The organism is Flavobacterium sp. SLB02, from assembly GCF_009664855.1.
Taxonomy (GTDB): Bacteria; Bacteroidota; Bacteroidia; order Flavobacteriales; family Flavobacteriaceae; genus Flavobacterium.
The window spans coordinates 1,753,258-1,810,928 of sequence record NZ_CP045928.1 but is presented as its reverse complement, the minus strand read 5'-3'; the positions used below and the strand labels follow the sequence as shown (position 1 = coordinate 1,810,928).

General features: G+C 35.8%; 35 protein-coding genes (1 of these 35 running past the window's edge). 10 read left to right on the top strand and 25 right to left on the bottom strand.

Annotation, left to right across the window (positions count from 1 at the left end; translation table 11 throughout):
- The 3 genes from GIY83_RS07160 to GIY83_RS07150 form a co-directional block, all read left to right on the top strand.
- Positions 1-502: the 3' end of a hybrid sensor histidine kinase/response regulator transcription factor gene (locus GIY83_RS07160; protein ID WP_208686020.1), read on the top strand. Its footprint begins 3,629 nt before the window's first position; only the last 502 of its 4,131 coding nucleotides appear in the window; its start codon lies off the left edge, out of view; the stop codon is at positions 500-502.
- A gap of 734 nt (positions 503-1,236) precedes the next feature.
- Complete coding sequence (locus GIY83_RS07155; protein ID WP_208686018.1) at positions 1,237-4,245, top strand: TonB-dependent receptor; 3,009 nt, start codon at positions 1,237-1,239, stop codon at positions 4,243-4,245.
- A gap of 13 nt (positions 4,246-4,258) precedes the next feature.
- Entirely contained in the window at positions 4,259-5,752 is a 1,494-nt protein-coding gene (locus GIY83_RS07150; protein WP_208686017.1) for a RagB/SusD family nutrient uptake outer membrane protein, read from the top strand.
- 107 nt (positions 5,753-5,859) lie between these two features.
- On the opposite strand, the gene GIY83_RS07145 is transcribed toward GIY83_RS07150, so the two are convergent.
- The 23 genes from GIY83_RS07145 to GIY83_RS07035 all read right to left on the bottom strand — a co-directional run bounded on the left by GIY83_RS07145 (position 5,860) and on the right by GIY83_RS07035 (position 46,868).
- Entirely contained in the window at positions 5,860-7,803 is a 1,944-nt protein-coding gene (locus GIY83_RS07145; protein WP_208686014.1) for a glycoside hydrolase family 97 protein, read from the bottom strand.
- A 214-nt stretch (positions 7,804-8,017) separates the two neighbouring features.
- Complete coding sequence (xyl3A, locus tag GIY83_RS07140) at positions 8,018-10,612, bottom strand: xylan 1,4-beta-xylosidase (RefSeq protein ID WP_208686006.1); 2,595 nt, start codon at positions 10,610-10,612, stop codon at positions 8,018-8,020.
- 285 nt (positions 10,613-10,897) lie between these two features.
- Complete coding sequence (locus tag GIY83_RS07135; protein ID WP_229029241.1) at positions 10,898-12,481, bottom strand: glycoside hydrolase 43 family protein; 1,584 nt, start codon at positions 12,479-12,481, stop codon at positions 10,898-10,900.
- Positions 12,482-12,484: 3 nt separating this feature from the next.
- Positions 12,485-14,782: a glycoside hydrolase family 127 protein gene (locus GIY83_RS07130; RefSeq protein WP_208686004.1), complete on the bottom strand. Its 2,298-nt coding sequence runs from the start codon at positions 14,780-14,782 to the stop codon at positions 12,485-12,487.
- Between the two features lie 73 nt (positions 14,783-14,855).
- Entirely contained in the window at positions 14,856-17,570 is a 2,715-nt protein-coding gene (locus tag GIY83_RS07125) for a T9SS type A sorting domain-containing protein (protein ID WP_208686002.1), read from the bottom strand.
- 42 nt (positions 17,571-17,612) lie between these two features.
- A complete protein-coding gene (locus tag GIY83_RS07120; protein WP_208686000.1) occupies positions 17,613-20,147 on the bottom strand; it encodes a glycosyl hydrolase 115 family protein in 2,535 nt (844 codons plus the stop codon).
- 41 nt (positions 20,148-20,188) lie between these two features.
- Positions 20,189-22,912: an alpha/beta hydrolase-fold protein gene (locus GIY83_RS07115; RefSeq protein WP_208685999.1), complete on the bottom strand. Its 2,724-nt coding sequence runs from the start codon at positions 22,910-22,912 to the stop codon at positions 20,189-20,191.
- Positions 22,913-22,972: 60 nt separating this feature from the next.
- Entirely contained in the window at positions 22,973-24,205 is a 1,233-nt protein-coding gene (locus GIY83_RS07110) for an SGNH/GDSL hydrolase family protein (RefSeq protein WP_208685997.1), read from the bottom strand.
- Between the two features lie 10 nt (positions 24,206-24,215).
- Entirely contained in the window at positions 24,216-25,949 is a 1,734-nt protein-coding gene (locus GIY83_RS07105) for a glycoside hydrolase family 43 protein (RefSeq protein WP_208685995.1), read from the bottom strand.
- Between the two features lie 208 nt (positions 25,950-26,157).
- Positions 26,158-28,101, bottom strand: a complete 1,944-nt coding sequence (locus GIY83_RS07100) for a RagB/SusD family nutrient uptake outer membrane protein (RefSeq protein WP_208685993.1) — start codon at positions 28,099-28,101, stop codon at positions 26,158-26,160.
- Between the two features lie 12 nt (positions 28,102-28,113).
- Positions 28,114-31,203 (bottom strand): TonB-dependent receptor, encoded by a 3,090-nt coding sequence (locus GIY83_RS07095; RefSeq protein ID WP_208685991.1) that lies wholly within the window; start codon positions 31,201-31,203, stop codon positions 28,114-28,116.
- A 530-nt stretch (positions 31,204-31,733) separates the two neighbouring features.
- A complete protein-coding gene (gene fsa / locus GIY83_RS07090) occupies positions 31,734-32,390 on the bottom strand; it encodes a fructose-6-phosphate aldolase (protein WP_208685988.1) in 657 nt (218 codons plus the stop codon).
- A 383-nt stretch (positions 32,391-32,773) separates the two neighbouring features.
- A complete protein-coding gene (gene xylA, locus GIY83_RS07085; protein WP_194619165.1) occupies positions 32,774-34,099 on the bottom strand; it encodes a xylose isomerase in 1,326 nt (441 codons plus the stop codon).
- 5 nt (positions 34,100-34,104) lie between these two features.
- Complete coding sequence (locus tag GIY83_RS07080; RefSeq protein WP_208685986.1) at positions 34,105-35,589, bottom strand: xylulokinase; 1,485 nt, start codon at positions 35,587-35,589, stop codon at positions 34,105-34,107.
- 3 nt (positions 35,590-35,592) lie between these two features.
- On the bottom strand, positions 35,593-36,603 hold the full coding sequence (locus GIY83_RS07075) for a GntR family transcriptional regulator (RefSeq protein ID WP_208685984.1): 1,011 nt from the start codon (positions 36,601-36,603) through the stop codon (positions 35,593-35,595).
- A 132-nt stretch (positions 36,604-36,735) separates the two neighbouring features.
- The gene (locus tag GIY83_RS07070; protein ID WP_194619159.1) at positions 36,736-37,449 is read right to left on the bottom strand and encodes an NUDIX domain-containing protein; all 714 of its coding nucleotides are present in this window, start codon (positions 37,447-37,449) and stop codon (positions 36,736-36,738) included.
- A 51-nt stretch (positions 37,450-37,500) separates the two neighbouring features.
- Positions 37,501-38,535, bottom strand: a complete 1,035-nt coding sequence (locus GIY83_RS07065; RefSeq protein WP_194619157.1) for a glycoside hydrolase family 43 protein — start codon at positions 38,533-38,535, stop codon at positions 37,501-37,503.
- 27 nt (positions 38,536-38,562) lie between these two features.
- Positions 38,563-39,996: an MFS transporter gene (locus GIY83_RS07060; protein ID WP_194619155.1), complete on the bottom strand. Its 1,434-nt coding sequence runs from the start codon at positions 39,994-39,996 to the stop codon at positions 38,563-38,565.
- 267 nt (positions 39,997-40,263) lie between these two features.
- Positions 40,264-41,385 (bottom strand): endo-1,4-beta-xylanase, encoded by a 1,122-nt coding sequence (locus GIY83_RS07055; RefSeq protein WP_208685981.1) that lies wholly within the window; start codon positions 41,383-41,385, stop codon positions 40,264-40,266.
- Between the two features lie 33 nt (positions 41,386-41,418).
- Positions 41,419-42,594 (bottom strand): mannonate dehydratase, encoded by a 1,176-nt coding sequence (uxuA, locus tag GIY83_RS07050; RefSeq protein WP_229029316.1) that lies wholly within the window; start codon positions 42,592-42,594, stop codon positions 41,419-41,421.
- A gap of 21 nt (positions 42,595-42,615) precedes the next feature.
- Positions 42,616-43,353, bottom strand: coding sequence for an SDR family NAD(P)-dependent oxidoreductase (locus tag GIY83_RS07045; protein WP_208685977.1), 738 nt, complete (start codon positions 43,351-43,353; stop codon positions 42,616-42,618).
- Positions 43,354-43,373: 20 nt separating this feature from the next.
- Positions 43,374-45,539: an alpha-glucuronidase family glycosyl hydrolase gene (locus GIY83_RS07040; RefSeq protein WP_208685976.1), complete on the bottom strand. Its 2,166-nt coding sequence runs from the start codon at positions 45,537-45,539 to the stop codon at positions 43,374-43,376.
- 297 nt (positions 45,540-45,836) lie between these two features.
- Positions 45,837-46,868 carry a LacI family DNA-binding transcriptional regulator gene (locus tag GIY83_RS07035; protein ID WP_194619144.1) on the bottom strand — a complete coding sequence of 344 codons (1,032 nt, stop codon included), beginning with the start codon at positions 46,866-46,868 and terminating at the stop codon, positions 45,837-45,839.
- Positions 46,869-47,111: 243 nt separating this feature from the next.
- On the opposite strand from GIY83_RS07035, the gene GIY83_RS07030 reads away from it, so the two are divergent.
- The 4 genes from GIY83_RS07030 (at position 47,112) to GIY83_RS07015 (ending at position 51,562) form a co-directional block, all read left to right on the top strand.
- Positions 47,112-49,739, top strand: coding sequence for a glycoside hydrolase family 3 C-terminal domain-containing protein (locus tag GIY83_RS07030; RefSeq protein ID WP_208685974.1), 2,628 nt, complete (start codon positions 47,112-47,114; stop codon positions 49,737-49,739).
- 93 nt (positions 49,740-49,832) lie between these two features.
- The gene (locus GIY83_RS07025; protein WP_229029240.1) at positions 49,833-50,207 is read left to right on the top strand and encodes a VOC family protein; all 375 of its coding nucleotides are present in this window, start codon (positions 49,833-49,835) and stop codon (positions 50,205-50,207) included.
- Between the two features lie 53 nt (positions 50,208-50,260).
- Positions 50,261-51,118, top strand: coding sequence for an ATP-binding protein (locus GIY83_RS07020; protein WP_208685972.1), 858 nt, complete (start codon positions 50,261-50,263; stop codon positions 51,116-51,118).
- A 30-nt stretch (positions 51,119-51,148) separates the two neighbouring features.
- Positions 51,149-51,562, top strand: a complete 414-nt coding sequence (locus GIY83_RS07015) for a beta-hydroxyacyl-ACP dehydratase (RefSeq protein ID WP_194619137.1) — start codon at positions 51,149-51,151, stop codon at positions 51,560-51,562.
- A gap of 84 nt (positions 51,563-51,646) precedes the next feature.
- Here the strand turns inward: GIY83_RS07015 and GIY83_RS07010 are convergent, their stop codons facing one another.
- A complete protein-coding gene (locus tag GIY83_RS07010; RefSeq protein ID WP_208685970.1) occupies positions 51,647-53,224 on the bottom strand; it encodes a GMC oxidoreductase in 1,578 nt (525 codons plus the stop codon).
- Between the two features lie 103 nt (positions 53,225-53,327).
- Positions 53,328-53,732, bottom strand: coding sequence for a DUF2147 domain-containing protein (locus GIY83_RS07005; RefSeq protein ID WP_194619133.1), 405 nt, complete (start codon positions 53,730-53,732; stop codon positions 53,328-53,330).
- 290 nt (positions 53,733-54,022) lie between these two features.
- Between GIY83_RS07005 and GIY83_RS07000 the strand changes: the two genes are divergently transcribed.
- The 3 genes from GIY83_RS07000 to GIY83_RS06990 form a co-directional block, all read left to right on the top strand.
- Complete coding sequence (locus GIY83_RS07000) at positions 54,023-54,598, top strand: TetR/AcrR family transcriptional regulator (RefSeq protein WP_208685968.1); 576 nt, start codon at positions 54,023-54,025, stop codon at positions 54,596-54,598.
- Positions 54,599-54,668: 70 nt separating this feature from the next.
- Positions 54,669-55,046 carry a hypothetical protein gene (locus GIY83_RS06995; RefSeq protein ID WP_194619128.1) on the top strand — a complete coding sequence of 126 codons (378 nt, stop codon included), beginning with the start codon at positions 54,669-54,671 and terminating at the stop codon, positions 55,044-55,046.
- Between the two features lie 648 nt (positions 55,047-55,694).
- On the top strand, positions 55,695-57,671 hold a 1,977-nt coding region (locus GIY83_RS06990; RefSeq protein WP_208687123.1), incomplete at its 3' end, for a glycoside hydrolase family 3 N-terminal domain-containing protein.

The following is a 57,671-nucleotide window of genomic DNA, read 5'->3' as shown; positions in this document are numbered from 1 at the left end:
AAAAGCATTAATTAAAGATAAATTAGAAGGGATTGACTCTGGCGCAGATTTGTATTTGAGTAAACCCTTTGATATGGATATTTTAAGATCCAGTTTGGTACAGCTCATTAACAGCAGGCAAATTATGTTTAATAAATTTTATAACGGAATCACTCCAAAAGCAAAAGAAAAAACAACCACTTTAGATAATGAATTCATAAAAAACATCCTGAATTACATTCATGAAAACATTAGCAAACCTGAGCTAAGTGTTGAAGTTTTGGCCTCGAAAGTATTTTTAAGCAGAAGCCAATTGTACCGAAAAATAAAAACACTAACCGGGGTAACTGTAAATGAATTTATACGTAACGTACGTTTAGAAAAAGCAAAAGAATTAATAGAACTCGGCAACGATACCATAACTGAGATTAGTTTTAAGGTGGGTTTTAGTTCTCCATCTTATTTCACAAAATGCTATAAAGAAAAATACGGCTACCTCCCTACTCACAACAACAAACAATAAAATTTTAAAGGAATCAAAGACGGTTTATACCGCTAGCTTGTGGACACAAATATTATAAATGAATTTTAAACACAAATTTCACTAATTGACACTAATTCATTTGATGAAATTCGTGTTTATTTTGTACTTGTGTCCAGACGGCAGATTTCTACCGTCTTTTTTTTGCTTTATCAATAACTCAATAATCTGCTCTGTTTAAAGAATTTGAGCTTTATAAATTAATGCCGCGTCATTTAATTTAGAAACAATTATTAGTTTGATTTTTTGTACCGGATTAAATTTCATCTCTTAACAAATCATTAAATACATACAAATAGCTGTTATTTTTTAAACATAACAAAAAAATCATATATAAAAAATATTAATATTTTTTTTGACTTTACTGTTTTAAATCAACACAAAAACCAGAAATACGCCAATATTATAAACTTTATGCTACAAAATTTATATTTTTTGCATCATATTTAGTATGTGAATTTTATGTTAACATCATACTTTTGGATCTAACAAAAAACTTTTACTAACCATTAAAACACACTATTAAATATGGAATGAAAACCAAAATTATGCATTTAAAAAGTGCTCTTTTTTTGATTAAAATTTAGACCTCTCTTCTTAGTGGTAAATTCTAAAATTTAAAATAAAAAACAGCCAATAAGCTTAAATCATGATTGTTATAATAATTAAACTTTACAACCAAACAACTATTTAAACTAATCAAAAAACCAATTAAAATGATGTTAAAATTAAAATTTGCAATAATTGCATTGCTAATAATTAGCAGTCAGAATTTAATGGCACAATCAAAGACGATACAGGGGGTGATTACTGATCCTTCGGGATTTCCTTTACCAGGTGCCAGCGTTAATGTAGAAGGTACAAAAAATAGCGCCTCAACAGATTTTGATGGTAAATACTCTTTAAAAGGAGTTAACCCTACAGATAAAATAACATATTCTTATGTCGGATTGATCTCGCAGACCATAACTCCTGGTAGCAGAACTACAATTGATGTTGTATTGGCACTATCCACCCAAAACTTAAATGAGGTTATTGTAGGTTACGGAACTCAAAAGAGAACAAAAGTAACCGGAGCAATTTCAACAGTGGGCGCAAAAGATATTGCCGCAGTGCCTATTACTAATGCAGAATCAGCCTTACAAGGAAGGGCTGCGGGTGTTACTGTTGTAAATGGCGCACCGGGTTCTAATCCTACAGTTACCATTCGTGGTTTGGCTACCATGGGAAACAGTGCTCCTTTATATGTAATTGATGGTGTTTTGACAGGTAATTTATCCGGATTAAGCCCTAATGATATAGAGTCAATGTCTGTTTTAAAAGATGCTTCGACAACGGCTTTATATGGTTCAAAAGCGTTCAATGGAGTAATTATGGTTACAACTAAAAAAGGAAAAAAGGGCCCTGGCCAACTAAATTTTAGCACTTATATAGGATCTCAGACCATTACCAAAAGATATGATGTCTTAAATACACAGCAATATCTTCAATATGCTAAAGATTTAGGAAGTGATTTAACGGCAAGAGCTGCTGAATTTGGAAATACAAACACCAATTGGCAAGACCAAATTTTTCAAAGTGGTTTGATGCAGGATTACAATTTGAGTTTCTCAAATGGTACAGAGACCTCTACGAGCCGTTATTCAGCCGAATATTTAAAGCAGGAAGGAGCTGTTATCAATACAGGTTTTGAACGCTACTCTTTTAGAGCCAATAATACACAGGATATTGGGAAACTTAAAGTAGGAAGCAATATTGGTGTGTCTTTTAGTACAATCAATCCAGAGCGTAGTTCGGGAGGAAGAACATTATTGGAACACGCTATTAAAATGGCACCTTATTTCCCTATTTACAATGGTGCAAGTTTAGGCGGGTATCAAGGGCCTAGTGCTATTGATGGTAATGATGCAGAGAATCCTGTACGTGTAGCAAATTTAGGATATCAAAAAATTAATAATTTATCCTTAATAGGAAATATCTACGCTGAGTTAGAAATTTACAAAGGGTTAAAATTCAGATCACAAGTTTCCTTAGATTATTATACAAGTAAGGATCATACTTTTGTTCCTAGTTTTCAGGATGGCTCTTATCATAAACAAGCATTTTCTACAACAAATGAAACAAATGGACAAGGTCAGACTATTGTTTTTGATAACAGCTTAACATATAAAACTACAATTGCAGGAAAACATAATCTTGAAGTATTAGGAGTTATTACTAAAATTGATGGAAAATCGCAAACTTTAGCAGCAGGAAGCCGTTACAGTATTTCGGATGAAATTGATCAGTTAAGATATAATGAAGGTAGTTTAGGTTCAGCCAATTATGTAGAAAAAAATATTGGTTATATCGCCCGTATCAATTATGATTATAATGATAAATACATACTTGCCGTTTCAGGACGTAGAGATGCTTCATCTCGTTTTGGAGCCAATAATCGCTGGGGTAACTTCTACTCAGTTGCCTTAGGGTGGAATATTGCTAAAGAAAGTTTTATGGAAAATTCTATTTTCAGCACATTGAAACTTAGAGCCAGTACCGGTACGACAGGAAATGACAGAATAGACAATTATCAGTACGCCGCTACATTACTTACCACTTATAATTATCCAATTAATGGAGGGAATGCACAAGGTGTTTCTATGGGAGTTGCTTCTAATCCTAACTTGAAATGGGAGTCTAAAAAGGACAGAAACATAGGTTTGGATTTTGGTTTGTTTGAAGATAAATTTACCGGATCTTTTGAATATTTTAATAATAAAAGCAGTGATATTCTTTTTGCTGTTCCGTTAGCTGCATCTGTAGGATCTGCCGGTGGAGGAACTCAGATTCAAAATGTTGCCGATGTGAAAGTAAGCGGATTTGAAATATCATTAGGTTATAATGACAGAAAAGGAGATTTTACATGGTCTGCCATAGCTAATTTAGGAACAAGTAAAAACGAAGTAACCGGCTTAGCGCCAGGAGTAACTAGTGTTTTAGGTGGTCCAGCAGCCAGAGCTGGACTTGAAAACTTCTCTAGACTGGAAGTAGGTCAGCCGTTATTCTATTTTTATGGATATCAAACCAATGGAATCTATCAAAATCAGGCAGAAGTAGATGCTGTTTTTGGACCAGGTCAGACTAATATAAAACCAGGTGATATTAGAATTGTAGATCGTGATGGCAATAAAATAATCAACTCAGATGACAAAACAAATATCGGGAATCCATATCCGGATTTTACTTATGGTTTAAACCTTACTGCAGCTTACAAAAATTTCGATTTTAACTGCTTTATATCAGGAGTTCAAGGGAATGATATTTTCAATGCAAATACTTTTGACCTAAAAGGAATGAATCGTTTATTTAATGCAAGTACCGATGTATTAGACAGAGCAATTGTCGTAAATGGCGTTGTCACAAATCCATCTGCTACTTTACCAAGAGCACAAGGTGCAGATATCAACTGGTCTTCTGCAAATCAACGTTATATTGAAGATGGATCCTATACAAGACTAAAAAATATAGCCGTTGGATACACATTTTCTGGCGATGCATTTAAGGCCTATTTTTCAAAAATAAGATTCTATGTAAGCGGACAAAACTTAATTACAGTTACAAAATATAGCGGTTTAGACCCTGAGATCGCACGTGCAGACGCCAATGCAAATTCTGCAGGTATTGATTTAGGAAGATATCCACAGCCAAAATCTGTGATTTTTGGACTTGATGTTACATTTTAATATATAAAAGAAAATGAGAAAAATAAAATATATACTTATAGTTATGACAGGAGTTTTAACTATAACTTCATGTGACTCTGGTGAATTAGAATTAACTAATCCCAACACTTTAAGACCAGAAACCTTCTTTATAAATGAATCACAGGTGCAGTCATCTGTAAATGCATCTTATGCAAATCTGCAGACAAGAGGGCTTTATGGCAGAAATTTTTCTTTTGCAATGGATCTTATGGCTCAGGATGCTTTAGGAAACCCGCAGTTAGAAGGAAACAAAAAACCTTTTCAGGATTTTTCTTTTAATGCAGGAAATGATATTATTCAATATTATTGGGAATCCTGTTATAAAGGGATATCCAGAGCTAATTTTGTACTGGATAATGAGGCGAAAATAAATGCTCTTCCAAGTTCGAATTTTTCACAAGAGAAAAAGAACAAATATTTAGGAGAAGCTCATTTTTTAAGAGCCTATTATTATTTTCTGCTCGTGAAACGATTTGGAGATTTACCAATTTACAAAACAGGGACTATTATCGGCAAAGCTAGAAGTCCTAAGGCAGAAGTTTATGCTTTGATAGAAGAAGATCTTGTATTTGCGTCTAAAAATCTTTTACCAAGAGCAACAGAAGTACCAGGAAGAGTTAATAAAGAAGCAGCTTACGCCTATCTGGGAAAAGTATTGTTATACGAAAAAAAATACGATGAAGCGTTGGTTGCATTGAATAATGTTACAGGATTCAGTCTGGAGGATAAAGGCAGTTTTTACAACAACTTTATGGTAGAGACAGAACACGGTAAAGAATCAATTTTTGAGATTGAGTTTGACGAGAAAAATGGAACAGGTGATCAATGGGGGGCTGTTGGTGATAGCGAGGGAACTGGTTTTGAAGAGTCTACACTTAGAGGACAGGAATATGGGAACCTAAGTTGGTACAATGTGTATCCCTCAGACAATTTGTTAGATTCGTATGAGGCAGGAGATTTACGTTTTGGAGATTCTTTTTATGTACCAGGCTCAACCTATTTGAAAGGAACCAAGGTAATGCTGGCAAGTAATTTTACTACCTCTGCAGGTATTAGAAGAGCGGGCTGGAAAAAATATCAAAACTATTACGAAAGAGAAGATGAAGCGACACGCTCAAGTATTAACTTCAAAGTGATGCGCTATTCAGATGTATTGCTTATGAAAGCAGAATGCGAAAACCAAAGAGCAGGAGGTTCTCAAACGGCTGCTATAGCGTACATCAAAGAAGTAAGGGACCGCGCAGGATTAACAACTACTATTGCCCCTACAAAAGATGCTGTTTTCGCAGCTATTGTTCACGAACGTAAAGTAGAGTTTGCAGGTGAGCAAAGCCGTTTTGATGATATTATAAGATGGGGTATCGCTAGTACAGAATTAGCAGGTACAGGTTTTCAGGCTGGTAAAAGTGAGTTATGGCCAATACCAAACAGGGAAACATCTTCAAATCCAAATATAAAACCAAGCGATAATAATCCTGGTTATTAAGAAATTAAATTTTGGTAGTTTAAGTTAAGTTAGTAATTTTGGTCAAACAGCGCATGAGAATGCGCTGTTTTTCATTATATTAAAGTTCTGCTAGGCTATATTTAGAACTAATTCAACAGCAGCATTCCTCCATTACAAGGAATTGAAATTTCGATCTCATGGCTGTTTTTAAGCTTCATTGTTTTTACTTTTCCATTTAAATGTTTATCATCAAGGTAACATTTAAATGCTGTGCCAGAAGCAATCATTGGCAGCTTGATTTTTAGTTTTACCGTTTCTTTTTTAGCATTCACTCCAGCTATGTACCACTTTGTTCCTTTTCGGCGGGCAAGCACTACATATTTACCAGGATATCCCTCTAAAAAACGAACTTCATCCCAAGTCGTGGGTACTTCTTTCATAAAATCTATAGCCCAGGCGGGAGCATCGGTTAAATTATTTGGTGCCAATGCAAAATGCTGCACCCCACTTTGAAAAAGTACAGCAGCTGCCAGGGCAAATACGTCAGAAGTTATTCGTTTTGAACCTTTATTGGGTAGATTTTCACTATTATAAAATTGATTTAAGGCACTTCCTCCAAAGTCCATACTTCCTACTGTATTTCGAATAAAAGGATGTAACGAAGCATTCATAGCTTCGGTATCACAACTTTTTTGTCCAAAATGCAGATTTTCACTTGCCAGAACAGCTTCACTAGAAGCAAAATTTGGATACATACGCTCCCAGCCCCTTGGTAAGGTACAACCGTGAAAAATAACCATTATTCCAAAATCATTAGCATCTGTGAGGATCTCTTCGTATAATTTCAAGGTTACTTGTTTGTCTCCCCCAAAAAAATCTACTTTAATTCCTTTTACACCGACACTTTTCATCCATGCCATTTCCTGACGACGCATTATGACATTGTCCATCATGCCTCGAGGTCCCTGAGGTGCGTCATTCCAATATCCGTTCGAGTTGTACCATAAATACAAACCAACACCTTTTGCTGCTCCATATTGGGCCAGTTCAGCTATTTTATCTTTTCCTATCTGGGTATCCCAAAGTGCATCAATTAAAATGGTCTGATATCCCATCGCCGCACTGAAATCTATATATTGTTTTTGCACCCCAAAAGTGGTGTTGTTGTCCATTTTCATAATCCAGCTCCATGAACCTTTAGTATATTGGTATTCTTTCGAGGCTTTATATTTTGGTTGAACCAAATCAAAAGGGATAGTGGTTTCTACAACAGGAGCCAGAGTTTCTCCAACAGTAATGGTACGCCACGGCGTTTCACCAGCTAATGGTATGCCCGGAGCAGTTGTACCGTTTCCGTTGTTTTCTCCTTCCATTGGAAATCCTATCGTGTACAATCCTTTATCACGCCCCATTAACCTGCTGCCACAATAATTGCTGTCTACACCGGTTTCGGATACTAAAACCCATCCTTGATTATTTACTTTAAAAAGACATGGAAAGGTATATCCCTCTCCTATTCCGTTTTTGCCCATGGAATCATCTAGTGTATACGATGTTTCATAACTTGGCGCAGTTCTGGCAAATCCTGTCATGGGTTTACTTTGCGGGCAAAGAAATGTAGTGGTCCCTTCCGGTAAAACAAAACCAGATGCTTCCTGCTGCACCACACAGGAGCGGGCTTCTTTTTGAGGATAAACTTTATATTTAAAAGCTGCATTATTATTACTTACCCTAAAAATTATATCAATAGCCTCTTTCCCTTCTTTGGTAAAAGAAAATACAGCCTCGTTAGCTCTATAATGCACGCTTCTTTGTTTTATATTAGGAAGCTCATATGTTTCTTCAATCTTTTTTTGATCTGCACTGGCCTGCAGAATTAATCCTGTGGTAAAATCACCAACATTTGTTTTTAAACCAAGAGGAGAGTTTTTCAGGAAAATTTTTCCATTATATGAAACATTGTAAACCGGCATATTATTTTCGACAGCCAAAACTACTATGAGTTTTCCATCGGGGCTTTTTACCACTGATTGTGCATTTAATTTCAAAAAACTAAAGAGAAATAAACATAGAGCATATTTAAAATTCATAACTAATTATTGGTTATTTGGTTTATTAATTTATTTTTATCTGTAAAAAAGAATTACGTTATAATAATATGGAATTTTCACTTAACAGACTGCGAACTAAATTAGAGAAAAAAGATTCAGTTCTAAAATAAATTCCCAATCAATGCATTTCGATAATTGTGTTGTACAATGAGATTCCAATCTTCTTATTATTTATCTTTTGCCGCACAATGATTTATTGAACAGTTACTGTAATCATTTTTAAATCTTTAGCATCTGAACTATTACCATAATATACCTCATACATACCTGATGTTACCTTCATCCCTATAGTATTGGCATCATAAAATTCAAATGAAGAAGCTGGTAAATCTATCGTTATAAGTTGCTTTTCACCTGCTTTTAAATTGATTCTTTTAAATGCTTTGAGTGTTTTCAAAGGGCCATCAGTATCCTTTGCTTTTCTAACGTAAACCTGCACAATCTCTGTTCCGTCACGTTTACTAACGTTTTTTACAGGAAAGCTTAATTGTGTATTTTCATTTGGTTTTATATCCGTTTTACTCAATTTTGCCTCACCAATAGTAAATTTAGAATAGCTTAAGCCAAAACCAAACGGAAACAAAACATCTGTTGTATATCTATAGGTGCGCCCTTTCATTGAATAATTTTCAAAGTCTCCTAATTTATCTGAATTTTTGTAAAAGGAAACAGGTAGTTTTCCGGCAGGATTATAATCTCCAAAAAGAACGTCCGCAACAGCCTGACCTCCGGATTCGCCAGGATACCATGCCTGCAGAATGGCGTCACAGCTTTCCGTTTCAGGTGTCAATGCAATTGCAGAGCCTGAGCAGTTTACAAAAATTACTTTTTTTCCTGCCGCTTTAAGTTCTTTTAAAAATTTTCTCTGAACCGCCGGAAGTTCAATATCAGTACGGTCACCGCCTTTAAATCCTGGGGAAGAAACAGGCATTTCTTCTCCTTCAAGCAAGGTAGAAAGCCCGCCTGCAAAAATAACGGTATCGATACCTTTTAATTTTTGAATTAAAGAACTGAAATCAATGTCATATTCTTTTCCAAAATCAAATTCAAGATTAGCCTGCCAATTGTTTGACTGGGCAAAAAGGATTTCGATTTTATATTTTTTACCCGCTTGAACGACAAATGAAATATTTCCCGGAACAGTACGCCAATTGGTATATTTTGCAATTGATTTTCCATCAACCAGTAACTCAAAAACACCAGTAGCCCCTGTTTTAAAAACAAGCGTATCGTTTGCTTTTGCTGAAAACTCTGTTTCATATTTTGCTGAAAAACCTTCAAGCTTAACCCCTGAAGCAAATTCATGCTGACCGGCAGTAGTCATTTTAATAGGATTTAAAATCTGCTGGGTTATTACACTGTTGCCTTCCCTATTTGGATTATTCCAATAGGTTGCTTTCATTCCTTTTTTTCCTTCAAATGAAATTTGGTCAAAATAACTTTGATTTACTTTATCCTCGACTAAGTCGCATGCTTTATCGTAAAAGATTTTATTTTCCGGAATTTTTGACTCTATTCCATCTTTAATGGTGATTGTTTTAACGGGTGTTCCATTATAATTCCCCCACAACATGGGTTCATTATCAGCATTTGGACCTAATACTGCTATTTTATTTATTAATTTATTTAAAGGAAGAATATTGTTTTTGTTTTGTAAAAGCGTCATTGACTTTTGAGCCATTTCAAGTGCTAAGAGCTGATGCTCTTTGCTATTAAGAACCGATGCGGGAATTTGAGCCCACGGCACTATGGCATCATCATCCATTTCACCCAAATCAAAACGACCAACTAATACGCGAAGCAGACTCTTATCAATATCGGCTTCTTTTATGAGATCTTTAGCAACAGCTGCCGGCAGTTCTTTAAAGGGATATTTCTCCCAGACACATTCGACATCTGTTCCTGCAAGGACAGCTTTTGATGCAGCATGTACCGCATCTGATGAAACTTTGTGAGTCGTATAAAAATCAGTTACAGCGCCGCAATCTGAAACGACCAGGTATTTAAATCCCCACTCATCTCTTAAAATACGCTGCAATAATCTGGTGTTGCTGCAGCATGGTTCGTCGTCCAGGCGTTGATACGCGCACATCACCTGACGCACATCTGCATCCTGCACAAGTGCTTTAAATGCCGGCAGGTAAGTTTCGTACAATTCACGAGGATCTACATTATTCAAATTCAATTCGTGCCTGCTCCATTCTGGTCCTGAGTGAACAGCAAAATGTTTTGCGCAAGCTAAAAGTTTACGGTACTTGGCATCTGCCGGGCCCTGTAGCCCTTTGACAACTGAAATTCCCATCCGGGAAGTAAGATAAGGGTCTTCTCCGTAGGTTTCCTGTCCACGGCCCCAACGGGGATCCCTAAAAATATTGACATTAGGAGTCCAAACCGAAAGGCTTAAAAAACGTTTGTTTTCATTACCGTTTTTAATCCATTGATTATATTTTGCCCGAGCTTCATCTGATACGGCATCAAAAACACGATACAGTAACTGATCATCAAACGAAGCTGCCATACCTATGGGCTCTGGAAAAACAGTAACATTGTCATTATTGGCATAACCATGCAGCGCTTCACTCCACCAGTTAAATTTTTTAATTCCAAGTCTGGGGATCGCATCACTTTGATCACACATTAAGACTGCTTTTTCTTCAAGAGTTAATCGTGAAATTAAATCTTTTGCTCGCTCTGCTGAACTAAGCGAGGGATTCTTATAAGGATATTGCTGCGCGTTTACACTAAAAAAAGATAGTAAACTTATAATAAACAAATAACTAATTTTCATGATTATTCTATTTGAGTTAATATATTAATGCGTATTTTATTTTGGTTAAATCGTAAAGGAATTAATTCAAGTTGCTAGTTAAGAAAGTCTAGTCCCTACAGGACAAAAATTGACCTGAATATTGATTTCTAACAATATGTAATCTCTCCGAGATATTTTTTGTTACTCCGTTAGGAGTTAAATATTGGTAGAAGAATAATGAAATCTACCCGAAAAAATATCCCATAGGGATTAAACTTTTTTAGAGCCAACTTATTTACTGAATTGTTAATCTGGCAACTTGAACTAATTATTTTTTGAAATTTGATCTTCAATATGGAAATAATCGAAATCTACATAACCGCCAATATTTGTAGTTGCATAGTTGAACAACCCAAATCGATATCCCATAAAATGAGGAATTGTATAAGGCAGTTTTATTGCGTTTCCAATGCTGATCCATTTTTCACCATCTAGACTGTAAAAAAATCTTCCGGTATCTGCTTTATCTTTAAAATCACATGCTGCTTTGAAATAGATTTTATCCTGAACTAAAGAAATGCTTTCAACTTCACGCGGATTCCCTTTAACGGCATCAAGTATGACTATTTTTTTTGTACCATTTTCAACCTTTACCGCTATAAATCCATATTCTTTTTGCAATAACGAAAGTCCTGCAAAGTCGCCTTCTTTCATTTTAGATACCTCCACTAAGGTAGATGCGGAACATTCAGATCCAAAAGTTCTTTGTGTAAGGGTATTTTTAGCCTGCACAAAACTGCTGTCTTTCCGGCCTGTTTTCAATCTTAAATATCCTTTTCTTTCCCTAACAGACCACAGGGAGTTATCAGGATTGTGGTTCCATTGCCAGACCAAAGGCAAATCAGGATCATTTTTTTTTCTTGTAAAATCATCTGAGTTTACAATTCCCGGAATTAAACCTTTGCTTTGTGGTAAATCCAGATATTCTGGTACTTTATTATTTTTACCTAAAATGGGCCAGCCGTCCTTCCATTCCACAGGAACCAGATAAGGAATACGGCCTACACCTCCGGAATCTTTAAACAAATACGAAAACCATTTTCCGTCTGGTGTATCAATAAGCCCGCCTTGTGCAACTCCTAAATCCTGCAGACCTACTTTTCCTTCCCAAGGTCCTAAAATACTATCTGCCCTATGTATAATTACCGTTCGCATTGCGTCTTTTGGCCAGACGATATTAAAAAGATAATATTTTCCTTTGATTTTAAAAAGCTGTGAACCTTCAGATTGCAGCATAATATTGTTTCCTGCTGGCGCACTGGCATTTTCAATCAATACCTTTTTTGTTTCTTCTTTTACAGCGGATAAATCTGATTGTAATTCGACGATCTGCAATTTTCCCGCTCCCCAAACCATATACACTTTTCCGTTATCATCAAAAAAAATAGAATGATCGTGATAAGAAGTATTTAAAACGGTTCTTTTCCAAGGTCCTTTTTCTACATCTTTCGTAGAAAAAATATAGGTTTTACCAGTTGTTCCAGAGAAAGTGCTCACGTAATAGGTACCATTATGATAATTCAGACTGCTCGCCCAGGAACCTCTTCCGTAATCGTTTTTTTCATTATCCAGATTTAGTTTATCATTATCATCTTCTAATGTTTGATAGGCATAATTAACGATTTTCCAATTCACTAAATCGTTAGATTTCATAATAGGAACGCCCGGATTCATGTGCATGGTTGTGCTGCTCATGTAATAAATATCGTTTACACGAATGATAGACATATCAGGAACATCAGCAAAAATAACTGGATTTTTCGCCTTGTTTTGTGCATAGTTACACAAAGTAAAAAGCGAAAAAAGACTAAAAACAACACTTCTAATTTTCATTTTATTTGGTATCATTTTTTAATCTTTTAAAATCCTGAATTGATGAAATTTTGGACTATTGCTTCCGTCATTAGATTTTATGGTAATGTTTACCTCTTTGATCTTTTCGACATTTAATCGGATGGTTTTATTTGCTGACGAAATAATGGGTACCGGTTTTTCGTTGATGAGAATCGTGATTTTATCCGTTTTAAAATCGGCTGTGCAAATGATATCCAAATATTTTCCAGCCTTGTTTTTATTCAATAACTGATAAGAAATATACGATTTGGTACTTCTCCAGGCTTTTGTCTCGTCGTAGCCAGAATCACTTTTTTCACCTTTATAACGATGATCTACTTCTGACTGCTGTTCGCCGCAATTAATTTTATCGATGGTTTTAGCTTCCAAAGCCAATGTCTCAATTTCCTGCTGTTTCAACAAAGCATGTTTTTCCTGATATTGCTCTTTGGTATAATTTTGAAAATACATTTGATAACGCGCGTCATGAATTTCAAAAAACGGCTGTAATTCTAACGAATCTAAACGGAAGTGCAAGTTTCCTAAATCCTTCAGTTTTGCGATATAAGCTGCTTTATCGCCTATGATTTCATAGGCCTGATCCAACGCATAATATTTACCGGATGCAATATGCCCCATTCGGCTGTCATTGGCAAATAATCCGTCTAAATCTTTGTTTGATGTTTTGGCAGCCAATACAATAGGTCCGTTTACAAAAGCGCTCCAATTGGAACGGTCGGGTAAATTCTCTAAATGTGTCGAAGTTTTGAAGCTAACGCAAATCTGATCTTCGGATTTCCATTTTCTGTTAAGGGTTACATAACTAGAGGGTTTTGCTTCTATTTTCTGAATTTTTCCATTAATTGAAATTTCAAAATTTCCAGCCCATTCCGGACAACGGATATTGATAGAAAATGTTTTACTTTTCTTTAGTTTCAAAACAAAATTGGTGCTATTTTGGTATGGAAATCTAGTGCTTTGTTCGATGTAAATATCCTTTTCTTTCCAAGCTAAAACAGACGAAATAAAGAGATTTACAAAAACATCATTATCAGAATGGCTGTAAATTAATTCTCCATATTTAGAATGATTCTCGAGCCCTGAACCCACACAACACCACATACTGGTTTCCGGCTGCGAATACACGCGATAATGATTGGGTCTGATGGGCGTAAAATAAACAAAACCGCCTTTTTCAGGATGCTGGCTCGAAAGAATATGATTGTAAAGTGTGCGTTCGTAAAAATCAAGATAACTTACATTGTTTTGGTCTAAAAATAAAGCTTTGCTTAAGCGCTCCATATTATAGGAATTACACGTTTCCGGCCCCTGATTTGATTTTAGCATGCCGCTAAAATCTTCGGTTGGATTAAAATGTTCGGCAAAACTATTTCCACCAAAAGCTACGCTGCGTTTTTGGGTAACATTTTCCCAAAAGAACTGCGCAGCATCTGTCCATTCTTTATTGCCGGAAAGTTTACCGATTTTCTCAAAACCAATCACTTTTGGTATTTGCGTATTGGCATGCAATCCTGTTAACTTATCTTCTTTTTTCTCGAGCGGATTTAAGATTGCTAAGTGCGAAACTTTCTTGGCCGTTTCCAGATATTTTTTGTCTTTGGTAATACTATACAAATCGGCAAAAGATTCGTTTATGCCACCATGTTCTGTCTTCAATATATTTTGAATCTGTTCCTCAGAAAGTGGACGAATTAATTCGATAAACCAGTCTCCCAGTTTTATTACAACCTCTTTTGCTTTTTCATTTCCTGTATAATGATACGTATCGATTAAACCTGCAAAAAGTTTATGAATATTGTACAGCGGTACCCAGGTATTGTTTAATCCGAAATTACTTCCGTCGATATCTCCATTATGAATGCGGTCCCAAAAAACTTTTCCCTGCGGAATTCCGCCCACATAACCATTGCCGTTTTTTTGCTGACATTTCTCCAGTTCTGAGATCATATAGTCCAGCCGATTTTTAAGCTCCATATTTCCTGTAGAAGCATACATCATTGCCAATGCCGAAAGATAATGTCCGGCAATGTGGCCATCAAGTCCTATACTTTCCCAATTTCCGTAACGCTCTGCTTTTAAAGGTATTCCGGATGCAATAAGATACGGCGCTAAAAGTCGGTCTGGATTGAGTGCTAAAATATATTTCAGATCGACATCCTGAGCATTTTTAAATGGCCCGTCTTTTAATCTTATTTCGCTTAAATCAAATGAATGCATTTGAGCTATAGCAGAAGATCCAATCAATAATCCCAGCAGACAATATGAAATTTTATATTTCAATAAAAGATTTCTCATAATATTTTTTTGTAATTAAAAGTCTTTTTTTTTATTAAAAAGACTTTTGCGAGTGTTTCATCAACCTGAAATTTTATCTTTTTATAAATTTTCTGCTTATTTTAGATGTACCATTGATTCCGTTAATAAAATAAACTCCGGCGGGCAGTGATTCTATTCTTATTTTGGTATTGCCTTTTTTCAAAGTCCCCGAATTCATTAAAATGCCTTGAGCATTAAAAATTTTATAATCAAAATCAGAAGACATCTTATCGACAAAAATTTCCTCCAAGGCAGGATTTGGATATAATTTGAAACCAACCTGATCCTCTAATGCATTTTCAACTGTGCTTAATGTGGTAAACTCCAAGGGAAGCGCAGCGGCATTATATCCGCTTTTTTCACTTAAGTAAAAATGAAATGATGCAACTAGCGGTTCACTTCCCATTGTTACAGGATAAAATCCTGCTGTATTATTTATTGTCTTTAATATGTAACTTCCTGCAGGCGCCTTAACACCAATGTAAACCGGATTCATTTGATTAACAGTTAAGGCTTTTGGTGTTGAAACATTTCCGGTTCCACTAAAAATAAATGTACCTGAGCCACTCAATAAAACAGGTGTATTTGCCGGAATCATACCCTGAATTCTATCGCAGGTGATTTTGGCAGATGAAGGCTGCATCGTATAGGCTATTACACCCTGCGGTATACTGGCTTCAAATGGAAGAACTAAAACATCAAAACCTGTAATAGTTTTGGTAAAAGATGCAGATATAGCTGAAAAAACAAAAGGAACATTAAAATCACCTCCCTGATCGATAAGATTTAGATTGTTACACGTTGTTCCTGATATTACATTATCGGCAGTGTTATTGGCAGTGACATAAAAAATACTATTTTTATTTGTAGATTTGATATGCCAGTCCTGAGATGAACTGATACCACTGGTGTTTCTAAAATCTAATGATACATAGTTGGTGCTTTGCAATGCATCCATCAGAAGGCTATCATCATCTGAATATATTCCTGCAAATTCGGCCGCTTTTTCATCAGCAATATTAAAATATACATCACCCAAATTTAAAGTAAGTACTGAACTGTAATTAGAATTTCGCAAGCCAATAATTCCCTTACATCCATCTGTAAGAACAGATTTAGAAATATCAAATGTCAAATCAAATTCAACCCCTGTAGGAAAATTAAATTTTCCATAATTTTTAGACTTTACTTCTCCATTGTCATTGATATAATACAGTGTTGTATTGTCAGTATTGGCTTGATTTGCTGTAGTAAAACTTTTAACATGAAGTATAAATTTATTGTAACGGTTGTCTAATTTCAAATATCCGTTAGAATCATTCATGTTTGTACTTATCAGGGGGCTTGCGTTTGAAAACGTTACTGTTTTGCCACTAATCTGGTATGTTGTTCCAAATGTTGAACTTGTAACAGACTGATTTTCAATTATACCGTAATGAACTTCTTTACTGCTCATTTGTGAAGGTACTCTATCCTTACTCTTTTCAAATATCAATGTAATAAAACTGGAAGGGTCAATGCTTACTACGGGACGAAATGTTTCAGTGAAACTTATGCTTGTATTCTGCATATCAATGCTCTGACTGGTAATTATTTTAGTGCCTTTTACAGAATAAAATGGCAAATCTACGGTAAGATTATAGGTGTTTTGTGATGGATTAATTATGGTGAGAACAATTTTATCACCGGCCTCATTTATGTACGAAGACCCTTTGAGTTGTGCACTAGCATCGCTCCATGTTGATTCTACACGTGTTGTCCCTGTAGTGAATTTGGCATATTGCGAAAGTATATGCCCTCTTTTAGTCATTTCTCCAGATACTGTTCCGTTTGTTCCATCTCCCATTAGTCCATAATATCGTTTAGCTGAATAGTGAATCCACGCATTGACATTTCCTAGCAAGGCATCATTCACACTGTTTGCGAAACTAAAAGCATCAATTCCCCAACTAAAATCACGAACCGTACCTGCAGAATTCCAGTTAATGAGATATTCTGTCATCCATATCTCTTTGTTATAATTCTGAAATTGTTTGTATTTAGACTGAATGCCACCGTATTGATGAACTCCGTAGACTTCAAAGTTTAGCATGGTATCAGCATCCAAAAAAGCATTTGAAAAAGAATCTGAATAACCAACACTCTCTGGCGCAATAACTTTGCAATTAATAAGATGACCATAATTTTTAACAAAAGCAGCTATCTGTACAGGTGTCCATATACAGCCTTGGTAGGTAGCCATTTCATCAGGCTCATTTTGAATTGAAATATAATCGAGTTCTACTCCATTATCGCGAAGATAGGTTACATAACGATTAAGATACAAAGCATAATCCTCATAATGTTCCTCTTTCAGGTAGCCAATTTGCTGCACTCCATTTGCATCTGTATAAACTGCAACTTCGCTATTGTTCGTTTTCCATTCTGCAGGCATTGTCCATGGACTGGCAAAAATCTTTAATCCTAAATCATTCTTGGCTAATTTTGCAGTCGCAAGGGTTGAGGGCCAGTTATTCTCAGCCGGAATATAAAGCCGCATAATGTTATAACCCGCTTCACTGTTTGTACCCCACATTTTTTTGATTTCATCTGTAGACATGTAATTATAACCAAATTGCGGACTGCATACAAACCCTCCAAAACCAGTAATTTTTTGATATGTTTTGTTTTTATCAATTTGTACTTTTGCATTTTGAGCACTTATCTTGACAGATGATGTAAATAAAACCGTAAACAATATTAAACTTAATTGGTATAATTTCCTCATATCCTTTATAGAATTAGTTAATAATAGTAATCGATTAAAAAATTAGAATTTATCCTGGTAAATAATTTCGCTTTCCGGAGCTCCTAAATATGTTGTTTTTAATCCTCCTGTATCTATTAGAATTTTCTCCAGTACAATTCCGGAGTCCAAAACCCGAAAACGCATTGTATGTTTTCCTGCTTTCGAAATAGTATGCGTAGTCGAGGAATGAATTAAATGCTCTGCCTGCCATTTTCCTAATTCACCACGGTATTTTCCATTAAAATTTACAAGCTGCGGTTTTTCTCCATCAAATGAAATTTCATAACGAAGGCCTTTATTACTATTAAAATTAAGAGTTGGAGCCAAAAGCAGTTCTACATTAAATTCACCTGTTGAGACAAAATCAATTTCGTACTCCACAAAAATATTCTCGTTTTGAGCAAGATACTTATTTTGAGGAAATGTCGTGATACCACTTTTTGTTTTTCCAAAATCAGGAATCACTTCCCAGTGAATACTATTCGAATTATTTACTTTCGAAAAGTTTTCGGCCTCAATAGAAACGTAACCCTCTTTCTCTGCGAAAACTTTTCTTTTAACCTGATCTTTTTCAAAAACATAACTAATTTCCGGTAAAATGTTTTTTGGAGTATCATGCCATGCCTTATATCCAATTCGCATCTGATCCATAATATGGGTCCATTTTCCTCCGGAAATTTCATTGTTGTATTTGTTTTGAAGAATAGAATCCCTTTCAAAATAAACTTTTACTTTATCTGCATAGGCGTTTGCCATACTATTTTTCTCTACAGCGAGTTTTTTATTTTTGGCCTGTGCATAGTACATTTCATAAAGGTTGCTGCAGGCATCTATTGGGTATAAAACCAATTGAAAATAAGCATCCTTATATTCTTTTGGAATTTCGTTATAAATTCGATACGCATCGAGTGCCAGATTTTTATAGTCATTGACCACCGTTTCAAATTCGTTATAATTCTCCAGACTGTAGGTTGTGCTGTCCAGCATTTCGGGCGTTACTCTTCGGTTGAATTTTGGATAAGTGTTTAATAATCTTGCAATCTCTATGGCGTGTTTTGTTCCGAATTGGTCAGCTGCCCATTTCTGGGTAAACTCAAAAAGATTTTGAGAATTGAATTTCTTAGGATTCCATGCCATATCTAAAAAGAAACTGATAGGAAATTCCATTGGTTTAAGATCTCCCACATTTACAATCCAGATTTTATCAACGCCATGTTCATAGCTCAAATTCATCTGTTCCCAAACCCTTTGTATCGGACTTATATTGATCCACTTCGAATTTCGTGGACCTCCAACATAATCAAAATGATAATACATGCCGTAACCGCCTTTATGAAGCGGCTTGGTGAGATCAGGGAGTTTACGTACATTTCCCCAATTGTCATCACAAAACAGCAGCGTAACATCATCAGGAACACGCATTCCCTGATCATAATAATCCTGAACTTCTTTATACAAAGCCCAAACCTGTGGGGTTTTTTCAGGCTTTTTTTGGGTTACCTCAGCAATAATTTTGCGTTGTTCTTTTACGATATTCTCCAGCAAAGCAATGTTGGTTCCTTCGCTCATGGCTTCGTCGCCGTCTCCGCGCATTCCTACGGTTAAGAGCTTTTCCCAGTTTTTACTGCGCTCTATACCGCTTTTCCAGAATTCATCCAGAACGGTTTTATTTTTATTATAATCCCATACATTTGCGAGGTTATTTTTTTTAATGTAACGATGCCAGTCTGTCTGTGCCAAAGCCATTGGTTCGTGGTGCGATGTTCCCATGACAATTCCCATTTCGTTGGCAAGAGGTCCGCTGGCAGGATCATCATCATAAAAAGCACTCCCCCACATTGCAGGCCAGATATAATTGGCTTTTAGACGAAGCAGTAATTCAAAAACTTTTTCGTAAAACTTGCTGTTAAATCCGCCAAATGTAGCTTTCGACCAGCCGCTTAATGCAGGCGCTTCATCATTTAGAAAAATACCTCTGTATTTCACAGCAGGTTCGCCATCGGTGTAATTTCCTTTTACAAAATAAAGATTCTCTTTTTTCTCCACAGGTACATCAGCCCAGTAATACCAAGGTGAAACGCCAATTTGCCTGGATAATTCGTAAATGCCGTAAATTGTTCCGCGCTTGTCACTTCCGGCAATCACGATAGCTTCGTCTACTCCGGTAAATGGATTTTTAATGTTTGCAATGCTAAATTTTTCATTTTTGCCTTTGAGCTCTTTTGCGTCGATTTTTTTTGCTTTAACTAAATCATCAATAGCCGAATTGGTTCCAATTGTTCCAATAATAATTAGTGGCGATGATGAGTTTGGTTTCTGATTTAAGATTACTGGTTTTCCTCCCGTAACTTTTTCAAAATCAACTTGTAAATTAGTGATTGCACGCAAAATACCCGAATCTGTTCCATTACTGACAAGAAAGGATAAGGGTGAAGATTTCTCTTTTAGTATAACAACATTGTCTGCTTTTTGAGTTGTAATAAACGACTGCGCTTTTAAAAAAGTACAACTAAAAACGATAAGAAATGTGAGGCTATATTTTGAAAATGTATTCATGAACTTTATTATTATGGAATTCAATTACTATTTTAAAATCTTTATTGCTGCTGAAATAATAATGGCGCAAACATAAATAAATCGTGTCTCCACACTGGCCAGGCATGTCCGCCAGGATATTCGCTGTATTTATATTTGATTCCGAGCTGGTCGAACTTTTTTATCATTATTTTGCAATTTTCATAAGCAATATCTTCTTTGCCACCCATAGAAATCCAAAATTCTTTGATGTTGGCATTAATCATCCCTACATTATTTTTCATAAACTCATATTGCGGTTCTGATAAAATCGTATTATTGGCCCACCAACCTGAACTAAATACGCCTATATAAGAAAACAGATCAGAATTTTTAACGCCCGCATAAAGCGTTTGCAAACCTCCCATTGATAATCCTGCCAAAGCTCTGTTTTTAGCATCTTTCTCAACTTTAAAATTGCTTTCTACAAAAGGTATTGCTCCGGTTTTTAATTCATTTTCAAAAGCTTTTAATGCATTTTCATTAAAACCTGCAACTCCCCCTGTATTTCCCATATTGCCGTCGAGCATTGCGATGATCATGGGTTTTGCTTTATTTTCAGCAATTAAATTATCTAATATTAAATTTGCTTTTCCCTGACTTGCCCAGCCTGTTTGGTCTTCACCTCCGCCGTGCAAAAGATATAAAACCGGATATTTTTCTGTAGCATTTTCGTAACCCGGCGGTGTATAAACATACATTTCGCGCCACGAATTAGTTGCTTTTGAAAAGTATTTTTTAATTCTGATATCACCGTGCGGAATATCTTTTAAAGCATAAAAATCACCTTCCTTATTTGGAATTTCGATACCGCTTGCCATGCGCCCCATCCCATAAAATGTCTGACTTGACGGATCTGCAAGAGCCACAGCATCAATAAGCAGGGAATAATAATTAAATCCTTTGTTGATTACATCTGTAGTGACCGTCCAAAATCCTTCAGAATCTCTGGTCATATCATATTTTTTGCCCAAATCGATTTGTACTTTTGACGCTTCGGGAGCATTGACTTTGAAAAGCACCTTATTATCGGGTAATATTTGAGGATATTTTGCAGTACGAATATTGGTTTGTGCGGGATTGCCCAAAATGCTGTAAGCTGCAAAACTCGATTGATCGACAGGCTTAAATAAAAATTGTGAAAACATATACAAACCGTTTTTCCACACTTTAAAATCATGTACTCCGGGCTCGATATAATAGATGTGCGGCACATCATTTTTGTATAAATAATCGTGTGTTCGCTTACTGTTTTCGATAAGCCAGTCGTTATCTCCACAGGAAATCCAAAGCAGTTTTAATTTCTTTTTTGCTATTTCCGGATCAGGAAGCAATTCCTCGGGAATTTTAGTATTTGGAGCTGCCGAGAATGCGCCCACCCAGGCAAATTTATCTAAATTCCCTAATCCGAAATTTAAAGATTGTCCTGCCCCCATTGACAATCCTGCGATGGCGCGGTGTTCTCTGTCTTTCAGGACGGGGTATTTTTTTTCGATAAACGGAATCAGGTCGTTTAATAAATCTTTTTCGAACACAGCAAAAGCCTGTACTTTATCGGGCGCCATTATGTTGCCTGTCGCACTATCCTCTTTCATTGCCCTGCCGTTTGGCATGACTACAATCATGGGTTCAATTTTTGCTTCTGCGTAAAGATTATCCAATATAATTTGCGGATTTGCTCCGTTTAACCATTCTTTTTCATCGCCTCCTATCCCGTGCAAAAGATATAATACAGGATATTTTTTCTTTTTACTGAATCCGGGAGGCGTATAAATTGTGGCTTTTCTTGTTGATCCAACCGTTTTAGATTCATAAGTAATCGTTTCTACTTTTCCTATCGGAATATTGGTATTGAACTGATCAAAACCAAGTGGCGCCTGTACTATGAAAGGTGATTTTCCCTCAAAGAATTTATATCCCAATAACCAAAGCATTTTATCAGCATAACGTCGTCCTAATTCTCTGTAACCTGCTGCATTAAAATGTAAAAAATCAGCCTCTGCTGTACATCCTTTTGATGAAATGATATACGAATTGGGAATCGTTTTTGGAAGTGTCGCAATAATTTTATTCATGCTGCCACATTTACCGTTCTGGTCTTCATTTACGGTTTCGCCTGAAAGCAACGGCACTTTTTTCGGATCCAGATTCAGGTCTTTTATCAAATTATCGTAGACGATTTTTACCTTTTTTGGCCAAAGTGTATCGCCGGTATTCGATTCGCCCTGATGCAGTAAAATACCTTTAATGACTCCTTTTTTCTGTGCTATTTTTGCCAATTCAACCAATCTTGCATACGGATTCCCATCATATTCTTGTAGTATGCCTTTCATCCAGTCTGGTGCTGTTGCCACATATTGTGCTGTTTTATCTTTGTCAAAAAGTTCAATTTTACAGCCTCCAACCGCTACATTAATAACGCCTACTTTTATATTTTTTGGGAGATTGGCCAGTAGATTTCGTCCAAAATAATCCACTGGTGTTAGTCCGGTACTGCAACGGCACAATGGCGGTATGGCCGTATACCAATTTCCTTTTTCGCGTTTTAGTTCAGGACAATCCACTGCCTGTAAAACCTGAAATCGATCATCGACACCCAATTTATCCTGCGGTTCTATTTTGGCATACCCTTCCATATTTGACTGACCAAAACTCAGATAAACATGAAAATTAGGATCTTGAGAATACCCTTTTTGTGCTATTGAAAAAAGAATCGTAAATGCGAAAAACCTAAGTATTGATTTCATTTTTTAGCTGTATTTTATTGTCAAAAAATTATTTTAATCGAATTCTAAATATGCAAACTGTTATTTAAATAAATTGAGTTCTACTGTTTCTCCCATTTTAGCATAACCTGATTCATTTGGATGCAAAAAATCACCGTCGTGAAGGTTCGATAAAATCGTTTTTGAACCTTCTTCTGCAACCATTGCTTTATCAAAATCAATTATAGCATCAAAGGCTTTACTAGTTCTGATCCATGCGTTTACAATATCTCTTGCTTCTTGTTTGTGAGGAGCATCATAAAATGATTTGGCAAAGGGCAAAATGGTACAGCCGTAGACTTTAATTCCTTTTGCATGTGCTTTGTTGATCATGACTTTATAAGCTTCAATAAGTTCCTGCGCTTTTATTGGTGCATCCTCGGGATTTTTAATTCCTCCAATGTCGTTAATTCCTTCCAGAATTACGAGCCATTTTGTGCCTTTTTGAGACAGTACATCTCTGTCAAAACGATCCAGGGCTGTTGGCCCTAATCCACCTTTAACAACACAATTCCCTCCAATTCCTAAATTCAAAACGCCAATTTTTTCTGTTTTTTTATTAGCAGATAATCGTGCAGATAAAATATCTGTCCATCGATTTTGTTTGTTGGTTCCCGATCCGCGTCCGTCTGTAATGGAATTTCCCAAACAAACGATATTCGCAGCATATTTATCCGCCACAACATCCAATCCCATAATCGAATACCAATGATCTGTTTTTACAGCGCCATCAAAAGCTGCGTTTTGAATTTGATCTCCCTCAAGAATATAAGAAGTGGTTCGTGAACCGGGATGTCCTGATGTTTTTTGCGAAGTATTTCCGTAATGAATCGTAATGGCCAAAAGCTGACCTGGCTGTAATTCAAAATCAAAAGCATCAGAAAACACTTCCTGCTCCGGATTTATTGCTATTCCCGAATTTCCATTAAAACGAAGTTCTTTTTGAGTTTTGGGATCAATCATTGGCGCATTGACAACATTGGCCACGCTAACCGATTTTAAAACCGTTGGCTGATCGCTGAATATATTAGAAAAACGCAGTCTCATACGTTTTCCTCCAATAGAAACCCTAAAAACTTGTCGAAGCGTATTTTCTGAAAGCCCCGGAGCGGGTGGCATATTGTTGGGTTCAACCAACATTTGCGCGCAAGCCCAGGTTCCTACCCAATTCTCTGTTTTTGATTTGCCTTGAGCCATTACCGTTGACTGATGGGACTGACAAACCAAAAGGAAGAGTTGTAAAAACAACAACCATTTAAAATGTTCCTTTTTCATATTTTGTTTTTTATTGCGGTTGAGCATCATTTGAAGCCGTGGCATATAATCCTAGTAATGCTCCTGTAAATCCTCCTGCCAAATTCGTTGAAAGAATATCTCCCGAAACGCTTTCCCCTAATTTTTTAAAATCAGTACCGTTTAAGGCATAACTAAATTCGTAATTATCTCCCGTTGCTTTTACCTGTAATCGTACATTTTTTTTGATTTCTATTTTAGCACTTGCAATTATTTTCGACTGTCCTTTTTCTGTTCTTTCTAATAAAATATAGGTGTCTTTTCCTTTTTTGGTGATGCCAAAAACATAATTAAAACCCTCGTTTTGCAGGCATGTAATTCCTGCCAAATCTTTTTCAGATGCTGGTTTGTACTCTATTGTCGTGGCAAACGAGAAGGTGTTGTGCATTTGTCTGTAAAAAAGTGTCGAAGTAGGTTTCAGTTCTTTTATATTTACTTCGAAAGGATTGATTTGAAGTCCTTTTTTGGTTACCGAAATAAAATTTTCACGTGGGCCTCTGAGTCCGATCCATCTGTAATCTAATTTATCAGAAGTAAAATCTTCGGTAAATGTAAAATTTCCGTTAGGGAAAAATCCAGCTTTGCCAGCTTTATTTTCAGTAACGCCTTTTGGCATTTTTATTTTTGGTTCTAAAGGCACTAATCCGTTTTCAAATACCGGAAAAACACCCGACCAGTCTACCGGAAGCATAAAAGTTTCGCGTCCTGTATTTACTCTGTCTTTCTCATTCGGGCGAATGCCTAAAAATACACCGTAATATTTATTATCTGGTCCAAGAACTAAATCGGCATGTCCAGCCCAATCTACTTTATCTTTTCTGTCCTGAGGAAAATATCTTTGTGTAAGAATCGGGTTGTTTGATGCCGGTTTAAAAGGTCCTTTTGGGCTTTCACTAATAAAAATAACTTCACTGTGATTTCCGCCTGTACCGCCTTCAGCGCACATTAAATAATAATGACCGCCTTTTTTATACAAATGAGGCGCCTCAATCCAGATTGGTTTTTTCGAAAGATCTACTCCGCCATCTACAATAATTTTATCTGTTCCCGGAATAACCTGATCTTTTTCCAGATCGTATTCCCAAACTTTAATAACACGATGTCCCTGATAGAGTTCTTTTCCTTTATTGGGAGCGTCATTATGAACAATGTAACCTTTACCGTTATCATCAAAAAATATAGACGGATCGATTCCGTCAAAACCTAATTTTATTGGGCTTCCCCAGCCTTTCATCGGGTCTTTCGTTTTTACTATTATATTGCCCAGACCTCCTGAAAATGCTGTTACAATCATATAGAACGTATCATTATGCGGATTATAAGTAATGCCAGGAGCGTATACACCCTGGCTGATGCTCGTGTCATGCGGATTGAATTCGGAGACTTTATTTAACACGCCTCCCAGGTCTGTCCAATTCACTAAATCTTTAGAATGGAAAATGGGCACGCCCGGAAACATCGCAAATGAGGAACATGCCATATAATAATCATCACCTTTTCTGGTTATAGCGGGATCCGGATAACATCCCTGAAGAATTGGCGAATAAAATTCATCTGATTTTAATGGATTCTTTTTATAAATATCGTCGTCTCCCTGATAAATAACATTAGAAAAAATAGCTGGCTTTTTACTTTGTTTTTTTACAATAGTGTCATTTGCACCTATTACTTTAAAAGAGAAAAGAAACAATAATGCTAATAAGAAAAATATTTTTTGCGGCTTCATTTGTAATTGTTCATTAATTATTAAAAGCTCTTAAATAACTAAAAAGCACATTTAAGAGACCTGAAAATTGTCACTGAATTCATAATTTAAAAGCCGAGGGAATTATCCCCCGGCTTCAAACTAAAGCAAATTTACAAACCAACTTATAAGCTATTCTGTAAAATTAACACCTATAACTACGGTAAAATTTGCTTCTTTTACCAAGATATTAATATCCTGGATTTTGATAAGCAGCCTTCTCTGCTGCTGACATTTCCATACCATCTATCTGACCCTGAGGTATTGGACGCAAGTAATGATGCGGTTCTATAGTTCTGGTAACGACCTCTGGTGTATGCTGTCCGTAATTTGATCCGCCAATTGTATATTTTCCGGCAATTTCATTCCATTTTTGAGTTCTTACCAAATCGTACCAGCGATATCCTTCTCCGTAATATTCACGCGAACGTTCTGCCAGAATATAATTAATATCAATAATGGCAGGAGTTGCACTTGTTAGTAAAGCGCTATTGTCTGCTGTTTTTGCTACTTTACCATTATTATCCCAACGCCATTTTCCTGCTCTTGCTCTAATTACATTGATAAGATCTCTTGCTGATATAGCACCGGTCGCCCCTTTTACTGCAGCTTCTGCCGCAACAAAATAAAGTTCTGAAAATTTAGCCACTGGATAAGGTCTTGTACTTCCTGCATTTGGCTGTCCTAATCCTCCGGCATTATCAGTACGATATGGTCCTAATTTCCATAAACCCGGATATACTATTCTGTTTATTCCCAATGGAGAAATTACATAATCAGATCTGCCTGGTAAAACTCCGGCGCCCACACCATTATCGCCTGCTCCGGTAGGATATGCAATGGGCGTAGCTGGTTCATCATTAAGAAAAGTTACAATCGCATCGCCTGGTTTTACCGGTAATCCATTGGCATTATATAATGTTGCCACATCAGTTAACCCAGTTCCAAGTAAATTCCAGTTTCCACGGTAAACCGCTGCAAATGTTCCGTCATATCTTGAATCGTTTGTTTTATCTGCAAAAGTTTTGGTAAAGACTTCGATAGGCGGTACCATTCTCACCCACGGACGTCCTAAAAATTGGTCTGCTGCTCTCTGTACGGTCGAAACCGCTGCTCCTGAAGCATTTTTACTTCTTATAGATGTATAATTAAAAGTTCCCATCCAACCTGCAAAATTATCAGGCGAACCACCACTTCCGTAAGTAAGGCTTGCACCGTTATAATATTCGCTTGCCTCTGTATGGTCTGCATAAAGCATTAATTCTTTATTACGATCATTAGATCCTAAATTTACATCATAATAATAAGGCAATAATGCATAAGATCCCGGATTATTAATTCCTTCTAAAGCTACGTTATAGGCTTGTTGAAAATACCATTGTGCATTGTGTCCGTCAGGATCTGTTCTTGGCGTATCAGGATAGGTAGGAATATTGTTTGGATTTTCTAACCACCAGGCATAAGTCAAATAAGCTTTTGATAACATTAAACGAGCCAAAGTTTTGGTTGCCGTACCTGTTAATCTTGGCGCATCAGGAAGTTCGTTTACTGCTGCTACTAAATCCGGAAAAATAGCTTTGGTATATACCTCTGTTACGGTATTTCGTTTTGAAGATCTGGACGGTTTACTATTAAATTTAAGTTCGCCCGCGCCTAAATCTAAAGGAACACCTCCAAAATTCTGTACCAGTAAAAAATAATCAAAAGCCCTGAAAAATTTAGATTCGGCAATTAGACTATTTGCGATACCTACTGCAGCCGCATTTTCGATAATTCCGCTGGCGGTATTGATATCGTTATAGGAATTATTCCATACCACATCGGCTCTGCTTGAGGTGGCATTTATAATTCCAACTCCTGATAAATCATGATCTTTGAAATTTCCGTCGGCTTGCTGACCATATGTATTTTCATCTGTACCAGTCTGAACAGAATTGTAATAATACGCCTGTCCGTATATCCAGCGTAAATGTGCATAATGCGAGGTTAATCCTTGTAAAACTCCCTGTTCTGTTTTAAAATAACCAGGCTCATAAAAATCATGTGGTTTTTCTTCTAAAATATCAGAGCAGCCCGCAAAGGAGAACAAAGCTACTGATCCTATAATTAAATTTTTAAAAATATGTCGTTTCATGGTTCTTCTTGATTAAAATGTTAAATTAAGTCCGAATAAAAAGTTTCTGGTAGAAGGAGTATTGGTTCCAATAACCAAAAACCTGCGTTGGTATGAATTTACTGCCTGATTTTCATCTCCAAAAGAATTTGTTTCAGGATCCATTCCAGACTTTCTGTTATAAGGAGAAAAAAGCACAAAAGGATTTTGAGCTGTAAAATAAAGTCTTAGTTTTTCGATACCTAAATTTCTCATAAATTCCTGATCTAAAGTATATCCAAGTGTTAAGGCTCTGATTTTTACGTAAGAGGCATCAAAATAACCCATTGTTGACATGTATTTTGGGTTGTCACCACTTCTAATTCCTCTTGGATTAGGGAATTCAGCATCTCTGTTTTCCGGTGTCCAGTAATCTACATCCACATTACTTCTTCTTCCATTTAAAAGGTTTAAGTAACTATTACCCCCATAAAGTGTACTGATTAATACACCGCCGCTTTTGAATGCTCCAACAGCAGAAAAATCAAAACCTTTATACGTTAAATTGGTATTGAAACCTCCCTGAAAATCCGGGTCTGTTTCGATTATTTGCCTGTCACTTGCGTTAATGGCGCGTGTTGGTGTACCATCAGGATTAAAATCTCCTGTATATTTAACTTTGATAGATCCTACTACGGTTCCTTGTTGGTTGATACCCGTTGGTCCTGGTTCTAATGTAGACATGTACGGATCGCCTTCCTGCCAGATACCTACTTTTTCGTAATCATAAATAGAATTGATATTATAACCTACAAACCATGAATTTGACTCGTCTCTTTGTGCTCCCGAAGCAAGTTTTACTAACTTGTTTTGATTGGCATATAAATTAAACCCAACGCTCCAGCTCAACCCTTTTGGATTATCAAGGATAACTCCGTTTAAAGCTATTTCATAACCTTTGTTTTCAGTTTCACCAACATTGCCTACATAACTGCTAACTCCTGCTGTTGCCGGAAGATTTACTCTTTGCAGCAAATCTTTTGTATTGGTTTTATAATATTCGATTGTTCCTGACAAGCGATTGTTCAGAAATGCAAAATCCAATCCGTAATTCCATGTGGTTGAATATTCCCATCCTAAATCCGGATTAGGCAATGTTGTAACATATACTCCTGTTGAATTTGTTGTTCCAAAATTATAAGGTCTTGTACTTAAAGCTCCCAAAGTTTGGTAGGGATCTACAGCCTGATTGGATGTTTCTCCGTATCCTGCGCGTAATTTCACTAAATTAACCCATGAAACTTTTTTCATAAAAGATTCATTTGAAAGTGTCCATCCTGCAGAAACAGCGGGATATGTTACCCATTTATTTCCTTTGGCTAATCTTGATGAACCATCTGAACGTATTGTTCCTGAAATAAAATATTTATTATCGTATGAATACATCGCTCTGGCCATATAAGAACTTAATCCCCATTGCGTGTAATCCTGATTGGCAGGGTTTATTACTGCTTCTTCTTCACTCTGTCCTAAGTTGTAAAACTGAAATGCATCTGACGTGATTCCGTTTCTTGACACTTGAGAAGTATTTCCTGTAAACTGCTCATTTGAATATAATCCAACAAAATTTACAGTATGTTTTTCGGCAAAAGTTTTATCGTATGTGATCAAATTTTCGATAAGCCATTGTGTCGATAATGTATTGCTGATCGATGCATTAGAAATAGTAGTAGGATTCACATCAAATACTCCTTGTCCTTCATAATAACCACTATTAGACAAACGTAAATTTAAACCTGTATTCATACGATATTTCAAACCTTCGACTCCCGGTATTTTCACCTCGGCAAAAATATTATTATAAGAACTAAAAGCTCTGGTTTGGTTTACATACGATTCTCCTAAATTATTAATGGATTCTCTGGTGTACACCCAGTTTTCATCTGCTCCCATTCTAACGGTTCTTTTCAGGGATCCATCAGGATTGTAAGGATTGGCTAAGGGAGAAGTACCTAAAACTGTTCCTGTACCTATGTTATCTCCGTTGGTAACAGCATAGTTACTATTGGTATTAAATCCCATACGAAAAGCTCCACCTAACTGCTGATCTAAACCTGCTCTAATACTGTAACGCTCGTATTTCTGGCCAGGCAAAACAGATTCTTCTTTATAATACCCCAAACCTGCATTATAGGCTCCTCGCTCCGTACCTCCGGAAACACTTACGTCATGACTCACCATTTCACCAGCGCCGTAAAGCGACTTCTGCCAGTCTGTATTGGTATCTCTAGATTCATCAATACCATCTGTATACAAAGTAGAATAATCGCGAAGTGCTGCAAATTTGGCACCATCCATCATATCGTATTTACCAAAAACCTGCTTGATACCACTGAATCCGTTATAAGTAAATGTCGCTTTTTGATTTTTACGTCCTTTATTACTTGTAATTAATATTACTCCGTTTGCACCACGCGAACCATAAATTGCTGTTGCCGATGCATCTTTTAAAACGTCTACAGATTTAATATCTACAGGATTTATATCTCCGATAGAACCAGCAAACGGAACTCCGTCTAAAACGATTAATGGGTCATTACTTCCGGTTAAAGATCTGGTACCGCGTATACGAATTTGCATGGCAGCTCCCGGTTTTGTCGAAGTCTGCGTTAGATCTACACCCGCAAGTCTTCCTTGCAGTGCCTGAGTTACGTTGGCAGCCGGTACTTCATTCAATTCGCTTCCTCCAATAGATGCTACAGATCCTGTTACGGCTTCTTTTCTTTGCGTTCCGTATCCAATAACTACTACTTCTTTTAGAATACCCGCATCTTCTTCTAGTTTTACACTCACCTGAGTTTGTCCGTTTAAGGCTATTTCTTTGTTTTTTAAACCTATAAAACTGAAAACAAGAATACCATTAGAAGGCGCATCGATAGAATAAGTACCGTCAAAACCTGTACTTACGCCAGTTTTTGTTCCTTTCAAATTTACATTAGCACCAGGAATTGGACCATTGGCATCTGATACGGTTCCGGTAACTTTTGTCTGTGCACCAGAATGGAGCGACAGCGCAAACATTAAGATCAAAAAATAAAAGCATTTTTGATGCTTCAATTTACTTGTAACAAAAAAGTTAGTCATAAAAATTGATGTTAGATAGTTAAAATTAAATTTTGGTTGAGTTAATAAGTGTATTAGTAACAAATATAAAAAAAACAATTAATACACAATCGGTTGTTTATAATTTTATTTACGAATTACCAAAAAAAAGCTACACTAAAAAACATTCTGTTCAATTTTAATATTAAAAAAATAAATTATCCATATATAAACGATTTTTTTTGAACTAAAATTTAAAAAGTTAACGACGTTATTGGGCATTTATTAAAAAAATCATAAAAGAATACAAAGCTTACTAATTTTAGAATAAATACTATTATTGAAATATAAATACTGTTAAAAAAGCTAAAAATACAACTGGTTGCTTAAGTAATTACATAACAAATATGCGAGTTTCTAAAAAAGAAATCGAAAATTAAACAAAAGAAGCAATCGGTTGTTCCTAGAATACCAAAAACCTCCTTTCAAAATGATATTGAAAGGAGGTTTTTAGCTATTATAATTTATAGTATTTCTCTCTAAAAAATTATAGAATACTCATTACTAAAAGTTTATAGTTTCATCTTTTTAGCGTCTTCGATAAATTGATTCAAACCAATATCTGTCAAAGGATGTTTCAACAATCCTTTAATTGCAGAAAGTGGTCCTGTCATTACATCCGATCCTATTTTTGCACAGTTTACAATATGCATCGTATGTCTGATGGAGGCTGAGAGTATTTGTGTTTGATAATTGTAGTTATCGTAAATCTCTCTGATTTCGGCAATTAAATGCATTCCGTCAGTAGAGATATCGTCCAGCCTTCCTAAAAAAGGTGATACATAAGTCGCTCCGGCTTTTGCAGCCAGCAAAGCTTGCCCTGCCGAAAACACCAAGGTAACATTGGTTTTGATGCCTTTGGAAGAGAAATATTTACAGGCTTTTACACCATCGGCAATCATTGGCAATTTGACCACGATCTGCCGATGCAAAGCAGCAAGTTCCTCACCTTCCCTGATCATTCCTTCAAAATCTGTCGAAATTACTTCTGCCGAAACATCACCATCGACAATAGAACAAATGTCTAAGTAATGTTTTAAAATATTGTCTTTTCCGGTAATGCCTTCTTTAGCCATTAAGGACGGATTTGTCGTAACGCCATCCAGAACACCTAACGCTTGTGCTTCTTTAATATCTTCTAAATTAGCGGTATCAATAAAAAATTTCATAGTTTGTAGTTAAATTTGGTTTAATAGTAAAATGTAGTGAGTAAAAATGTGTATCTCGATTTTATTCTTCAAAAAACATTAATAAAAATAACCTAATCCTTATTTTATTAAATGACTTTGTTTTAAATTTCTGAATTAAAAAATAGCAACTAACCCTAATCTATTCCAGAATTCATATCTTTAAAATTCAATCATAATCTTAATACACATTCTCATAGTTTTGATCTGAAAGAAAAAATAATATCTTGTCTGAAAAGCAACAAAGAGATTAACTTTCTACAGCTATCACATAAAGATACTGTTTTCTTGCTGATCATTTTTCCTCACTAATGTTATTAAGAAGAACCAACAGCTTTAAAAAAACTGTTAGCTCTTTCTTTTTTTTAAATATATTGATTGATAATATTTTCAAACAATTCTTGTTTTCCACTTTGAAGATTTAATTCTCCATTTTCATTTGCGATCGCGTACAAATCTTTCAGGTTTAATTTTCCATCAGCGAAATCTTTTCCTTTTCCTGAATCAAATGAGCTGTATCTTTCTTTTCTCAGTTTTTCGTATGGAGAAGAAGTGATAATTTTGTCAGCTGTCAATAAAGCTCTTGCAAAAGTATCAGCACCACCAATATGAGCAAGGAAAACATCTTCCAAATCTGTTGAATTTCTTCTGATTTTAGCATCAAAATTTACCCCACCACCTTGTAATCCGCCAGCTTTTAAGAATACCAGCATTGCTTCTGTAGTTTCCTGAATGTTGTTTGGGAACTGGTCTGTATCCCAGCCATTTTGGTAATCACCTCTGTTAGCATCGATACTTCCTAACATTCCAGCTTTTGCAGCTACTTCTAGCTCATGCTGAAATGTGTGTTGTGCCAATGTTGCATGGTTTACTTCGATATTGATTTTGAAATCTTTATCTAAACCATACTCTTTTAAGAATCCAATAGCAGTTGCCGAGTCAAAATCATATTGATGTTTCGATGGTTCCATTGGTTTAGGCTCGATAAAGAAAGTTCCTTTAAAACCTTGTGATCTTGCATAATCTCTTGACATTGTCAGGAATTGCGCCATGTGATCCAGTTCTCTTCCCATATCGGTATTCAATAAAGACATATAACCTTCACGTCCGCCCCAGAAAACATAGTTTTCACCCTCTAAAGCAATCGTTGCATCCAAAGCCAGTTTTACCTGACCTCCGGCTCTTGCTACCACGTTAAAATCCGGGTTTGTTGCCGCGCCGTTCATAAATCTTGGATTCGAGAAACAGTTTGAAGTTCCCCAAAGCAATTTAATTCCAGATTCTGCTTTTTTCTGTTTAAGATATTCTGTAATTGTTGCCAAACGTCTTTCAGATTCGGCAAATGTTGGCCCCTCAGCAACTAAATCATAATCGTGAAAACAGAAATAATCAAAGCCCATTTTGCTGATGAATTCAAACGCAGCATCGGCTTTATCTTTCGCTGCCTGAATAGGGTCTGATGACTGATCCCATGCAAAATTTTGTGTTCCCGGTCCAAAAGGATCACTTCCTTGTCCGCAGAAGGTATGCCAGTATGCAATGGCAAATCTAAAATGTTCGCGCATTGTTTTTCCCGCTACAAGCTGATCCGGATTGTAGTATTTAAATGCTAATGGATTATCTGAATCTTTTCCTTCAAATTTAATTTGACCAATACCTTTGTAGTATTCTTTATTGCCTAAAACTATCATTTTTTTTATTTTTTATGTGTTAATATAAATTCTAATTCTTGTTTCCATTTTTGATAAGCCTTCTTGTAGGGTTCCGCATTTTTTAATGGCAAAAAGGTCATAACGTGATCGTTGGTTGTAATGCTTGAACCAAATTTATTGTAATCACCATCTTTTAAACCTACCGCTCTTGCTGCTCCTACGGCTCCTGTTGTATTATAAATTTCGATCTCGTGTCCAATTAACGTTGCGACGGTATTGGAAAAAATCTCTGAACGAAATAAATTATCATTTCCGGCCCTAATCACATTTATTGTCGCGTTATCTTCTTTTAGACATTCCATCCCGTACACAAAGGAAAAAGCAATTCCCTCTAAGGCAGCTCTGAACAAATGTGCATTATTGTGAATATTCAAATTCAGGTTCAAAAAGTGTGTTCCGATGTTTTTGTTGTTGAACATACGCTCGACACCATTCCCAAAGGGCATCACTACTACCCCTTCTGAACCAACGTCAATTTTAGATGCTTTTCGGTTCATCGATTCATAGGTTTCATCGCCCATATTGTTTCGCAGCCAGCGGTACTGAATTCCGGCTCCATTGATGTTTAATAATTTACCAATTCTTGGCGTTTCTAATTCGTAATTTACGTGCACAAAATTGTTGACTCTTGTACTTTTTCCAGAATTCATTTCGCCAACCGCATAAAAAACTCCTGATGTGCCGCCAGTTGCAGCCACTTCGCCCGGATTTAATACATTTAGTGACAAGGCATTATTGGGCTGATCTCCCGCTCTGTAAACCACCGGGATACCTATAGGAAGTCCTGATTCTTTCGCGCCTTTTTCGTTTAAAACGCCCTGATTGGTAAAATTCTCTACAATATCCGGCGTTAAGGACTGATCGATTCCGTAATAATCCAACAACCAATTGGCTACTTTGTTTTCTTTATAATCCCAGAGCATTCCTTCAGACAAACCGTTTTTTGTAGTTCTAATCTCTCCGGTCAATTTATAAGCGATATAATCTCCCGGTAGCATGTATTTGTAAACCTGATTGTAAATTTCGGATTCATTTTCCTTTACCCATTTTAGTTTGGAGGCGGTAAAATTTCCCGGGGAATTCAGCAAATGTTCCATACATTTTTCTTGTCCGATCTCCGAGAAAGCAGTATTGCCAATTTCAACCGCACGGCTGTCACACCATATGATCGCATTACGCAGTGGATTGCATTGTTTATCTACAATAACCAATCCGTGCATTTGATAAGAAATACCAATTCCCTGAATTTTAGACGCTTCTATATTGGCTTCCCGAATCGCTCTTTTGGTTGCCACACAGATATGCTGCCACCAAATTTCAGGATCCTGTTCTGCCCAATCGGGATGCAATGCCACAATTTCCATTTCGTTTTGCGGTTCGTGCAAAACGATTATTTTTTTTCCTGTTTCGGCTTCTGTCAAGGCAACCTTGACTGAAGAACTTCCGATATCATACCCTATATAATACATAATTTATAATGATTCTCTTAAAATTAAACTTGTTGGCACATAATACTGAACCACCTGATCGTTTGTGATAAATCCTGCCGCTTTTGTTCCTAATTCCTTGAAATCAGTCGAAACAACTGAGATCCCCTTGTATATAAATTTCTTCATAGGCGTTTCGTTGTAAGACAAAAAACCAACATCTGCTCCGGGTTCTAGATCTTTCTCTTTGCATTGTTCTAAAAAGTGCCCTAAAATGCGATCACTCACACTGACATAAGCAATTCCTTTTTCGATGCTGAACTTTTTTGCATCTGTAATAACCTTGTATTCAAAATTAAAATCGGCACAAAACTTCTTAAAAAACTCCAATGTCTCTTTTGGGTGATTGGTATAATCCGGATAAATAAACTGTATGTTTTTATACTTTTTAAACAAATCAACGGCCTGTTCCAACGCCTTATAAAATGCTTTGCCAAAATCCTGAAAAACATAATTATTATTCTTTTTTGTATGAATGTTCCAATCGATCAGCAACAACTTTTCATTGGCAATCACATCCAAGGTTGTCGAGACCTCTTTATGGTCAAAATTCATCACCACATATTTATAATACTTTCCAACGCTATTATTGATAATGGTTTTAAAAACATCAATATTATAATGATGAAACTGCACATCTGTAATCACATTATCTCCCAAATTGTTTACAAACGAATGGTACAAAACCTCTTTATATGCCTTAAAAGTATCCAGTACCAAAAGTACTTTTCTGGTTTCGCCCAAGACATAATAGCCTTTATTGGGTACAGAATCAATGCTGTTTTGATCTTTTAAAATAGAATATGCCTTAAAGACCGTATCTCTGGACAACTGATTTGTTTTGCAAATACTATTCACTGAGGGAAGCAAATCTCCCTTTTGCAAAATATTCTCTGCTATCGCATTATTGATTCCGTTGACCATTTGCTGGTATTTTGGAATATCACTTTCGTGATTTATTGTAAAGACAAATTTTTCTATACTTTCGTTTATCATACTGTTCTGTTCTGGTATGCTAATATAGGCAAATGTATTCACAAGAAAACTATTATTTTTTATATTTATTAAACAATTATAAAAACATTCCCACATTAATTTTACCCATCAAAAGACTTGGTAATAATAAATTTAAAAATTAAAATTAAGTTCTCTTTGCGATAGCATTTCCTGCTGTTTTAAATTGATTCTGTAAAGTTTAGCAGCCCTGTGCGAAACAGCCTCTTCTTTTTCATTTGAATCGTGCACTAAATCCATTTGCAATATCTTTCTTCGAAAATTAGATTTATTGATCTCGATTCCGAGGATTTCTTCATAAAGGTGAATGACTTGTAATAAAGTAAATTTCTCGGGCAACAAATTAAATCCAATGGCACTTTTGCAAATATTCTTTCGTAATTCTTTCAGACTATAATCCAGAATTGCTTTATGCTTATCGTTTAAACCTTTAATTTCGTTAATACCAATCCATACCACATTTGGATTGAAAATATCATTTTCTATATCCTCGATATCTTTTTTTACCATCGCATAATACCCTATCGAAATATCTTCCTGAGAGGATGATGGAGATGGACAGCCAAAAGCTTTCAATTGTTCCAGAAAAGAATTATCAACGCCAATGTATTTTTTTAAAATATTCTGAGCAGTACCTGATATTGTTTCCCCTTCTTTTATGTAATCATTAGCGAGTTCAAATTTTAAATTTCCCTGATTGTCCTTGTGTTTGACCAATAAAACTTTCAGACTTTCACCTTCAAAATTAAAGATCACACAATCAATTTCTATTCTCTTTGAATGATATTGACTGGTAGCATTTTTTCCTTTCTCATCTCCCCTTTCCATAGAAAATAAAATTTTAGCGCATTACTATTATTTTCACCATAAACCGAAATCTTAATCCACCATTCTCCTTATGCCATAAGGATCTATAGTTACAATTGTACCATCTTCGAGATAATCAATTTTGGTCATTTTCATACTTCTTAAATGCGTTACTCCTTTTGACAAACTCGAATCGTGGTAAAATAAATACCAATCGTTATCGACTTTACAAATAGAATGATGTGAAGTCCAGCCTATAACAGGATTCAAAATTCTTCCCTGATACGTAAAAGGCCCATACGGATTATCTCCTATGGCATAACAGATAAAATGAGTATCTCCGGTAGAATACGAAAAATAATATTTGTTATTGTATTTGTGTACCCACGAAGCTTCGAAAAAACGACGATTATTGTCATTGGCCGCTAAAACCTCTCCGTTTTTATCTACTATTTTGATTTCTTTGGGCTCTTCTGCAAATTCCAACATATCATCTCTTAAAAGGGCTACAATAGGGCCTAAAGCGGCTTCGTTGCCCGTTGGCTCTTCATGATCAGGATCGTATTTATTATTTCTGTATTTTTGAAGCTGTCCGCCCCAAATTCCGCCAAAATAAATATAATGTTTACCATCTTCGTCCTCAAAAACGGCCGGATCAATACTATAACTTGCTTTAATAGCATCAGGTTCTGGCAAAAAAGGTCCAACTGGAGAATCGCTTACAGCTACGCCAATCTGGAAAATTCCGTTAGCACGTTTAGCCGGGAAATACAAATAATATTTTCCGTTTTTACAGGCTGCATCAGGCGCCCACATTTGCTTTTCTGCCCATGCAACCTCACTTACGTGCAATGCAACACCATTATCTACCACTTCTGATTGAATGTTTTCCATTGAAAAAACATGATAATCTTCCATACCAAAATGATCTCCATTATCATTGAATGGGATTCCGGCATCAACATCATGGGAAGGATAAATATAAATCTTACCGTTGAATACATGCGCTGATGGATCAGCCGTGTAGATGTGCGAAACTAAAGGTTTCGAAATGGCTAATTTATTAATTTGTTCAAAATTAATTTCTTCAATACTATCTTCAGGCATAGTCGTTTTTATGTTTATTTTAAATAATTAAGCTCTTCTTTGTTTTAGGTCAGTTTCTATCTGTGTTTCCATTTTCTTATTGATTTTATAAAAAAACAACAAGGCAACTCCAACCAAAAATGGAATAGCAGGAAAAATACTCACCAATAATTTTATTCCGTTTATAGCCGTATCTGTTTGCGATGCGGAGTTTGGCACATAATGAAAATATCCTAAAAATAAAGTCGTTAAGGCTCCCCCTATGCTCAAACCCGCTTTTAAACCCACCATCATGGCCGAAAATATAATAGCCGTTGCACGACGATTGTTGAGCCATTCTGAGTAATCAGCAACATCTGCGATCATTGCCCAAAGAATTGGAATTGTAATCCCGTAAAAAAATCCGTGCAGGATTTGGGAGAAAAACATCAAACTGATAGATTGTGGCGGAAAGAAATAAAATGCAAGGACAAATAGGGTCGAAATAAATAAAAACAATCTGAATACATTTCGCTTTCCGTATTTATCCGCAAGATTTTTAGACAATGTAATGCCGACAATCATAAAGATAATACCACCAGCATTAAACAATCCAAATCCCGCCGACACAGGATCGTTTCCAAAATAATTTAATCCCAGATTGGACAACACCTCTAAAATGGGCTGAATAAAAAGGGCCAACTGTTCTTTATTGACATAGTTTTCAAAATAGTACACATATGAACCTCCTTTCATTGCCAGGGTTATAAAAACCAAGGTCGTAAGTGCTAGCATGATCAGCCAGGGCGTATTTTTCTTTAAATCGTTTAAATCTTCTTTAATACTTGATTTTTGTTCCGGCTTTGGAATAATACGCTCCTTAGTTGTTAAAAATGTGATCAACAACATGATCGTACCTATTATAGCCAGTACTGTCATCACTTTTTCGATACCCACAGCTTTATCTCCGTTTCCGGCACTTTTAATAATACCAAGCATGAAAACCTGAACAAAAAACTGTGCAAACATAACTGCCACAAAACGATACGAGGACATACTATTTCTCTCACGCATATCACCTGTTATTACTCCGCTTAAAGCAGAATAAGGTAAATTGTTACCTGCATAAAAAAGCAGTAACAAAGTGTAGGTTACTATGGCATATATTACTTTTCCGTGATAAGAAAAATCAGGAGTTGTAAAAGCCAATAGCGCAATAAAACCCAGAGGGATTGCAGTAATTAAAATCCAGGGTCTGAACTTGCCCCATTTTGTACTGGTTCTGTCTGCCAAAACACCAATGATAGGATTAAAAATAAAGGCTGCAATTAAACCCACCACCAGCATTATTATTGAAGAATCTCTTGGCGATAATCCGTAGATATCCGTATAGAAATAAGCCAAATAGGTCATCAGGGTCTGGAAAACTAAATTTGCTGCCAGGTCGCCTAAACTGTATCCTATTTTTTCCTTTATAGATAATTTTTGAGAAATGTAATTCATTATTGGTTTGTGGTTATTTTGGTTAATTCAAAAATCAAAAACAGCTTTTGATTTTATAATAATAAGAATTTATTTTATCATTTTTCTGGTTCGTTTTATTTGAATCTAATATTTAAAAACAAGTTATTTTACTTCAAACAATCGGTTGTGTAAAATTAGATAAAAAAACATATTATGCAAATTTAATATGTTTAATTATTACAATAATATCAAAAACAACCGATTGTAAAATAATTCATAAAAAACAAGTCTTTTTGACCTCTAAAATTATTTTTTTGTTTCTTTTAATTCCAGAACACTATTGTACGCTTTTTTAGGTTGCAGCTTTGTATCAAACAATAATGGATAATTTGTACGTCCTTTTATAGGCCAGTCATTCAACCAGGACTGTCCGTCATGAACTCCCCAAAATGTCACACGGCTGATTTTATCTTTATGCTTTAAGAATATCTTGAAGATTGAAGCATAACGATCTGCAAGTTTTACCTGAATAGAATCTGGAAGTTTTTCCGGATAAGGATTCATTTTTGCACTTCCTTCAAAATTCTGATTGACATCTGCTCCTTTTAAATCCCACGGATTGGGAAGCACTGTAATATCAAGTTCAGTAATCGCTACTTTAATACCAAGGGCAGAATAGGCCAGAATACTTTTTTCGATTTCATCTAAAGAAGGACTCGCCAGCCTCCAATGTCCCTGAATACCAACGCCGTCAATTTTTCCACCCGCTGCTTTTATTTTTTTTATCAACTTAATTGCTCCCTCTCTTTTGGCCGGTTCTTCTATATTATAATCATTATAATATAAATCTACTTTGGGATCGGCAGCAGCAGCTAGTTTAAAAGCGTCAACAAGATATCTCTCTCCAAGTGTACTCAAAAAAACAGACTTTCTCAAAGTACCATCTTCGTTTAAAGCTTCGTTGACAACATCCCATGAATTGATTCTTCCTTTATATTTAGAAACAATTGTTGTAATATGATCTTTCATGAAAGCTTTCATCTCTGTGCTGTCTTTAATTTTTTCCATCCAGGGAGCCAACTGACTATGCCAGATCAGAGTGTGACCATGAATAAACATTTTGTTTTTTTCACCATAGGCCACAAATTTATCTGTTAAGGCAAAGTCGTATTTATTGGGAAAAGGATGTACAAACATCGACTTCATACTATTTTCTGCTGTTATAGCATTAAACTCTTTTTTGACCAATGAATCTACTTTGGCATCTTTTTCCTCGATTTGATCTGCACTCAAAGCTGTCCCGATGTAAAAATCATCTTTATAGCTATCCTTTAAAGAGATTGTTTCTACTTCTTGCTTTTTCGCATTACAACTGCTTAATAGTATTAGAGATACCAGTAGTAAATAATAATAATTAATAAATTTCATTTGTATGGTTTTAGGTTAATAGTTCAATTTTATTTATTTGGCTGGCAATTGGCTTAATTTATAAGCAATTCCCATTTCTAAACCTCTTAACTCAGCAAGACCTTTTAATCTTCCCGACAGAGAATATCCCGGATAAGTTTCTTTTGTTTGATCAACCGAATGCAGGAAACCATGATCCGGACGCATAGGCAAACTCACTTTTGTCTTGTTCATTAACAAAAGAAGTTTCTCTACAATGACTTCCATTTTAGTATCACCTTTTAAATGCTCTGATTCTCTAAAAATGGTTTCGCTCTCGCGCAAGGTATTTCTAAGATGTAAAAAGTGAATACGATCTCCATAATCGTCTATAATTTTCTCGAGATTATTCTCAGGATTCGCTCCTAAAGAACCGGAACAATAACACAAGCCATTTAAATTGAATGGAATTGCTTCAAAAATTGCTTTAAGGTCATCTTGGGTAGAAACTATTCTGGGTAAACCTAACACCGAAAATGGCGGATCATCGGGATGAATGGCTAATTTGACACCATATTCTGAAGCAGTCGGAGCTATTTCTGATAAAAAGTGAATGAGGTTTTCTCTTAGTTTATTATTATCAATATCAGCATAATGATCCAGCAATGAAAGGATTTGCTCTGCTGTAAAATTGATTTTACTTCCCGGCAATCCCAGCAATACATTCTTAAAAAGTAAGGCCTTCTCAGCTTCTGAAAGCTGATCACCAAATTTCAGTGCATTTTCTTTCTCCCTCTCAGTGTAGTTGCTTTGGGCATTTGGTCTTTTTAAAAGAAAAACATCAAAATAAGTAAAAGCATCCTGATTGTATAACAAGGCTTTGCTTCCATCTTCATTGATAAAATTATGATCTGTGCGAACCCAGTCTAAAATAGGCATAAAATTATAGGTGATGATTTTAATACCGCAATCCGAGAGGTTTTTGATACTCGTTTTATAATTTTCAATAAACTGAACGTAATTTCCACTTGCTCTTTTTATTTCTTCATGAACCGGCAAACTCTCCACCACCGTCCATTCTAAACCTGCATCTCTAATTATCTGTTGTCTTTCCAGAATGTCAGCTACCTCCCAAACCTCTCCAACGGGAATTTGGTGCAAAGCAGTTACGATTGCAGTTGCTCCTGCTTGTTTAATATCAATCAGACTTACATTGTCGCTGGGTCCAAACCAACGCATCGTTTGTTGCATTTTGATCATAATAATTGTAATTTAAAATCCAATACTATTGCCCCCATCAACAGGCAAAACAGTTCCTGTTGTAAATTTAGATTCACTTGATGCAAAGTAAAAAACCGCATCAGCAATATCAGATGGTTCGCCTAAAATCCCCATTGGCGTTCTGCCCAATACTTTATTTTTTCGCTCAGGATCACTGTCTAAAGCTTTTGCTGACATTTTTGTTTTTATAAAACCCGGAGCCACACAATTTACACGAATTCCAAACGGAGCCAATTCTACCGCCATTGCTCTTGTCATAGACTCAATTGCACCTTTGCTGGCCGAATACGCAATTACTTTTGGAATTCCGTATTGTGAAGCCATTGAACTTATGTTTATGATATTTCCCCCTTGGTTTTCTTTCATGTTTCTCACCACAGCTTTACTCACTGCAAAAACACTCAAAAGATTGGTATGGATTATCGATAGAAAATCTTCATCCGTTACATCCAGAAATTCTTTTTTCAGATTGATTCCGGCATTGTTTACCAAAATATCAATCGGATTATTTTTAGTTATGTTGTCAATCATTGCCGGAATTCCGGCGATATCATTTAAATCGTATAAAACCGCAATAGCATTCTCGCCAATTTCCGCGCAAGCTTCTTGTGTTTTTTCTTTTGATCTTCCAATGATATAGGTTTTGATTCCATTATCACATAATTTCTTTGCAGTTGCAAAACCTAAACCTGAATTTCCTCCCGTTACAATGGCTGTTTTTGTACTCATTTTATTTTATTATTATATAATTAATTTCCTGGTGCGAACGGAAATTTTAATGATTTGAAATATTCTAATGTATGTGTTGATTTCTCTACTCCTGCCGGTAATTCCTGACCCGAATATTGCTGAAAATAAAGCAAACACGCATCACGCCACCATTTTGCTTCCTTATACTGAATTTCCAGTAACATTTGCACTTCCTTAAAACGTTCGCTGTCAACATATTTTTCGGTTTTATTCCAGATATTTTGCATTTCCTGGACCTGATTTACACCTTGCTGATATTTTAAAGCCAGACCATTCCAAAGTGTTTGACCATTTTTCAGTTTATAATCCCACGATACATGATGAAACCATAATAAATCTACTTCAGGACAAGTCTGGAGATTATCAAAAATCTTTTCCTGTTCCGGTGCATATTGAGCCGTGGCATTAGTCCCTGTTTTTGATCGGTCGAAACCTATTCCGTTTTTATCTGCTTTATGATAATACGTTGGATTCCATTCCGGTCTGGATAAATTAGAAACCCAGGGTCCCGGACCATAATGATGCCCTGTATCCATAATATGATGCAAACCAAGTGGTGTCATATAATTTACAACCGCTTCTCTTGATGTGATCATCATTTCTTTAATTGGTTTGATGAAATTTTCATTGTTCGAAAAAGTACCTCTCAGCCATTCATCAGCAATTATTTCTGAATCTAGATAGGGATCCCAGGCCAATCTCCCAAAGCCGTACCAGTTTGCCTGCGCAAAAGGATGACCCGTCCAGTTTAAATCGTTTCCTATATTTGAAACTCCTGCAATTCCAGTCAGCTTTTGTGGGCTCAAAGAACCATCAATAACTTTGGCAACCGTCGCCCCTTTACCCTTTTGGTAGGTATCTGATGCTAAAACTTCCTGAAATAATTTTGGCAGGTAAACCAGATGTGTACTAAAACCCAAATATTCCTGAGTAATCTGAAATTCCATCATCAAAGGCGTTTTGGGCATGGCGCCAAACAAAGGATGAAAAGGTTCTCTGGGCTGAAAATCTATCGCCCCATTTTTTACCTGAACAATTACATTGTTTTTAAATTTCCCGTCATAGGGCTGAAATTCAGCGTAAGCCTGTTTTGCCCGATCATTGGCATCGTGTTCAGAATATACAAATGCTCTCCACATAATTACGCCGCCAAAAGGCGCTACAGCATCGGCCAGCATATTGGCACCGTCAACATGATCTCTTGCGTAATTTTGAGGTCCGGGTTGTCCCTCAGAATTTGCTTTGACCAAAAATCCTCCAAAATCCGGAATTCTTTTATAGATCTCTTTTGCTTTATCTTTCCACCAATTTGCCACTGCAGCATCTTTTGGATCTGCTGTTTTTAAACCTCCAATTTCAATTGGCGCCGAAAAACGGGCTGTTAAATACACCTTGATTCCATAAGGACGAAACACATTGGCCAAGGCTTCCACTTTTTCTAAATATTCTGGAGTCAGGATCAAAGCATTCGCATTTACATTGGTCAAAACTGTTCCGTTAATTCCTATTGAAGCATTTGCTCTGGCATAATCAATATAACGCTGATCGATAAAATCAGGCAATTTTTGCCAGTTCCATAAAGAGAAACCAGCATAACCGCGCTCGACAGTTCGATCTAGATTATCCCAATGATTTAATACCCTGAGGTTTATTTTGGGAGAATCAACAATGTTTAAATTTTTGATTGATCTCTGAGTTTGCATTAATTTTAAAAAACTATAGACACCATATAAAACCCCAACATCATTTTTTCCGGTAATGACAATTTGTTTTTTATTTTTTAATGACATGGATTTAATGATAAAACCTTCGTTGTTTATGTTCTGGAAATCTGATTCAAGTACTTTTTGCAAGTCTAAATTTAAAGCAGTTTGAGAACCTACAATTAAATTATTCTCTCCTTTGATTACTGACCCAATTTCAGGTTTATTTCCCAACATATTCGATATTCCCGTTTCTAATTCGGCTAAGGAAATTCTAGCCGTTTGAGAACCTCCCAAAGAAACAATTCCCTGAAGATTGTTTTTGTATTCTGAAGCCATTACAGCATTTTGTATCTTATCATATTGAAGCCATAATTTATAATCCTTTTGTGCTGACGCGCTCCAGGTAACTATAATAAATAATGCTAATAATCTAAAAAAAGTCTTTTTTATACAGCTCATTTAATTTTATCTTTTTTTGCCTTTAATTTTAAACATAAATTACTTATTGCCATTTAAAACAAACCTATCAGCAGAAAAAATGCTAAAAAAATATGTTATTAAAAATATTACAAATATCGCAATCGGTTGTGCTAAAATACAAAAAATAAGCAATAAAAAAATAAAAAAGTATTTTACTTCCTGCTTGGGTCTATTTAATCAGCTTTAAATATTTAGATCATTAGACTATTTTATATAAAAAAAACCTGCTAACATAAAATTATATTAACAGGTCTTATTTAAATTTAAAAATATTGCTTAAATCTTCCTTGAGGACTCACGAATTAGTACTTGCGTATTCAAAAAAGTAATTTCTTTTGCATCCTCTTCTTTAGCCGATTTTAGATTTTTAATAATTAACTCGGCAGCAGCTTTCCCCATTTTCTCGGCAGGATGGGTTATGGTCGAAATGTTAGGTTCAATTATTTCTGAGATTGGATCGTTATTAAATCCTATAACTGCAAACTCTTCAGGTACTTTAATACCTCTTTTTTTGGCAGTCTGAACAGCACTTACCGCCAGGATATCTCCAGGAGCAAATAGGCCGTCTGGCGCTTCTTTGAGATCAAATAAATAATTACAGGCCTTTACACCTTCTTCATAAGTCATTTGTTTTAGACTTATGATTAAGTTCTCATCAACAGGCAAATCATGCTCTAACAAAGCATCAATATAACCTCTTTTCCTTTCATTATAAAGGGTACCAAATTCTGACCCGGCAGTTAAGTGGGCTATCCTCTTGCATCCTTGTTCTATTAAATGTTTAGTCGCCTTGTAACCCGCCAGGTGATTATTAATTACAACTCTAAAAGTGTCATAATCTCTGGGAACCCTGTCAACAAATACAAGGGGAATATTATTATTTGAAAACTGCTTGAAATGAGAAGTATCTTTTGTCTCCATTGCCAGAGAGCAAATAACCCCGCTTACGCGGTTACTATATAATGATTTAGCCAAATCTACTTCTACCTCATAAGAGTCATGCGACTGCATAATAATCACTGAATATTCTGATTTACGGGCCGCAATCTCAATACCACTGATTAGAGAGGATAAAAAAGGCTGGGTAACTGTTGGAATTAAAATACCGATAGTTCTAGACTTATTACCACGCAAACCAGCCGCTAAAGTATTAGGAACAAACCCCATTTCCCTGGCAGTCTGCTTTACTTTTTTTATTGTCTTATCACTTAGACTATGGTGATCTTTTAAAGCTCTTGAAATTGTTGATGTAGCAAGATTCAATTTCTTGGCAATATCATAAATCGTTACATGCTTGTGCTCTTCCATAAATTAAAATACTATAAGGAGTAAATGTAATTATTTTAGCGACACAATAGAAGATTCTTTAAAAATTAAGCCTGTTGAATCACTTACAATAAAATCTTTTGATGCACGAGATCTTCTTTAATTATTTTTGAAACTTTATTTTTTACTTTCAAAAAAATAGTATTTCTTTACACAATCGGTTGTTTTTAAATTATAGAAAAAAATCAAATTCAGCACTTTAATAATCAATAAAAGACAAAGCTAATGGGACCAAAAAAATTTACTTACATAATCGCCCTGATCATAACTTCTTATTGTTATGGACAAGAAAAAACAGAAAAATTTTCATTTCAGAATCCTGAATTAACTTTTGAAGAACGGGTAAATGATCTTGTAAAACATTTGACACTAGAGGAAAAGGTATCCCAGATGCTGAATTCTTCTCCTGCAATTTCAAGACTGGGAATACCGGCTTATGACTGGTGGAATGAAACATTACATGGTGTAGCACGAACTCCTTTTAAAACCACGGTTTATCCTCAGGCAATTGCGATGGCTGCAACATTCGATAAAAATTCTCTTTATAAAATGGCTGATTATTCAGCCCTGGAGGGAAGAGCAATCTACAACAAGGCCGTTAAGCTAAATCGAACCAACGAGCGCTACCTTGGATTAACCTACTGGACACCCAACATTAATATTTTTCGTGACCCACGCTGGGGACGCGGACAGGAAACCTACGGTGAGGATCCTTATTTGACAAGTGTTTTAGGTGATTCATTTGTTAAGGGGCTTCAGGGAGATGATCCTAAATACTTAAAAGCTGCCGCTTGTGCAAAACACTATGCCGTACATAGCGGACCTGAATCTTTGCGCCACACTTTTGATATTGATGTGACTCCTTATGAACTCTGGGATACCTATCTTCCTGCCTTTAAAAAATTAGTAACCGATTCTAAAGTAGCTGGGGTTATGTGTGCTTATAATGCTTTTAGAACGCAGCCTTGTTGTGCCAGTGACATCCTTATGACAGATATTCTTCGTAACCAATGGAAGTTTGAGGGCTATGTAACCTCAGACTGCTGGGCAATTGACGACTTTTTTAAGAATCATAAAACGCATCCCGATGCAGAATCAGCTTCAGCAGATGCTGTTTTTCATGGTACCGATATTGACTGCGGCACAGATGCTTATAAAGCGCTGGTGCAGGCTGTAAAAAAGGGAAAAATCAGCGAGAACCAAATTGATATTTCTGTAAAACGTCTTTTTATGATACGTTTCAGACTTGGAATGTTTGATCCTGCTTCAATGGTAAAATATGCCCAAACTCCTGATTCTGTTCTGGAAAGCAAAGAGCATAGCAATCATGCCTTAAAAATGGCCAGTCAATCAATGGTTTTACTTAAAAATGAAAAAAATACACTGCCACTGAGTAAAAATTTAAAAAAGATTGTGGTTTTGGGCCCTAATGCAGATAATTCAATTTCTATTTTAGGAAACTACAACGGAACTCCAAGTAAATTGACAACTGTTTTGCAAGGGATTAAAGAAAAGCTGGGTAAAAATACAGAAGTGGTTTATGAAAAAGCGGTTAATTTTACTAATGACACTTTATTAGTATACAAGGATCTTAAAAATCAATATTCATACGAAGGCAAGCAGGGTTTTAAAGCACAATATTATGACAATGTGGATTTGTCTGGAAAGCCAGCCGCAGTGAGAACAGAATCAGAAATTAATAACTTATGGCAGGAAGGTGAAACTGTTGTTAATAATATTAAAGCAAACCATTTTTCTGCCCGTTATACCACTGATTTTAAGGCTAACGAGGATGGCTCTGTTACTTTTGAACTCAATGCTGATGACGGGTATCGCTTTTTAATTGATGGAAAAGAAGTAATAAACGCATGGGATAAAAACAGATGGGGAGAAAAAACATTTAAATTAATGACCAAAAGGGATGTAGTTTATCATTTAGTTTTAGAATACTGGCAGGGAGAAGGAAAAGCAAACGTAGCGTTAAATACCGGAAATTTTGAAAAAACTGATTTTACAAAATTGGCAGATCGAAATAAAGATGCAGACGCCTTTATTTACGTTGGGGGAATATCTCCGCAGCTTGAAGGAGAAGAAATGCCTGTTAACTTTCCCGGATTCTCAGGAGGCGACCGCACCTCTATCCTGCTCCCGGAAGTACAAACCCGATTGATGCAAGGGCTAAAAACCTCCGGAAAACCAGTTGTTTTTGTTATGATGACCGGAAGCGCAATTGCTATTCCGTGGGAAGCAGAAAATATTCCTGCAATCCTTAACGCATGGTATGGAGGTCAGGCAGCAGGAACTGCGGTAGCCAATATTCTTTTTGGAGATTATAATCCCGCGGGAAGATTGCCTGTAACATTTTACAAAAGCGATTCAGACCTATCGGCTTTTGTTGATTACAGCATGGATAATAAAACGTATCGTTATTTCAAAGGAAGTCCTCTTTACGGCTTCGGATATGGTTTGAGCTATACTTCTTTTAAATACGATCAATTGAATATTTCTTCAAAAATAAAAAACAATGAAAGCCTTTCAGTCTCTGTAAGAATTACCAATACTGGCAAAAGTGAAGGCGAAGAAGTTGCCCAATTGTATCTATTAAATCAGAATTCAGCTGTAAAGACATCAATTAAAACTTTAAAAGGATTTGAAAGGTTTAATTTAAAATCAGGCGAAAGTAAAACAATCACCTTTAATCTTTCTCCTGAAGATCTGTCTTATGTTACATCCGAAGGAAACTTAAAACAATACGAAGGAAAAATTAAACTTGCAATTGGAGGGGCACAGCCAGATGAAAAAAATGAAATAAAAAGTAATATCGTTTCTAAAACAATTCTGATAGAGAAATGATAATGCTAACCTGAATTAAAAACACAAAGTAAATGAGTAAATTACTAAAAATAAAACCGGGATAAATCTTTTTCAAATAAAATCAGAAAAATTATGAGCATCATTAACAACTACGACAATTTCTTTCTGCCTGTCGAGAATCTTGACACGGCCAAAGAGTTCTATAAAAACAAGCTTGGGCTTGGAATAAAGTTTGACTTTACAGATAAAGGTATGACTGCTTTTAAAGTTGGCAGTAATGAACCTGCAATTATTGTGAGCACCATTGAAAATGCAAAACCTGCAATTTGGTTCACAGTCGATAATGTTCAGGAAGCTTACCAAGACCTAAAACAAAAAGCAGTTATTTTTTTAAGTGAACCCTTCGAGATTATGACGGGCCTTTGTGTTGAGTTCACAGACCCGTTTGGAAATAAATTGGGATTGACAGACTATTGTAAAATGCCAAAGTTGAATATTCAACCTTAATTTCCAATAAAAGGTAACACAAAATATTAGGACAAACATTTAAATATTGAACAATGAAAAAGATAAGTTTCATGTTATTTATTGGATTAATTCCTGTGATTGTCTTTAGCCAAAAAATTACAAAAGTGTGGGAGTCAGATTCCCTGTTTCTCAAACCAGAGTCGGCACTTTATGATCCTTCGAGGAAAATTATTTATATCTCAAATATAAACGGTGAATACCTGGCCAAAGATGGAAATGGATTTATTTCAAAAATTAAAACAAATGGAGAAATAGAGCTATTGAAATGGGTTGATGGATTGGATAATCCACAAGGTATGGGGTTATATAAAAACAAATTATATGTTGCAGACATCAACAGAGTGGTTCAGATCAATACCAGCACTGCTAAAATAGAAAAAATATATAAAGTTGATTCTGCTAAATTTTTTAATGATATAACATCCGATACCAACGGAGATATTTACATTTCTGATTGTTTTGATAATAAGATTTACAAAATGTCAAATGGAAAAATAAAAGTATGGCTGGAATCTGATTTTCTCTCTAAGCCAAACGGGTTATTGTGTACAAAAGATGATGTCTTAGTGCTCAATATGAAAAATCAAACTGCTTTTGCTATAAACAAACTCACTAAAAAATCTCGTGAATTTTTTAATGGTATTGATAATTTAGATGGTATTGTTAGTGATGGTGCAAACGGATATATCGTTTCCGGGGCTTGGCAAGGGCAGCTGTTTCATATCGATTGGCAAGGAAATAAAAAACTCATTATTGATTTAGGTAAAGAACAAATCATTACTGCCGACATTGAGTATATTGTAAACGAAAATTTATTGATAGTTCCAACTTTAAATAAAACAGTAATTGGATATAAACTCATGAAATTTAGCATCGAAAAAAACAAATGAAATTATTACATTGCAAAAAAAAAAAATAACATGTTAAAAGAAATTGAAAATTTAATTCCACATAGAAATCCTTTTTTATTTGTCGATAAAATAACATCATTTTCAACTGAAACAATTATTGGTATTAAGACATTTGATCAAAGAGATGTTTGGCTAAAAGGAAGTGTTCCTAAATCAGATTATATTCCTGGAACAATTTTGATAGAATCAATGGCTCAATGTGGAGGTGCAGGAGTTAAACTTTTAGGAATAACAGATGGAATTTTTGGTCTTGTTAGTATTGAAAATGCTGAATTTTTTGCAACTGCAAAGTTTACCGATAATATTAAATTTGTAATACAAAATATTCGTCTAAGCGAAAAAATAATTAAGCAGTCCGGAATTGCTTACGTAGGAGATAAAGAGATCATTAAGGCAACCTGGATGTGTGTTAAATTACAATAGTAAAATTCGTGACAACGTAATTATTACATATATGCGAAGCAATCTAAATTACAGCAAATAAGCTCAATGCTGTAAACTTAAAGGCTACCCAAACTCTCCCTGTTCAATAAGATTTTCAATACAATACTCAGCGATAGCAGTAATAGTCATAAAAGGGTTAACACCAATGGTACCCGGAATTAATGATCCGTCAATTACATAAAGATTGTCGTGCTCTTTAAGCTTACCATACAAATTGGTAGATTCACCTAATACACAACCTCCCAGAGGGTGATAGCAAATATTGGCTCCAAAACCATTTTTAAACAGCAAGTGGCTTCTTGTACCGCCATTGGCACGGTTCATTTTACGCACAAAATAGTTTGCATTCGCTTTCATCTTTAATGTGTGGCTTTCATTCCAGTCCAGTGCAAGGCGGTTTTGTGCTTTATCATAGCTTACCGATCCCTTTTTATCCACCCTATTGATAAGTAGATATAATGCAGTTGCTACATCTACCCCCATTGGTAAAGGCGCAATTTCTGTAAAAAATGAATGTTCACTATCATCCCAATTATCTACCCCACCCACAGGAATGGTTGATTGCAGCGCTCCCGTTCCTCCCGATAGAGGCCTGACCCAGTTTCTGCCTGTCATAATATTACCATTGTTTCCCCAATTTTTCCCTACCGTGCAATCAAGAGCAAAATTATTTGCAGCCTGTGAGCTCAGCAGCAATTTTAAGGTTCCCATAGTACCGGCACCTAGCAATAACTTCTGGCAGCTAAAAATTTTATTGGCAAGAGTTTTTCCCGAGGTATCAATTTGTCTTACATCCAGGCTGTAGCTTTTGTCTTCATTCCTTGTTATTGTATCAACACAATGAAGGTCGAGAATTTCGAGGTTGCCTGTAGCCAATGCTTTTTGAAGATAGGTTTTATCAAGGCTGTTTTTACCATGATTGTTACCGTAAATTACTTCGGTATTTAAGGCAGATCGCGGTACTTCATTTTTATATTCCCTTTCCATGTATTTAAAGTCATATACATTGGGTACACGCACGGTCTTAAAACCGGCTTTATGCGCTTCAGTTTCTCCAACACGGGTAAATTTATAGTAAGGACAATCTTTTATAAATTGCTCATCAATAACATTTACTTTTAACTCTTTGCTGACCAGGGGGAAATAAAAGCTGTAAAATTTTTCGGCATCAAGGTGCGGAAAAACTTCTTTAAAATAATTCTCTTTAGGAATCACTGCCATTCCGCCATTTACTATCGAACCGCCTCCAACACCTCTGCCAACCCAAACATCTATATGTTTAAAATTCAACTTGTCTAAAGCTCCGGTAAAAGGTTTTAATGGAAAAATATTCATAAACGGAGCAATAGTTCTTTTTTTCAGCCAGGCGGCACTTCGAGCTGGTTTTAATAAACCCGAGTATGGAATCCCTGATTCTTTCCAATTGATCCCCATTTCCAGAATTAATACTTTTTTCCCAGCCTCACAAAGGCGTAAGGCCGCAACAGCAGCTCCATATCCCGAACCAATTATGATAACAGGTCTGTTGCTTTCTATCTGCTTTTTGAGCGGTTGCGCTCCCGGATATAAAAATTTCGATTTTGAAAAATATGATCTACCCCAAGTTAATAGACCAACAAGGGTCTTTTTGGTTCTATACATGAGTTTGTTTGCTTAAATAGTATTAGAAAAATTTAATTGAGATGCCTTTACCGAATTACCGTAGATATTGACAGACCTAAAACATCTGACAATGGTCAGGAATTTATTTGGAAACTCGTATCCATCGTTCTGTTCTGCCAATAATTGAGATGCCAATGTAACCTCGCAGGTCAAGTTTGTTTGCATCTTTGATTTTGATGGTGCAGCTATACGTTTTATCTTGCTCCGGATCATGCGCTTCTCCCTGGTACTCTATAGCGCCTTCCTTCTTAAGCCCTGTCAGGATTAGTTCACCATGAAATTTTTTTGCTTTCTCGCTCTGGTCTTTTGTCCATATTAATTTTCCGTAATACAATTGATCTTTTGCCTTGTAAATCTGGATTTTGCTAATACCATCCTTGGTAAGCCAAATACCTGTAAGATCTTGCGAATGGGCATAAAAACTACCTGCTATAACCAATACGGCGGTAAAGCAGAATCTAATAAATAATCTCTTTTTTGTTTTCATAATAAAATAGCTAAAAGGTTAAAGTTGAATTTGTAACCATTGTTAGGAAACAGCAAACTCAAATCAGGCTTTATTAAAAAATAGAAACCAAATAATTTAAGTTTCTAATTTTTTAAATAGTAAAATTTGAACAGTTTGCTTAGAAATATACAATGCGTTACTTTTGTTACAGGTTGCAAATTCAGAGCCAGAATCAAAAATTAAATTTTCAATTTTCCCCGGATTGCCCGTTAATAGGCAAACTGACCGCAAATTGTTCGATAAGTATAACATTCAAAAAAAAACTATCTATGAAAGCAGCTAATGACAGGCGCGTACGCTATACCAAAATGGTTTTGCGTGAATCAATCTTGGACTTGCTTAAAAACAAATCGCTCAATCAAATTTCAATAACCGAATTGTGCAAGGCTGCGGACGTTAACAGAAATACTTTCTATAAGCATTATAATACGCCGTATGAAATAATACGGGAAATCGAGGATGAAATCTATAATGCCTTGATGGATTCTACTAAAGATATTGACAATGTAGACGGTATTATTCTGGCTTCCTGCAGGACTCTGGAACGCGATAAAAAAATGAGTGTAATTATTTTTTCTGAAACTGATTCCAGCAGTCTGCTTTCAAAAGTGTTGTCATCCTTTAGAAACACTGACACAACTTTACAGAACAATAGCGATGCAACTATGCAGCACTATTTACTTAACAAAGTATATTTATTTGCAGAACAAGGCACCATCGCACTAATGAAAGATTGGGTTCTTGGCGGCTTTAAAGAATCTGCCGAATCCATTGCGGAAATTATTTCTTATTTAATCCAGAACATTAATGGATCTATAGATAATTTTAAAAGTAAAGGTCTTTAAAATCACAATCTTTACCCAATTTTCATATTAATGATTTTCAGAAGGTTATCTTTAATAAAATAAAAAAATTATGTCAGATAAAAACAAGAAGTCGTTTGGAGTTTGGATGGATTCACACAACGCAACAATCGTAGGAAAAGAAAGTGTTGATAATGGAGATTTTATCGTACTGGGACATGTAAAAAATGCAGGAGCGGATAATAATTCAAATGAAAAAAATTCAAATAATCAGGAAATTAGCTTAACGCAAAAATTTTTCAAGGAGATTGCAAGCAAAATGCCTAACATTGATCAAATTCATATTACAGGAACGGGACAAAGTCAAGAACAATTTATTAATTTTTTGGCTGAATCTCCACAGTATAAAAATGCAGTATCAAGCGAAAGCACCTCTATTAAAATGAGTGATGAAAATCTAACTGCATACATTACAGAATATTTCAACTAGATCTTTTCATATCTAAATTCAAAACATAAAGCCTTAGGTATATAATTACCTAAGGCTTTATGTTTATATCTAAATTGCCTGAAAAAATTTATCGTCAAGGCAAAATAGTATTAAATAATACTTTTGTGATTTTCACATTTACCCTAACCTTAGTCTAAATTTCAAGGAGCTTTCTTATTGCGTTTTTATTCTATTTTATGAAGCTACTCATAGTGAAACTTTATAAAACATGGTTCGGGATATTACTTCCCACTAAAAAGTCCTAATGAAAATTATGACTTTTTTTTATGGATAAATTTTAGATTTTAAATTCCAGATTCAAAAAACATACAGAGCTATTCAATACAAGAGATTTCTTCTTTTCTGTTTTACTCACTTTTCAATTCAGGTATCAAACATTACTTAAATCCTGACATAAAACACCTCAACATAATGGCAAAAATGGGCAAATACATCATTTGTATTATATAATGCTTCAAATATAGTAGTCTAACTATTTCAGTAAAACTAAATTTACAATCTTAAAATTTTACTGATTATACATTATTAGATATAAAAAATTATAATATCAAAAAATAAGTCGCAAAAAAAAGATAATATCTCTCTACATGTTTCAAAAACCTCTATTATAAAACCTAAAACCACATGATGAAAAAACAAATTAAAAAATATGCCTTTTTAATGCTAGTTGTTCTGGCAAACGGATATGCTCAAACAAAAAAACATATGGATGCTAAAAAACCCATTGAAGACCGAATTTCGCTTTTGATGAAAGAAATGACATTAGAAGAAAAGGTAGGACAAATGAATCAATACAATGGTTTTTGGGATGTGACCGGACCGGCTCCAAAAGGCGGAAGCGCTGAATTAAAATACGAACATTTACGAAAAGGCCTTGTTGGATCAATGCTTACTGTTCGAGGTGTTAAAGAAGTTCGCGCCGTGCAGAAAATTGCGGTTGAAGAAACCCGTTTGGGAATTCCGCTAATTATAGGTTTTGATGTAATTCATGGATATAAAACGTTAAGCCCAATTCCGCTAGCAGAAGCGGCAAGCTGGGATTTGGAAGCCATTAAAAAATCGGCGGCAATTGCGGCAGATGAAGCTTCGGCCTCTGGTATTAACTGGACTTTTGCACCTAATGTCGATATTACAAATGATGCACGATGGGGACGCGTGATGGAAGGTGCTGGTGAAGATCCTTATTTAGGAAGTAAAATAGGTTACGCAAGAATAAAGGGGTTTCAGGGAGAAACTATGGCAGATTTGGCTAAGGTAAATACAATTGCCGCTTGCGCCAAGCACTTTGCAGCATACGGTTTTGTCGAAGCAGGATTAGAATATAATATGGTAGACATCAGTAATTCTAAATTATACAACTCGGTTTTGCCGCCTTTTGAAGCGACTATTCAGGCGGGAGTTCGTACGTTTATGAATTCATTTAATACATTAAACGGAGTTCCTGCAACTGGAAACATTTTCCTGCAAAGAGATATCCTAAAAGGAAAATGGAAGTTTGATGGTTTTGTGATTTCGGATTACGCTTCGATTCGCGAAATGATTGCACACGGATATGCAAAAGACGAAGCTGATGCAACTGCAAAAGCAGTCATTGCAGGTTCTGATATGGATATGGAATCGTATTTGTATGTCGCAAAATTAGTTGGTTTAGTAAAAGAAGGAAAGGTAAAAGAGGCTTTGGTTGATGATGCTGTTCGCAGAATTCTACGTGTGAAATTTGAACTGGGTTTGTTTGACGATCCATACAGATATTGCGACGAAAAACGTGAAAAAGAAGTTGTGGGAAGTAAAGCCAATAATGACGGCGTTCTGGATATGGCTAAAAAGTCGATTGTATTATTGAAGAACGATAAGAATTTGCTTCCGTTAAAGAAATCCGGGCAAAAAATTGCTTTGATTGGCGCTTTGGCAAACGATAAAAACAGTCCGCTTGGAAGCTGGAGAATTGCTGCCGATGATAATACTGCGGTTTCTGTTTTAGAGGGAATGCAGCAATACAAGGACAATGAATTGACTTTTGAAAAAGGGGCAGATTTGCTTTCGCAGAAAGCTACTTTCCTGACAGAAACAGTTTTCAATACAACAGACAAGAGTGGTTTTGAGGCTGCTAAAAAAGCCGCAAAAAATGCCGATGTTGTCGTGATGGTTTTAGGTGAATACGGTTTTCAAAGCGGAGAAGCCAGAAGCAGAACTGACTTGAATTTACCAGGATTACAACAAGAATTATTAGAAGAAATTTACAAGGTGAATCCAAATATTGTTTTGGTTTTAAATAATGGTCGTCCGTTGAGTATTCCGTGGGCTGCAGAAAATATCCCAACAATTGTAGAAGCCTGGCAATTAGGAACTCAAACCGGAAATGCCGTGGCTCAGGTTTTATACGGCGATTACAACCCAAGTGGAAAATTGCCAATATCTTTCCCTAGAAACGTTGGGCAAGTGCCTATTTATTACAACAAATACAGCACGGGAAGACCAATTGATAGTGATAAAAATGTATTTTGGTCGCATTATATGGATGTGGAAAAAACACCCCAGTTTCCGTTTGGTTTTGGATTGAGTTATACGAAGTTTGATTATAAAAACCTTAAAATCAACAAAACG

Coding starts and splice junctions, on each gene's coding strand:
- GIY83_RS07155 (WP_208686018.1), top strand. CDS start 1,237: ATGATGTTAAAATTAAAATTTGCAATAATTGCATTGCTAATAATTAGC.
- GIY83_RS07150 (WP_208686017.1), top strand. CDS start 4,259: ATGAGAAAAATAAAATATATACTTATAGTTATGACAGGAGTTTTAACT.
- GIY83_RS07145 (WP_208686014.1), bottom strand. CDS start 7,803: ATGAATTTTAAATATGCTCTATGTTTATTTCTCTTTAGTTTTTTGAAA.
- xyl3A (WP_208686006.1), bottom strand. CDS start 10,612: ATGAAAATTAGTTATTTGTTTATTATAAGTTTACTATCTTTTTTTAGT.
- GIY83_RS07135 (WP_229029241.1), bottom strand. CDS start 12,481: ATGATACCAAATAAAATGAAAATTAGAAGTGTTGTTTTTAGTCTTTTT.
- GIY83_RS07130 (WP_208686004.1), bottom strand. CDS start 14,782: ATGAGAAATCTTTTATTGAAATATAAAATTTCATATTGTCTGCTGGGA.
- GIY83_RS07125 (WP_208686002.1), bottom strand. CDS start 17,570: ATGAGGAAATTATACCAATTAAGTTTAATATTGTTTACGGTTTTATTT.
- GIY83_RS07120 (WP_208686000.1), bottom strand. CDS start 20,147: ATGAATACATTTTCAAAATATAGCCTCACATTTCTTATCGTTTTTAGT.
- GIY83_RS07115 (WP_208685999.1), bottom strand. CDS start 22,912: ATGAAATCAATACTTAGGTTTTTCGCATTTACGATTCTTTTTTCAATA.
- GIY83_RS07110 (WP_208685997.1), bottom strand. CDS start 24,205: ATGAAAAAGGAACATTTTAAATGGTTGTTGTTTTTACAACTCTTCCTT.
- GIY83_RS07105 (WP_208685995.1), bottom strand. CDS start 25,949: ATGAAGCCGCAAAAAATATTTTTCTTATTAGCATTATTGTTTCTTTTC.
- GIY83_RS07100 (WP_208685993.1), bottom strand. CDS start 28,101: ATGAAACGACATATTTTTAAAAATTTAATTATAGGATCAGTAGCTTTG.
- GIY83_RS07095 (WP_208685991.1), bottom strand. CDS start 31,203: ATGACTAACTTTTTTGTTACAAGTAAATTGAAGCATCAAAAATGCTTT.
- fsa (WP_208685988.1), bottom strand. CDS start 32,390: ATGAAATTTTTTATTGATACCGCTAATTTAGAAGATATTAAAGAAGCA.
- xylA (WP_194619165.1), bottom strand. CDS start 34,099: ATGATAGTTTTAGGCAATAAAGAATACTACAAAGGTATTGGTCAAATT.
- GIY83_RS07080 (WP_208685986.1), bottom strand. CDS start 35,589: ATGTATTATATAGGGTATGATATCGGAAGTTCTTCAGTCAAGGTTGCC.
- GIY83_RS07075 (WP_208685984.1), bottom strand. CDS start 36,603: ATGATAAACGAAAGTATAGAAAAATTTGTCTTTACAATAAATCACGAA.
- GIY83_RS07070 (WP_194619159.1), bottom strand. CDS start 37,449: ATGGAAAGGGGAGATGAGAAAGGAAAAAATGCTACCAGTCAATATCAT.
- GIY83_RS07065 (WP_194619157.1), bottom strand. CDS start 38,535: ATGCCTGAAGATAGTATTGAAGAAATTAATTTTGAACAAATTAATAAA.
- GIY83_RS07060 (WP_194619155.1), bottom strand. CDS start 39,996: ATGAATTACATTTCTCAAAAATTATCTATAAAGGAAAAAATAGGATAC.
- GIY83_RS07055 (WP_208685981.1), bottom strand. CDS start 41,385: ATGAAATTTATTAATTATTATTATTTACTACTGGTATCTCTAATACTA.
- uxuA (WP_229029316.1), bottom strand. CDS start 42,594: ATGCAACAAACGATGCGTTGGTTTGGACCCAGCGACAATGTAAGTCTG.
- GIY83_RS07045 (WP_208685977.1), bottom strand. CDS start 43,353: ATGAGTACAAAAACAGCCATTGTAACGGGAGGAAATTCAGGTTTAGGT.
- GIY83_RS07040 (WP_208685976.1), bottom strand. CDS start 45,539: ATGAGCTGTATAAAAAAGACTTTTTTTAGATTATTAGCATTATTTATT.
- GIY83_RS07035 (WP_194619144.1), bottom strand. CDS start 46,868: ATGGAAGAGCACAAGCATGTAACGATTTATGATATTGCCAAGAAATTG.
- GIY83_RS07030 (WP_208685974.1), top strand. CDS start 47,112: ATGGGACCAAAAAAATTTACTTACATAATCGCCCTGATCATAACTTCT.
- GIY83_RS07025 (WP_229029240.1), top strand. CDS start 49,833: ATGAGCATCATTAACAACTACGACAATTTCTTTCTGCCTGTCGAGAAT.
- GIY83_RS07020 (WP_208685972.1), top strand. CDS start 50,261: ATGAAAAAGATAAGTTTCATGTTATTTATTGGATTAATTCCTGTGATT.
- GIY83_RS07015 (WP_194619137.1), top strand. CDS start 51,149: ATGTTAAAAGAAATTGAAAATTTAATTCCACATAGAAATCCTTTTTTA.
- GIY83_RS07010 (WP_208685970.1), bottom strand. CDS start 53,224: ATGTATAGAACCAAAAAGACCCTTGTTGGTCTATTAACTTGGGGTAGA.
- GIY83_RS07005 (WP_194619133.1), bottom strand. CDS start 53,732: ATGAAAACAAAAAAGAGATTATTTATTAGATTCTGCTTTACCGCCGTA.
- GIY83_RS07000 (WP_208685968.1), top strand. CDS start 54,023: ATGAAAGCAGCTAATGACAGGCGCGTACGCTATACCAAAATGGTTTTG.
- GIY83_RS06995 (WP_194619128.1), top strand. CDS start 54,669: ATGTCAGATAAAAACAAGAAGTCGTTTGGAGTTTGGATGGATTCACAC.